The sequence below is a fragment of the Streptomyces sp. NPDC048383 genome, from assembly GCF_040651775.1.
GTDB lineage: Bacteria > Actinomycetota > Actinomycetes > Streptomycetales > Streptomycetaceae > Streptomyces.
Genome location: NZ_JBEZKS010000020.1, coordinates 57,672 through 113,798, shown reverse-complemented (window position 1 = coordinate 113,798; position 56,127 = coordinate 57,672). Strand labels below are relative to the sequence as shown.

Annotated in this window: 52 protein-coding genes and 2 pseudogenes (1 of these 54 cut by a window edge); 14 read left to right on the top strand and 40 right to left on the bottom strand. The window is 72.9% G+C overall.

Annotated elements, in window-relative coordinates:
* On the bottom strand, positions 1-159 hold the start of the coding sequence (locus tag AB0D46_RS16740) for an LLM class F420-dependent oxidoreductase (protein ID WP_362878056.1). It extends 765 nt beyond the left edge of the window; 159 of the gene's 924 nt are visible here — the first part of the coding sequence; its start codon is at positions 157-159; its stop codon lies beyond the left edge, outside the window.
* Between the two features lie 206 nt (positions 160-365).
* On the opposite strand from AB0D46_RS16740, the gene AB0D46_RS16735 reads away from it, so the two are divergent.
* Complete coding sequence (locus AB0D46_RS16735; RefSeq protein ID WP_362878064.1) at positions 366-644, top strand: hypothetical protein; 279 nt, start codon at positions 366-368, stop codon at positions 642-644.
* Between the two features lie 54 nt (positions 645-698).
* On the opposite strand, the gene AB0D46_RS16730 is transcribed toward AB0D46_RS16735, so the two are convergent.
* The 4 genes from AB0D46_RS16730 to AB0D46_RS16715 form a co-directional block, all read right to left on the bottom strand.
* Entirely contained in the window at positions 699-1,184 is a 486-nt protein-coding gene (locus tag AB0D46_RS16730) for a DUF6099 family protein (RefSeq protein WP_362878055.1), read from the bottom strand.
* A 122-nt stretch (positions 1,185-1,306) separates the two neighbouring features.
* Positions 1,307-1,795, bottom strand: a complete 489-nt coding sequence (locus tag AB0D46_RS16725) for a nucleotide pyrophosphohydrolase (RefSeq protein ID WP_362878054.1) — start codon at positions 1,793-1,795, stop codon at positions 1,307-1,309.
* Positions 1,792-2,991 carry an ATP-binding protein gene (locus tag AB0D46_RS16720; RefSeq protein ID WP_362878063.1) on the bottom strand — a complete coding sequence of 400 codons (1,200 nt, stop codon included), beginning with the start codon at positions 2,989-2,991 and terminating at the stop codon, positions 1,792-1,794. The genes AB0D46_RS16725 and AB0D46_RS16720 overlap by 4 nt, the downstream gene beginning before the upstream one ends.
* 465 nt (positions 2,992-3,456) lie before the next feature.
* Entirely contained in the window at positions 3,457-3,852 is a 396-nt protein-coding gene (locus tag AB0D46_RS16715; RefSeq protein WP_362878053.1) for a cell division protein SepF, read from the bottom strand.
* Between the two features lie 589 nt (positions 3,853-4,441).
* On the opposite strand from AB0D46_RS16715, the gene AB0D46_RS16710 reads away from it, so the two are divergent.
* Together AB0D46_RS16710 and AB0D46_RS16705 are read left to right on the top strand one after the other, a co-directional pair.
* Positions 4,442-5,176, top strand: coding sequence for a DUF2470 domain-containing protein (locus AB0D46_RS16710; RefSeq protein ID WP_362878052.1), 735 nt, complete (start codon positions 4,442-4,444; stop codon positions 5,174-5,176).
* A gap of 69 nt (positions 5,177-5,245) precedes the next feature.
* Positions 5,246-6,166 (top strand): NADP-dependent oxidoreductase, encoded by a 921-nt coding sequence (locus tag AB0D46_RS16705; protein ID WP_362878051.1) that lies wholly within the window; start codon positions 5,246-5,248, stop codon positions 6,164-6,166.
* A 68-nt stretch (positions 6,167-6,234) separates the two neighbouring features.
* Here the strand turns inward: AB0D46_RS16705 and AB0D46_RS16700 are convergent, their stop codons facing one another.
* The 10 genes from AB0D46_RS16700 to AB0D46_RS16655 form a co-directional block, all read right to left on the bottom strand.
* Positions 6,235-6,585, bottom strand: coding sequence for a ferredoxin family protein (locus AB0D46_RS16700; RefSeq protein WP_362878050.1), 351 nt, complete (start codon positions 6,583-6,585; stop codon positions 6,235-6,237).
* A complete protein-coding gene (locus AB0D46_RS16695; protein ID WP_362878049.1) occupies positions 6,582-6,764 on the bottom strand; it encodes a hypothetical protein in 183 nt (60 codons plus the stop codon). The genes AB0D46_RS16700 and AB0D46_RS16695 overlap by 4 nt, the downstream gene beginning before the upstream one ends.
* The gene (locus AB0D46_RS16690) at positions 6,761-7,249 is read right to left on the bottom strand and encodes a hypothetical protein (protein WP_362878048.1); all 489 of its coding nucleotides are present in this window, start codon (positions 7,247-7,249) and stop codon (positions 6,761-6,763) included. The genes AB0D46_RS16695 and AB0D46_RS16690 overlap by 4 nt, the downstream gene beginning before the upstream one ends.
* Positions 7,246-7,779, bottom strand: a complete 534-nt coding sequence (locus tag AB0D46_RS16685; RefSeq protein ID WP_362878047.1) for an FAD-dependent oxidoreductase — start codon at positions 7,777-7,779, stop codon at positions 7,246-7,248. The genes AB0D46_RS16690 and AB0D46_RS16685 overlap by 4 nt, the downstream gene beginning before the upstream one ends.
* Positions 7,776-9,107, bottom strand: a complete 1,332-nt coding sequence (locus AB0D46_RS16680; protein ID WP_362878046.1) for an LLM class flavin-dependent oxidoreductase — start codon at positions 9,105-9,107, stop codon at positions 7,776-7,778. Before AB0D46_RS16680 ends, AB0D46_RS16685 begins: the two co-directional genes overlap by 4 nt.
* Positions 9,108-9,457: 350 nt before the next feature.
* Complete coding sequence (locus AB0D46_RS16675) at positions 9,458-10,480, bottom strand: ABC transporter permease subunit (RefSeq protein ID WP_362878045.1); 1,023 nt, start codon at positions 10,478-10,480, stop codon at positions 9,458-9,460.
* Positions 10,477-11,298, bottom strand: coding sequence for an ABC transporter ATP-binding protein (locus AB0D46_RS16670; RefSeq protein ID WP_362878044.1), 822 nt, complete (start codon positions 11,296-11,298; stop codon positions 10,477-10,479). The genes AB0D46_RS16675 and AB0D46_RS16670 overlap by 4 nt, the downstream gene beginning before the upstream one ends.
* Positions 11,299-11,308: 10 nt before the next feature.
* Positions 11,309-12,346 carry an ABC transporter substrate-binding protein gene (locus AB0D46_RS16665; protein WP_362878043.1) on the bottom strand — a complete coding sequence of 346 codons (1,038 nt, stop codon included), beginning with the start codon at positions 12,344-12,346 and terminating at the stop codon, positions 11,309-11,311.
* 42 nt (positions 12,347-12,388) lie between these two features.
* Positions 12,389-12,946 (bottom strand): NADPH-dependent FMN reductase, encoded by a 558-nt coding sequence (ssuE, locus tag AB0D46_RS16660; RefSeq protein ID WP_362878042.1) that lies wholly within the window; start codon positions 12,944-12,946, stop codon positions 12,389-12,391.
* Between the two features lie 52 nt (positions 12,947-12,998).
* Complete coding sequence (locus AB0D46_RS16655) at positions 12,999-13,967, bottom strand: TauD/TfdA family dioxygenase (protein WP_362878041.1); 969 nt, start codon at positions 13,965-13,967, stop codon at positions 12,999-13,001.
* Between the two features lie 960 nt (positions 13,968-14,927).
* Between AB0D46_RS16655 and AB0D46_RS16650 the strand changes: the two genes are divergently transcribed.
* The 4 genes from AB0D46_RS16650 to meaB all read left to right on the top strand — a co-directional run bounded on the left by AB0D46_RS16650 (position 14,928) and on the right by meaB (position 21,321).
* The gene (locus AB0D46_RS16650) at positions 14,928-16,124 is read left to right on the top strand and encodes an ROK family protein (RefSeq protein WP_362878040.1); all 1,197 of its coding nucleotides are present in this window, start codon (positions 14,928-14,930) and stop codon (positions 16,122-16,124) included.
* A gap of 143 nt (positions 16,125-16,267) precedes the next feature.
* Positions 16,268-18,136, top strand: a complete 1,869-nt coding sequence (locus tag AB0D46_RS16645) for a methylmalonyl-CoA mutase family protein (protein WP_362878039.1) — start codon at positions 16,268-16,270, stop codon at positions 18,134-18,136.
* Complete coding sequence (gene scpA, locus AB0D46_RS16640) at positions 18,133-20,319, top strand: methylmalonyl-CoA mutase (protein ID WP_362878038.1); 2,187 nt, start codon at positions 18,133-18,135, stop codon at positions 20,317-20,319. The genes AB0D46_RS16645 and scpA overlap by 4 nt, the downstream gene beginning before the upstream one ends.
* 12 nt (positions 20,320-20,331) lie before the next feature.
* Positions 20,332-21,321: a methylmalonyl Co-A mutase-associated GTPase MeaB gene (gene meaB / locus AB0D46_RS16635; RefSeq protein WP_362878037.1), complete on the top strand. Its 990-nt coding sequence runs from the start codon at positions 20,332-20,334 to the stop codon at positions 21,319-21,321.
* Between the two features lie 129 nt (positions 21,322-21,450).
* Here the strand turns inward: meaB and AB0D46_RS16630 are convergent, their stop codons facing one another.
* On the bottom strand, positions 21,451-22,452 hold the full coding sequence (locus AB0D46_RS16630) for an asparaginase (RefSeq protein ID WP_362878036.1): 1,002 nt from the start codon (positions 22,450-22,452) through the stop codon (positions 21,451-21,453).
* 124 nt (positions 22,453-22,576) lie between these two features.
* On the opposite strand from AB0D46_RS16630, the gene AB0D46_RS16625 reads away from it, so the two are divergent.
* Complete coding sequence (locus AB0D46_RS16625; RefSeq protein ID WP_281206988.1) at positions 22,577-23,032, top strand: Lrp/AsnC family transcriptional regulator; 456 nt, start codon at positions 22,577-22,579, stop codon at positions 23,030-23,032.
* A gap of 59 nt (positions 23,033-23,091) precedes the next feature.
* Here the strand turns inward: AB0D46_RS16625 and AB0D46_RS16620 are convergent, their stop codons facing one another.
* Genes AB0D46_RS16620 through AB0D46_RS16605 form a run of 4 tightly spaced genes read right to left on the bottom strand, consistent with a single transcriptional unit; the run spans position 23,092 to position 27,881 of the window.
* The gene (locus tag AB0D46_RS16620) at positions 23,092-24,357 is read right to left on the bottom strand and encodes an MFS transporter (RefSeq protein ID WP_362878035.1); all 1,266 of its coding nucleotides are present in this window, start codon (positions 24,355-24,357) and stop codon (positions 23,092-23,094) included.
* Positions 24,341-25,669 (bottom strand): condensation domain-containing protein, encoded by a 1,329-nt coding sequence (locus AB0D46_RS16615; protein ID WP_362878034.1) that lies wholly within the window; start codon positions 25,667-25,669, stop codon positions 24,341-24,343. The genes AB0D46_RS16620 and AB0D46_RS16615 overlap by 17 nt, the downstream gene beginning before the upstream one ends.
* Before the next feature lie 38 nt (positions 25,670-25,707).
* The gene (locus AB0D46_RS16610) at positions 25,708-25,953 is read right to left on the bottom strand and encodes a phosphopantetheine-binding protein (protein ID WP_362878033.1); all 246 of its coding nucleotides are present in this window, start codon (positions 25,951-25,953) and stop codon (positions 25,708-25,710) included.
* Positions 25,950-27,881 (bottom strand): amino acid adenylation domain-containing protein, encoded by a 1,932-nt coding sequence (locus tag AB0D46_RS16605; RefSeq protein WP_362878032.1) that lies wholly within the window; start codon positions 27,879-27,881, stop codon positions 25,950-25,952. Before AB0D46_RS16605 ends, AB0D46_RS16610 begins: the two co-directional genes overlap by 4 nt.
* A gap of 59 nt (positions 27,882-27,940) precedes the next feature.
* On the opposite strand from AB0D46_RS16605, the gene AB0D46_RS16600 reads away from it, so the two are divergent.
* Positions 27,941-28,672, top strand: a complete 732-nt coding sequence (locus AB0D46_RS16600; RefSeq protein WP_362878031.1) for an HAD family hydrolase — start codon at positions 27,941-27,943, stop codon at positions 28,670-28,672.
* An 8-nt stretch (positions 28,673-28,680) separates the two neighbouring features.
* Here the strand turns inward: AB0D46_RS16600 and AB0D46_RS16595 are convergent, their stop codons facing one another.
* From AB0D46_RS16595 to AB0D46_RS16580, 4 genes are read right to left on the bottom strand one after another with little or no spacing between them, the layout of a single operon-like run.
* On the bottom strand, positions 28,681-30,138 hold the full coding sequence (locus AB0D46_RS16595) for an SDR family NAD(P)-dependent oxidoreductase (protein WP_362878030.1): 1,458 nt from the start codon (positions 30,136-30,138) through the stop codon (positions 28,681-28,683).
* A complete protein-coding gene (locus AB0D46_RS16590; RefSeq protein WP_362878029.1) occupies positions 30,131-32,614 on the bottom strand; it encodes an HAD-IIIC family phosphatase in 2,484 nt (827 codons plus the stop codon). Before AB0D46_RS16590 ends, AB0D46_RS16595 begins: the two co-directional genes overlap by 8 nt.
* On the bottom strand, positions 32,614-34,446 hold the full coding sequence (locus AB0D46_RS16585) for an aminotransferase class I/II-fold pyridoxal phosphate-dependent enzyme (protein WP_362878028.1): 1,833 nt from the start codon (positions 34,444-34,446) through the stop codon (positions 32,614-32,616). The genes AB0D46_RS16590 and AB0D46_RS16585 overlap by 1 nt, the downstream gene beginning before the upstream one ends.
* Positions 34,443-35,723: an FAD-dependent oxidoreductase gene (locus AB0D46_RS16580; RefSeq protein WP_362878027.1), complete on the bottom strand. Its 1,281-nt coding sequence runs from the start codon at positions 35,721-35,723 to the stop codon at positions 34,443-34,445. The genes AB0D46_RS16585 and AB0D46_RS16580 overlap by 4 nt, the downstream gene beginning before the upstream one ends.
* 228 nt (positions 35,724-35,951) lie before the next feature.
* On the opposite strand from AB0D46_RS16580, the gene AB0D46_RS16575 reads away from it, so the two are divergent.
* Positions 35,952-36,920, top strand: a complete 969-nt coding sequence (locus AB0D46_RS16575; protein ID WP_362878026.1) for a glycosyltransferase family 2 protein — start codon at positions 35,952-35,954, stop codon at positions 36,918-36,920.
* Between the two features lie 61 nt (positions 36,921-36,981).
* Here the strand turns inward: AB0D46_RS16575 and AB0D46_RS16570 are convergent, their stop codons facing one another.
* From AB0D46_RS16570 to AB0D46_RS16555, 4 genes and pseudogenes are all read right to left on the bottom strand, one after another.
* Positions 36,982-38,208, bottom strand: coding sequence for a hypothetical protein (locus tag AB0D46_RS16570; RefSeq protein WP_362878025.1), 1,227 nt, complete (start codon positions 38,206-38,208; stop codon positions 36,982-36,984).
* A gap of 107 nt (positions 38,209-38,315) precedes the next feature.
* Positions 38,316-39,911: an NnrS multi-domain protein gene (locus tag AB0D46_RS16565; RefSeq protein ID WP_362878024.1), complete on the bottom strand. Its 1,596-nt coding sequence runs from the start codon at positions 39,909-39,911 to the stop codon at positions 38,316-38,318.
* Positions 39,912-40,157: 246 nt separating this feature from the next.
* Positions 40,158-40,602, bottom strand: a pseudogene (locus AB0D46_RS16560) (2,3-diaminopropionate biosynthesis protein SbnB); the annotation flags it as partial.
* A gap of 191 nt (positions 40,603-40,793) precedes the next feature.
* Positions 40,794-41,003, bottom strand: coding sequence for a hypothetical protein (locus AB0D46_RS16555; RefSeq protein ID WP_362878023.1), 210 nt, complete (start codon positions 41,001-41,003; stop codon positions 40,794-40,796).
* Positions 41,004-41,332: 329 nt separating this feature from the next.
* On the opposite strand from AB0D46_RS16555, the pseudogene AB0D46_RS16550 reads away from it, so the two are divergent.
* A pseudogene (locus tag AB0D46_RS16550) lies at positions 41,333-41,662 on the top strand (MMPL family transporter); the annotation flags it as partial.
* A gap of 1 nt (position 41,663) precedes the next feature.
* Here the strand turns inward: AB0D46_RS16550 and AB0D46_RS16545 are convergent.
* From AB0D46_RS16545 to AB0D46_RS16535, 3 genes are all read right to left on the bottom strand, one after another.
* Positions 41,664-41,804 carry a hypothetical protein gene (locus AB0D46_RS16545; protein WP_362878022.1) on the bottom strand — a complete coding sequence of 47 codons (141 nt, stop codon included), beginning with the start codon at positions 41,802-41,804 and terminating at the stop codon, positions 41,664-41,666.
* 397 nt (positions 41,805-42,201) lie between these two features.
* Positions 42,202-43,533 (bottom strand): class I SAM-dependent RNA methyltransferase, encoded by a 1,332-nt coding sequence (locus AB0D46_RS16540; protein ID WP_362878021.1) that lies wholly within the window; start codon positions 43,531-43,533, stop codon positions 42,202-42,204.
* A gap of 152 nt (positions 43,534-43,685) precedes the next feature.
* Positions 43,686-45,761, bottom strand: coding sequence for an APC family permease (locus tag AB0D46_RS16535; protein ID WP_362878020.1), 2,076 nt, complete (start codon positions 45,759-45,761; stop codon positions 43,686-43,688).
* Between the two features lie 198 nt (positions 45,762-45,959).
* On the opposite strand from AB0D46_RS16535, the gene AB0D46_RS16530 reads away from it, so the two are divergent.
* Positions 45,960-46,628 carry a TrkA family potassium uptake protein gene (locus AB0D46_RS16530; RefSeq protein WP_362878019.1) on the top strand — a complete coding sequence of 223 codons (669 nt, stop codon included), beginning with the start codon at positions 45,960-45,962 and terminating at the stop codon, positions 46,626-46,628.
* Entirely contained in the window at positions 46,625-47,287 is a 663-nt protein-coding gene (locus tag AB0D46_RS16525) for a TrkA family potassium uptake protein (RefSeq protein ID WP_362878018.1), read from the top strand. The genes AB0D46_RS16530 and AB0D46_RS16525 overlap by 4 nt, the downstream gene beginning before the upstream one ends.
* A 100-nt stretch (positions 47,288-47,387) precedes the next feature.
* Here AB0D46_RS16525 and AB0D46_RS16520 read toward each other — a convergent pair whose 3' ends face one another.
* From AB0D46_RS16520 to AB0D46_RS16490, 7 genes are all read right to left on the bottom strand, one after another.
* Positions 47,388-48,116, bottom strand: coding sequence for a DUF3159 domain-containing protein (locus AB0D46_RS16520; protein WP_362878017.1), 729 nt, complete (start codon positions 48,114-48,116; stop codon positions 47,388-47,390).
* Between the two features lie 2 nt (positions 48,117-48,118).
* Positions 48,119-48,538: an OB-fold nucleic acid binding domain-containing protein gene (locus AB0D46_RS16515; protein WP_362878016.1), complete on the bottom strand. Its 420-nt coding sequence runs from the start codon at positions 48,536-48,538 to the stop codon at positions 48,119-48,121.
* Between the two features lie 24 nt (positions 48,539-48,562).
* The gene (locus tag AB0D46_RS16510) at positions 48,563-49,249 is read right to left on the bottom strand and encodes a response regulator (RefSeq protein ID WP_362878015.1); all 687 of its coding nucleotides are present in this window, start codon (positions 49,247-49,249) and stop codon (positions 48,563-48,565) included.
* On the bottom strand, positions 49,246-51,849 hold the full coding sequence (locus tag AB0D46_RS16505; protein WP_362878014.1) for a sensor histidine kinase KdpD: 2,604 nt from the start codon (positions 51,847-51,849) through the stop codon (positions 49,246-49,248). Before AB0D46_RS16505 ends, AB0D46_RS16510 begins: the two co-directional genes overlap by 4 nt.
* 183 nt (positions 51,850-52,032) lie before the next feature.
* A complete protein-coding gene (locus AB0D46_RS16500) occupies positions 52,033-52,815 on the bottom strand; it encodes a DUF3710 domain-containing protein (RefSeq protein ID WP_362878013.1) in 783 nt (260 codons plus the stop codon).
* Between the two features lies 1 nt (position 52,816).
* Entirely contained in the window at positions 52,817-53,362 is a 546-nt protein-coding gene (dut, locus tag AB0D46_RS16495; RefSeq protein WP_362878012.1) for a dUTP diphosphatase, read from the bottom strand.
* Positions 53,362-53,946, bottom strand: coding sequence for a PaaI family thioesterase (locus tag AB0D46_RS16490; protein ID WP_362878011.1), 585 nt, complete (start codon positions 53,944-53,946; stop codon positions 53,362-53,364). The genes dut and AB0D46_RS16490 overlap by 1 nt, the downstream gene beginning before the upstream one ends.
* Before the next feature lie 58 nt (positions 53,947-54,004).
* Here AB0D46_RS16490 and AB0D46_RS16485 point away from each other — a divergent pair, with 58 nt between their 5' ends.
* Positions 54,005-54,475 carry a DUF3093 domain-containing protein gene (locus AB0D46_RS16485; RefSeq protein WP_362878010.1) on the top strand — a complete coding sequence of 157 codons (471 nt, stop codon included), beginning with the start codon at positions 54,005-54,007 and terminating at the stop codon, positions 54,473-54,475.
* Between the two features lie 31 nt (positions 54,476-54,506).
* Here the strand turns inward: AB0D46_RS16485 and AB0D46_RS16480 are convergent, their stop codons facing one another.
* Both AB0D46_RS16480 and AB0D46_RS16475 read right to left on the bottom strand, forming a co-directional pair.
* Positions 54,507-55,439 carry a hypothetical protein gene (locus AB0D46_RS16480; RefSeq protein ID WP_362878009.1) on the bottom strand — a complete coding sequence of 311 codons (933 nt, stop codon included), beginning with the start codon at positions 55,437-55,439 and terminating at the stop codon, positions 54,507-54,509.
* A gap of 10 nt (positions 55,440-55,449) precedes the next feature.
* The gene (locus AB0D46_RS16475) at positions 55,450-55,746 is read right to left on the bottom strand and encodes a DUF4193 domain-containing protein (protein WP_362878008.1); all 297 of its coding nucleotides are present in this window, start codon (positions 55,744-55,746) and stop codon (positions 55,450-55,452) included.
* Positions 55,747-56,127: the final 381 nt, after the last annotated feature.

Here is a 56,127-nt window from a genome sequence, read left to right as displayed (position 1 = left end):
GTCGGTGGGGCCGGGCAGGCCGTCGGCGGAGCCCATCCGCAGGTAGTGGTCGGAACGGAAGAACGCGTCGAAGCCCAGGTCCTCGGTGGCCTTGGCGACGGTCAGGAGGGTCTCGTAGTCGGCGCCCTGCTGGGGTTCGGTGAAAATGCGAAGATCCATGCCTCCCATCCTGCCCGTCCGCCACCCCCGCGGGGTGAATCTGCGTCAACCCGACGCGGCGCCCGCCGGCCCGCCAGTGACCGGCACCGATGGGGATCGTTGGCTCGGACGGAGCCGGACCGCCGGCCCGCGCGCCGGCGGCCCACCGTCCGGTGCGTCCACCGCCCCCTTCCCCCGGGGAAGGGCCCAGGGCCGAGGAGGCCGCCATGTCCCACGAGGCCGTGCCGGAAACCCGCCACCAGACCGCGCCGACCGGCCGGGCGACCCACGACGGCGCACGCCAGGAGGGGGCGGTTCCCGCCCCGGGCGGCGCCCCGAAGGGCCTGCTCCAGCAGATGGAGGAGCTGATGGCGGCGCTGAACGCCGACCTGTCGCAGCTCGACGCCGACCTCCAGCACGCCACGGACCGCGCCGAGCCGGCCGCCGCGCCCGTTCCGGGCCACCACGCGTACGAGGACGAGCGCGACCGCGACCGGTCCCGCTGAGCGTGCGGGGTCCCGTCGCCCGCTACGGGACCCCGGGCGAACCCGGCGACGGCCTCAGGCGACGCCCGAGGCCGATCCGCGTTCCCGGACGGTCATCCGGCGCAGCAGTGCCCGTACCCGGTCGCTCGACTCGTCCGCGGCGTCGATGGACTCCATGGACTGCCAGTACAGGCTCTCGTCGTCCGTCCCGCAGGCCACTCCGACGAGTGCTATGCCGACCTCGCCGAGCAGCGCCTGCAGTCCCAGGAGCGCCGGACGTATCTCGGCCACGCCGGTCAGTTGCGCCGCCCTCGGCGGCTGCTGCGGCGCGGTGCCCTCGCCCCGCAGCGCCGCCCGGTCGATCACCCCGCAGCCTCTGCCTCCCGCTTCTCCCAGGCCTCGTGCCTCCGCTCTGAGCTCCGGCGGCCCGGTGACCGCCAGCCAGCTCCCCACTCCTTGGGCGAGCGCCTGCGCCTGCCAGGCCTCGCTCACGATGTCCCACGCAGCCCCGCTCTGTGCCAGCGCGTGCCGGCCGGCCGCGATGAGCCGTACCGCATCCATATGCCGTCCCCCGTCCGCACGACATCCGCCGTCCTCCACTACCCAGAGTGAAGGCAACGAGCCAGTAAAGCCAGGGGTATTCGGAAATCTGTGGACACAAAACGTGGTTGTGGACGACGCCATCACTCCGAAGAGTGACGATCAATGGTCGAGGTTCCGGTCACCGGGAAACGAACCTCGTTCCGCTCGATCTTCGCGGCGAGCGCGTCCAGCACGTCCACCCCCAGGACCTCACAGAATTGCAGCAGATACGCCAATACGTCGGCCACCTCATCGGCCACCTTGTCTGCGGTTTCGGGTTGTTCCATCACCGCGGCGGACTGTTCCGGTGTCAGCCACTGGAAGATCTCGACCAGTTCCGACGCCTCCACGCTCAGGGCCGCGGCCAGGTTCTTGGGCGTGTGGTAGGGACCCCAGCCCCGGGCGTCCGCGAACGCGGCGAGCCGCCGCTGGAGCCGGTGGAGCCGCTCCTCCCCCGCGGGCCCCCGCGACGCGTCCTCGGAGGCGGCCTCCCCGCAGGCCTCGTGGGAGCCCTCCCGGGAGGACGCGGTGAAGTTCTCCGAACAGTCCGCGGGGAAGTCCTGACTGTCGTCCATGGGTACGGCGTTCATGGGGACAGGTCTACCACCGAGACGCCCGGCAGCTCCCGGGCGGTTTCCGCCGTGTCCTCCCCGATGGCGGCGACCAGTCGGATGTGGCCGCGCACCCCGGACAGCAGGGCCAGCCGCAGCAGTTCGGCGCTCTGGCGCCGGTCGAGCCCGCGGTCGAGGTCGTCGGCGAGCACGGTCAGCGCCTGTCGGGCGGACAGCAGTTCCGCCGCCGGGTCCACGGCCAGCACGCCGGGGCCGGTGAGCAGGACCAGGGCCAGTGCCAGGAAGCGGAGTTCGCCCGCCGCGAGCCGGCCGAGTTCGGTGGCGGGGCGTCCCGGGCCGCGGTCCAGCAGGCCGGTGACGAGGCCGGTGCGCGCCGCCTGGAACGCGCCGAAGGCGCCGTCGCCGCCTCCCGGTTCGCCCTCGCAGACCCGTACGTCGAGTGCGGCCACCGGGCCCGCGCAGCCGGTGCGCGCCGCCGCGGCGAGCAGGGCGTGCCGGGTGCCGCATTCGTGGCGGGTCCGGCGCAGCACGTCGGCCAGGTTGGCGCAGTCGCCGCGCAGCCGGCCCTCGCCGGGCGTGACGGGTCCGCGCATCCGCTCGGGGCGGGGGTCGCACGGGAACACCGAACGCAGCGCCACCACCACCTGCTCGGCCGCGGCCAGGACGCGCCGCTGCCCGGCGGTGGATCCGGCGACGCGCAGGGGCAGCAGGGCGGTGCCGAGCCGGTCGTCCGGGAACGGGGCGCGGGTGACCCCGACGGCGCCGCCGGTGAACCAGCCGGCCTGGACGGAGCGCCGCCGGGGGTCGCGCAGGGCGGTGCTGAGCAGGATCTGTCCGTCCTGCGAGAGCCGTTCGCCGACGACGCGCAGTTCGGGCTCGGCCTGTACGGCGAGGTCGAGACGGACGGGTCCGACGGGGCCGTCGACGGTGCAGCCGATCCGGAACCCGCGCCGCCCGTCGGCGTCGGGGACGGCCGTCTCGGGGACCCGGGCCACCGGGTCCCGGAACACGTCGTCGAGCGGGCTTCCGCTGCCGAGCGCGGCCAGGGCCTGGTAGGCGGCCAGCGCCTGGGACTTGCCACTGCCGCTCGGTCCGGCGAAGAGGGTGACGGGCCCGAGCGGGAACACCGCGGCCCGGTGCGACGCGAAGGCGGAGAGCCGTAATTCGGTGACGGTGGGCCGCTGATGCGTCGGCCCCGCCGAAGCGCCGCGCACGGCGGCGCCGGGAACGGCGGGGGCGGGAACGGCGGGGGCGGGGAAGGCGGCGCCGGGGAAGGCGGGGGCGGTGGGCGTGGGCGGCGCGGCAGCGCCGGGAACGGTGGGCGCGGCAGCGCCGAAAGCGGCGGGCGCGGCAATGCCGGGAACGGTGGGGGTGTCCGTCGCGCCGGCTTGGCGCGGCGGGGCGTCCGCCGGAGCTGCGGCCGTAGGTGTGGAGGTATCCGTCGGGGCACCGGTCGGGCGCGGCGGGGCGTCCGTCGGGGCTGCGGTCGGGCAGGTGGGGGTGTCCGGAGCGCCGGTCGGGCGCGGCCGGGCGTCCGTCGGGGCTGCGGTCGGGCGTGTGGGGGTTTCGGTCGCGGCGGCCGGGGGGCGGCGCACGTCCAAGGTGACGTCCATGGCCGGACGGTACGGGCCGCCGGACCACCCGGGGACGCGGCGAACCGTTCCGCCGCCGCGACCTTCCTACGATCGGGGGACGGCCGCGGCCGCGATTCCCTCGACCTCGGTGCCGACCGGGGCCAGCAGGAAGACGTTCCGGTCGACCCGGTGCATCCCGCTGCCCAGTCCGAAGACCACGCCGCTGCTGAAGTCGAGGATCCGCTTGGCCACTTCGCCGTCCGCGCCCGTGAGGTCCAGCAGGACGGGGATCTGCGCGATCAGGTACTCCGCGACCTCGCGCGCGTCGGCGAAGATCTGGACCCGGATCACCACGAAGCGCCGCTGTTCGGCCGCCGCCGCCCCGGGACCCTTGGGGATGGTGCGGTGGTCCACCCGGGAGGGCCATTCGTTGCGACTGCGCAGGGGCACCACCTGCGCGAGTCCCTCCCACTGTTCGTCCGTGACGTCGTACCTGCTCACCGGGCCGCCTCGGCCATGCGCTTCATGTGCATCCGCCCATCCTCTCGTGTTTCACCCGTTCAGCCCAACAGCGACACGAAGCACGTGGGGCCGCCGCCCTGACCAATGGCGACGAGGTCCGTACGGTACGCGACATCGCGGACGCCGGGGGCGCACGGCGGGCCGCCTCCCGGCCCGGTCGTCGCACCCCGATCACCCTGCCCCGCGCGCGGGCCGCCGCGGCGGCGTGCGCGCCCGGATCCGGGCCGCCGCCGAGCGGTTGCTCACGGAACGCGAACCCCCGCGGCGTGACGATGGATCGGATCACCAGGTCGCCGGGGTCGTCCACGCCGCCGCGGTCGAACATCCGGAGCGGTACCTTCCGCTGGCACGGGGCGTCCTGTTGGGTCGTCGGTTCGCGTCGGCGACGTACGGGGCGGGGCGCGCCCACGCGCGGGGCCGGCGCGTACCCGGTCAGGCGGCACGCCCCCCGGCTTCCCGCCCGAACGCATCGCCGAGACCCTCGGGCGGCTCGTACGAGGGGTACTCCCGAATAACGGAATAGGTTAGGTTAGGCATACCTAACTCGCTACGAGAGGGAGAGATCCGCATGCGCCTGCCCGGTGCCCCCGCCGCCACGCCCGCCGCCCGGCCGACCGACGCCGAGCGGGTCCGGTCCATCCTGGCCGCCGCCCACTCGATGACGGTGGTCGTCGACGGGGTGCGCAGCGAGGTGCGCCAACTCGACGGCGGCGACGTGCTCGGCCGGCTCCACCTGCACCCGGCCGCGCCGGCCGCCGGACACTCCTCCCCCGCGGCCGACGACCGCTCCGCGATCCGGCTGGAGTTCACCGACATCGCGCCCACCCCGGTGCGCGACCGGGTCCGGGCCCGCGTCACCGTCCTGGGCCACCTGCTCACCCCCTACGCCGACGAGAACTCGGCCCCCGGGGACAGCACCTGCGTGGAGTACGGCAGGGCGGTCCTGGAGACCTCGGAGGGGACCTCGTACATCGGGCTGACGGAGCTGGACGAGGCCTGGCCCGACCCGCTCGCCCCCTACGAGGCGGGCATGCTCACCCACCTCCTCGACGACCACCCCGAGCTGGTCACCCTGCTGCTGCGGCTGGTCAGCCCGCTACCGTCGGCCGCGGTCGTGCGGGCCCTGCCGCTCGCCCTCGACCGGTACGGGATCACCCTGCGGCTGGAGGAGCGGCGCGGCCACCGCGACGTCCGGCTGGCGTTCCCCTCGCCCCTGGACGACGTGGAACAGTCGGGCGCCCAGATCCAGGCCCTGCTCAGCGCCGCCCGCCGGCGCTCCCACCGCAACACGCTGCCCGCCTGAAGGCGTTGGCACGGCGTCACGCGCGAAGAAAAGCGGAATAGCCGACCTGGCCGTCGGGTTGGGATGACCATGAAGGCAATCACATACAACGCGTACGGAACCCCCACCCGGTTAGAGCTGGTTGACGTACCGGAACCGAAGGTCGGCCCCAGCGAGGTGCTGATCCGGGTCAAGGCGGCCGGGGTGAACCCCGTCGACTGGAAGCTCGCCGCGGGCTTCCTCGGGCAGGTCCTCGAAGTGCGCCACCCCGTGATCCCCGGCTGGGACGTGGCCGGCGTCGTCGAGGCCGTCGGCCCGGACACCGACGACTACGCCGTCGGCGACGAGGTCTACGGCTACGTCCGCAAGGAATGGGTGCAGCTCGGCACCTACGCCGAGCTCGTCGCCGCCCCCGTCCGCACGATCGCCCGCAAACCGCGCGGGCTCACCTTCGAGCAGGCCGCAGGCCTGCCGCTCGCCGGTCTGACCTCGTACCAGGCCATCACCCGCGCCGGCGTCACGGCCGGCCAGACCGTCGTCATCCACTCCGCGGCGGGCGGCACCGGCTCGCTGGGCGTGCAGATCGCGGTCGCCCTCGGCGCCCGGGTCATCGGCACCGCCGGCGCCCACAACCACGACTACCTGCGCGGCCTCGGCGCCGAACCGGTGCTGTACGGGGAGGGCGTCGCCGACCGGATCCGCGCGCTGGCCCCCGAGGGCGTGGACGCCGGACTCGACTTCTACGGCGAGGGCGGCGTCGAACTCCTCCAGTCGGTGGTCCGCGCGGGCGGCCCGGTGATCTCCATCGCCGACAACGACGCGGGGTCCAAGGGCGCCCGGCACATCTGGGCCCGGGCCGACACGGCCCACCTCACGGCCCTCGCCGAACTCGCCGAATCGGGCCGGCTCACCGTCAACGTCGAGCACGCCCTGCCGCTCGCGGAGGCCGCCGAGGCCTGGGAACTGAGCGCCAGGGGCCGGACCCGGGGCAAGATCGTCCTCACCGTCTGAGGCGCCCCGCCCCACGACGCGCCGACGGTCCGCCGGAGCAGGCCGCTCCGGCGGACCGCGCGCCGCCGTCAGGAGATGATCGGCCTCCCGGGACCGCCCAACGAGGGGCCGACCGCCCTCAGCGTCCCGGGGGTACGACCGTGCCCCCAGCCGATCTCCCGCCGGTAACCGCCGAGGCCGCTGCCCGCCAGGGCACCCTCGTCCCGTACGGCCGGGTCCTCGGGCTGCGGTCGGGTGAGCGGGGACACGAACAGGGCGTCGACCGGGCAGTTGGCCTCGCACAGGAAACAGGTCTGGCAGTCCTCGTGCCGGGCCAGGAACGGGATCCCGTCCGGGCCCCGCTCGAAGACGTCGGTGGGGCAGACCTCGACGCACTTGTCACAGGCGATGCAACGCTCGGCGGAGACCAGCTCGATCACACCGCCACCCCCGCCCCGTGCCCGACCGCCGGGCGGGCCCACACCCGGTCGAGCCCGCCCGCCAGGATCCGGTGGTGCTGCGTCGGGTCCTGCCCCGGATGGTCCAGGCGCCGGGCCATGCCGCGGGACTCGGTGCGGGCCAACGCGGAGGCGTACATCCACCGCGCGTGCGCCGTCATCGCCGCCGCCTGCCGGGCCTTGACCAGCGCGGCCCCTCGCCGTGCAAGCGGGCGCGCGACTGCGCCCAGCCGGCGTCGAGGGACCGCAGCGCCGCGGTGAGCCCCTCCCCGTGGCGGAGGTAGTTCTTGTCGTAGGGCAGCACCTCCCGCTGTACGAGTTCCACGGCCTCTCGGTGGTCGAGGGGCGCGGCGGCGCTCCCCGTCGGGCGGAGCCCCGCTCCTCCGGCCCCGCCGATCCGCCGGGCGGCGGCGCTGCCCGAGCCGAGGGAGCGCGCGTGCCGGGCGGCGCCCCGCCCGGCCCAACTGCCGGAGGAGATCGCCCAGGCGGCGTTGTGGCTGCCGCCCCCGGTGAAGCCGCCGCAGATCTCCTCGCGGGTGGCCGCGTCGCCGGCGGCGTACAGGCCGGGGATCCCGGTGGCGCAGTCGTCGCCGGTGATCCGGATCCCGCCGGTGCCCCGGACGGTGCCCTCGGCCAGCAGGGTCACGGCGAACCTGTCGGTGAAGGGGTCGATGCCCAACCGCCGGCCTGGCGCCGGTGCCCGGCGGCTCCAGCGACGGCTCCGTCCCGGTCGGTGAGCAGTTCGGTGACGGGGCTGTGGTCGAGGACGCGGACCCCGGCGCGGCGGACCCGGATCCGCATCCGCCGCATGTACTCGGGGCCTTGGAGGCCGCCCCGCAGCGGCTGTCCGTCGGGGCCGGTGGGGAAGGGGTAGCGGCCCTCGACGGCCAGTTCGTTGATCCGTTCGTACGTCTCGTCGAGGACCCGGGCCATCCAGCGCCGGTCGGCGAGGTGGCCGCCGAGACCCTCCCGGGAGGCCATGGCGGCCTCCCGGGCGACGGGTTCGGGCGGCACGTACCAGACGCCGGTGCCGCCCGCGGCCGTGGCTCCGCTGGTCCCGCACCAGCCCTTGTCGGCGAGGACGACGCGGGCTCCGTCCTCGGCCGCCTTCAGCGCGGCCCAGGTCGCGGCCGGTCCACCGCCGACGACGAGGACGTCGGCGAGGAGATCGCTCATGCCGTCCCCTTCGCGTACCGGTTGGCGGGGCGGGGCAGGCCGTAGTTCTCGCGCAGGGTGGCGCCGGTGTACTCGGTGCGGAACAGTCCGCGCCGCTGGAGGATCGGCACCACGTGCTCGACGAAGTCGGTGAGTCCGGTGGGCAGCACGGGCGCCATGATGTTGAACCCGTCGGCGGCCCCCTGGGTGAACCATTCCTCCAGCTGGTCGGCGATCTGCTCGGGGGTACCGGCGAACACGCGGTGGCCGCGGCCGGCGCCGAGGCGGGCGATCAGCTCGCGCAGGCTGAGCCCGTCACGGCGGGCGAGTTCGGCGACCAGCGTGAAACGGCTCTTGTTGCCGTTGATGTCCCGCTCCTCGGGCAGCTCGGGCAGCGGGCCGTCGAGATCGGCGCCGGTCAGGTCGATGCCGAGCATCCCGGAGAGCTGGGCGAGCCCGTACTCGGGCACCTGGAGGTCGGTGAGCTGCTGCTCCAGCGCCTTCGCCTCGGCCTCGGTGGAGCCGATGACGGGGGCGATGCCGGGCAGGACGAGGAGGTCGCCCTCGGCGCGGCCGTGGCGGGCGAGGCGGGACTTGAGGTCCTTGTAGAAGGTCTGGCCGTCGGCGAGGGTCTGCTGGGCGGTGAAGACGGCCTCGGCGTACTGGGCGGCGAACTCCTTGCCGGCCTCGGAGGAGCCGGCCTGGACGAGCAGCGGGTAACCCTGCGGCGAGCGGGGCACGTTGAGCGGGCCGGCGACGCCGAAGTGCTCGCCCCGGTGGCCGGCCGGGTGGAGCTTGTCGGTGTCGGCGTAGATGCCGCGCTCCTTGTCGAGGACGATCGCGTCGTCCTCCCAGCTGTCCCAGAGCTTGGTGGCGACATCGAGGAACTCGCGGGCCCGCTGGTAGCGCAGGCCGTGCTCCAGGTGCTCGTCCCGGTTGAAGTTGCGGGCCTCGTCGACGGTGCCGGAGGTGACGATGTTCCAGCCGGCGCGCCCGTTGCTGATGTGGTCGAGGGAAGCGAACTTGCGGGCGGTGTGGAAGGGCTCGCTGAAGGTCGTCGAGACGGTCGCGATCAGCCCGATGTGCTCGGTGACGGCGGCGATCGCCGAGAGCAGGGTCAGCGGCTCGAAGCCGCCGAGGGCGTTGTAGCGGGCCTTGCCCCACAGGGCGAGGCCGTCGGCGAAGAAGATGGAGTCGAGCCGTCCGCGCTCGGCGGTGCGGGCCAGGTCCTGGAAGTAGCGCAGGTCGGTGACGCGCTCCGGGGCGCTGTCCGGGTGGCGCCAGGCGGCGTCGTGGTGGCCGGCGTTCATCAGGAAGGCGTTGAGGTGGAGGGTGCGGGGTGCGGACATGTCTGTTCCCTGTGTTCGGTGGTGGGCGCGGGGCGGGGCGCCGGGCGGGACGGGAGGCCGGGACCCGGACCCCGGCCTGACGCGGCGGGGTCGCGGTCCGGATGGGCGCGGGCTCCGGGTGCGGTGCGGGGTCCCGATGCGGTGCGGGCTCCGGGTGCGGTGCGGGCTCCGGGTGCGGTGCGGGGCTCCCGATGCGGTGCGGGGCTCCCGATGCGGTGCGGGCTCCGGGTGCGGTGCGGGGTCCCGCTGCGGTGCGGGCTCCGGGTGCGGTGCGGGCTTCGGGTGGAGGGGCCAGGGCCGGGGCCGGACCCCGGGGTGCGGGGGGCCGGCCCCGGACCTGGAGCGGGGGGTCAGGCCGGGACGCGCCAGACGCTGAGGCGGCGTTCGATCGTGACCAGGACCTGGTTGAAGGCCACGCCGATGGCGGAGATCGTGATGATCCCCGCGTACATCTGCGGGATGGCGAAGTTGTACTGCGAGGCGTTGATCAGGTAGCCGAGGCCCGCCTTGGCCCCGATCATCTCGGCGGCGACCAGGACCAGGATCGAGACGGCGCCCGCCAGCCGGATGCCGGTGAAGATGGCCGGGACCGAGGACGGCAGGATCACCTTCTGGAACAGCCTCGGGGTGGACAGGTCCATCGAGCGGGCCAGCCGCACCAGCGTGGGATCGGCGTTGCCGACGGCGCTGATGGTGTTCAGCAGGATCGGCCACACGCAGGCGTAGACGACGATCGACACCTTCGAGGTCTCACCGATGCCGAGCAGCAGGACGAAGACCGGCAGCAGCGCGAGCGCCGCCGTGTTGCGGAACAGCTCCAACAGCGGACCGAGGAACGCCGCGACGGGCCGGTACCAGCCGATCAGCAGCCCGAGCGGGACCGCGACGACCACGGCGATGGCGAACCCGCCGAACGATCGGGTGAGGCTGGCCCGGGCGTGCTCCCCGAGCTGCCCGTCGCCGAGCAACTCCCACCAGGCCAAGGCCACTTCGGATACCGGCGGCAGGAAGGTCGCGTCGACCAGCCCGAGCCGCGGCGCCGTTTCCCACACGGCCAGGAGTCCGATGACGGCCGCCGACCGCAGCAGCGCGGCCCGCAGCCACCGGAGCACGGTGCCCGGTACGGACGCCTTACGGGCGGGCGCCGCGGCCTTGACGGGAGCCGCGTCGGGGACCGCGACCTCCTCGGAGGTCGCGTCCGCACCGGTCGCGGCCGACACGGGCGCCTGAGCGGTTGGTACGGGCGACGCGGGCGCCTCGGCCACAGGTACGGGCGCCTGCGCGGCCAGTACGGGCGGCGGCGCGACGGCCGACGCGTTCGGCGCGGCGCTCTGCGCGGCGGCGGGGGCCGCGGCTTCGGTTCCGGTGGTCATACCGTGGCCTCTTCCTTCTCCAGTTGCTGGGCGCGGGCCACCTCGTCGTGGAGCAGGGTCCAGATCTCGTGGCGGTAGCGGGCGAACTCGGGGCTGGAGCGCAGGTCCTCGCCGGTGGCGGCGGTGGCGCGGTCCTTGAAGGAGACCGGGACGACCTCCTTGATCCGTCCGGGGCGCGAGGTGATGACGGCGACCCTCTGCCCGAGGTACACGGCCTCCTCGATGCCGTGGGTGATGAAGACGACCGTCTTGCCGGTGCTCTGCCAGATCCGGCGCAGTTCGTCCTGGAGGGACTCGCGGGTCTGCGCGTCGAGCGCGGCGAACGGTTCGTCCATCAGGAGGACGTCCGGGTCGTAGGCCAGCGAGCGGGCGATGGCGACGCGCTGGCGCATGCCGCCCGACAGTTCGTGCGGGTGCCGGTCCTCGAAGCCGGTGAGGCCGACCAGGTCCAGGAACTCCCGTGCCTTCGCCGCCCGTTGGCGGCGCGGGACGCCGGTGGCCTCCAGGCCGAACTCGACGTTGCCCAGTGCCGTGCGCCACGGCAGCAGCGCGTACTGCTGGAAGACGATGCCCCGGTCCAGGCCCGGCCCGGTGACGGGCTTGCCGTCCAGCAGGATGCGTCCGGAGGTCGGCCGGGTCAGGCCGCCGAGGAGGTCGAGGAGGGTGGACTTGCCGCAGCCGCTGGGGCCCACGACGACCACGAACTCGCCCGCCTCGATCTCCAGGTCGATGCCGTCGAGGGCGGTGAACTCCTCCTTGGCCTTCTTGTCCTTCGTCGGGAAGGTCTTGGTGACCGACTCGAAGACGATCTTCGCCATGGTGGGGTCCTCAGCCCTTTCCGTTGCCGTTGAACTCGTTGGTGAACAGGTCCGCCGCTTTCAGCTGACCCTTCTTGACCTCGCCCCGGTCGCCGAGCCAGTCGATCCAGAGCTGGAACTCCTTCTCCTCGATCCGGCCGGCGGGCGCGGCGACGCCGTAGGAGCGCCAGTACTGGAGCGTCGAGGTGTCCTCGTTGCGGCCCCGCTTCTTGACGATCTCGGTCATCCGGGCGATGACCTGCTCGCGGGGGGTGGTGCGGGACCACTCGATGGCCTTGCCGACCCCCGTCACGAAGGTGCGTACGGTGTCCGGGTTCTCCTTGATGAAGCGCTGGGTCATCACGTACGTGCCGCCGCTGAAGGCGCCCAGCAGGTCGAAGTCGCTGAACAGCGGGCGGATGCCACCGGCCGCGAGGGCCTTGTCGCGCAGGACGCCGCTGAGCACGCCGACCTCGATCTGCTTCTGCCGCAGGGCCTGTTCGGTGTTGACGGGCGGGACGACCAGCGCCTCGACCTTGTCGGAGTCGGCCCGGGAGAGGCCGCCGCGGCCCAGGTAGATGTCCAGGAGGGCCTGGGCGTGGGCGCCCAGGGTGTTCATGCCGACCTTCTTGCCGATGAGGTCGCGGGCGGAGCGGATCGGGCTGTCCTCCAGGACGTAGTAGCCCAGGTTGGTCTCCTTGTCGGAGCCGTAGTACGAGATGACGGCCTTGACGGGGGCCTTCCCCGCGGCGAGCTTGACGACCGCCCCGTTGAAGGCCCCGCCGAAGTGGGTCTGGCCGGTCGCGGCGGACTGGATGTCCTGCGGGCCGCTGATGGTGTTGCCCACCCAGTCCAGGGTGAGGCCGCTCAGGAACCCGAGGTCCGCGGCGAGTTCGGGCAGGGTGACCGCCCCGACCGCGCCCTGGTACTTCAGGGCGGTGATCTGCTTGCCGGATCCGGACCCGCCGTTGGCGGTGGCCGTGCCGCAGCTCACCGCGGCCGCCGAGATGCCGAGCAGGGTGAGGAACTGGCGCCGGGAGGTGGTCTTCGAGGTGAAGGCTGCGGGCATGGCTGGTCCTTGTCGGTACGTACGGGGGTACGGGAAACGGGGTTACGGGGCGGCGGTCAGGACCGCGGCCCCGACGCCGCGCAGGGCGTCGGCGAACTCGTCGACGGCCTGGAAGAGGTCGAGTTCCGCCTCGGGCAGCAGCCGGTCGGGGCCGTTGCCGCGCTCGACGGAGGAGTCCAGGACGAACCGGCCCGCGGTGACGTGCCGGGCGCCGAGGGCGGCGAGGACCGGGCGCAGCGCGTAGTCGATGGTCAGGACGTGGGCGAGGCTGCCGCCGGTGGCGAGGGGCAGCACGGTCTTGCCGGCCAGACCGTCCTGCGGGAGCAGGTCGAGGAAGGCCTTGAGCAGGCCGGTGTACGAGGCCTTGTAGACCGGGGTGGCGATGACCAGGCCGTCGGCCGCGGCGACGGCTTCGAGGGCGCGGCGTACGTCCGGTTCGCCGCGACGGGCGGCCAGCAGGTCGGCGGCCGGGAGGTCACGCACCGCGAGGTGCGCGGTCTCGAACCCGGCGTGGGAGAGGCGGCGCAGCACGTGGTCGGCGACGACCGCGGTGCGGGAGTGGACGGAGGGGCTGCCGGTGAGGGCGAGCAGTCTGGGCACGGGGGCTCCTTGGCGGGGCGGCGTACGGGGCTTCGGCTTCGACGGCCGTGGATCAGGCGGAGGCGCCGGCCGGGACGCCGTTCGGGGCGTCGGCGGCTCCGTTCGAGGCGCCGGACGCGATGCCGAAGGCCGGGTCCGGCACGGCTTCCGGGCTGATCAGGCGGGAGGGCGCCCTGTCGGGGCCGACGGGGACGTCGCCGTCGACGGTGACGCGGCGCAGGGTGCGCTCGTGGTCGTCGGAGTCGTCGACGCCGTAGTGCTGGGTGGCGCGGTTGTCCCAGATCGCGACGTCGCCGTCCTGCCACTGCCAGCGGACGGTGTTCTCGGGGCTTTCGATGTGGGCCTGGAAGAGGTCCTGCAGGACGCGGGAGTCACGGCCGGTCAGGCCCTGGATGCGCTGGACGAAGTTGCCGAGGAGCAGGGTGCGTTCGCCGGTCTCGGGGTGGACGCGGACCACCGGGTGTTCGGTGAGGAACTCGGTGGAGGTGAAGACCTCGCGGTACTGGGCCAGCGCCTCGGGCAGGGCGTCCGGCCTGAGCGCGGCGTAGTCGTAGGCGTTGGAGTGGACGGCGCGCAGGCCGTCCGCGAGGACGCGCAGCGGTTCGGGGAGGTGGGAGTAGGCGGTGGCGGTGTTGGCCCACAGGGTGTTGCCGCCGTAGGGCGGGATGGTGACGGCGCGCAGGATGGAGAAGGCCGGGTAAGCGGGGACGAAGGTGACGTCGGTGTGCCACTGGTTGGCGCGGGCGCCGTGGTGGGAGTCGATGCCGAGCGCGTAGCGGCCGTCGGCGGAGGGGACCGTGGGGTGCGCGACGGGGGCGCCGAGCAGCTGGGCGAACGCCTCGTGGCCGGCCTCGTCGAGGTGGTCCTGGCCGCGGAAGAAGACGACCTTGTGGGCGAGGAGCGCTGAGCGGATTTCGGCCACGGTCCCGGCGTCGAGGTCGCCGCCGAGCCGGACGCCGCCGATCTCGGCACCGATCCGGCCGCCGATCTTCGTCACGGTGGTACGGAGCGCAGTGGTCATGGGAACTCCCTGGTCACAGACGTGCGGAGATTATTTCCGCAGCGGAAGAAATGGCGTTACGGGAAGCACGGGGCGCCGCGGAACGCGGCGGTCTCGGGGTGGGGAGGACGACGGGACGGTGGGCCGACGGAGCGGGGCGCGGCAGGATCCGACGATGGCGGTGGGTGCTCCCCCGGCGGGTCGGCGCCCCGCGCGGCGCTGCGCGGGGTCGATCGCACCGGGGCCCGGACGGGAGTTCCCGCCGCTCGGGGCGGACGGGCCCGTGCGCGGTGGGCGGGGTCGGCGGGCCTCCCGGAACCGGCGGGCCGCCCGGATGACGCCCGGTCGGGGTCACCCGGCCCGGCCGCAACCCGACGGGACGGCCGGAATCGGACCGAACGGCATCCGAAGGACCGGGGCCCGCCGGACCGGACCCGACGGCCGGGACCCGGCGGCACCGGAGCCGGACCGGATCGGGGCGGAGTCGGACCCGGTCGGAGTCGACCCCGTCGGAGGCGACCCCACGGAGGCGACTCCCAGCGGGGTCCGACCCGTACGCACCGGGTCGAACCCGGGCGGGGCGGATCCGGACCCGGCCCACGATGGGCCCGGGCGGGAGGCTCAGGCGCGGCGGTGGGCCGGACAGCGGCCCGGACACCCACCCGGCGCGGTACAGAGGCCGGAGGTGCGGAGCCGCGGGGCGAGGCGTTCGTTCGCGGACATGTCCCGGAGCCTGTCAGCGGCCCCGCCGCCGGTCAACCCCCGGCCGGGGTCGGTGAAACCGGCCGCCGCCGGTCCCCCGAAACCGGCTCTGACCAGTACGTTCAGCGACCTCATAAGACTTCTGCGGCACCCCCGACGGCCGGAAACGGTGGCCTGATTTCACGGTCCCGCAATGCGGCCGCCACGGACCGCCCGGTACCCGGTGCCCGGTCCGGCATGATCGGGGGGAATCCGACCGCCGCGCCCCGAGGAGGCCCCGTGACCGACAGGACCGGCGACCGCACCGGCGACCGGCGCGGGGCCGCCAACGCCGCCACGGTGCTGCGCACGGTGCTGGAGCACGGGCCCGTGGCGCGCAGCGGGATCTCCGAGCTGTGCGGGCTGAGCCCCGCCGCCGTGTCCCGGCAGACCACCGGGTTGCTGCGCGGCGGCCTGCTGCGCGAGTTGCCCGAACCGACCGGCCCGATCGCCTCGGGGCGACCGCGGATCCCGCTGGACCTGCACACCGGGGCCGTCGGCGGGCCGGTGGCGGCGGGGCTGCACATAGGGGTGCCGTCCTCCACCTTCAGCCTCGTCGACCTGCGCGGGGAGGTCCTCGCCCGGCGCGCGTTCCCCTACCAGGACCCCACCGATCCGCGGCTCCCGGCCCGCATCGCCCACGAACTCGCCGGATTCCTGGCCCGGTTCGACACCGGCCGGCCCCTGCTCGGGGTCGGAGTCGCCCTCGGGGGCTGGGTCCGCCCCGACACGGGGACCGTCGTACGGCATCCGGCGCTCGGGTGGCGGGGGATGCCGCTGGCCGCCGACCTGTCCCGGGCGCTGGGCCTGCCGGTGCGGGTGGACAACCACGCCCGGGCCGTCGCCGGCGCCGAGATGCTCTACGGCCCGCCCGCGGCCCGTCGGAGCCTGGTCCACCTCTTCGTCGGGAACGTGGTCGACGCGGCGTTCGGGATCGAGGGCACCGTCCACCGGGGCCCCGGTTCCGCCGCGGGCGACGTGGCCCACCTGCCGGTGCCCGGGTCGCGGGCGGCCTGCGGGTGCGGCCGTACGGGCTGCCTCCAGGCGACCGCGTCCGACACCGCGCTGGGCGCCGAAGCCGTCCGACGCGGGATCGTCCCCGATCCGTCCGTGTCGCTCCTCGTGGACGCCGCCGCCACCGGCGACCCGCGCGCCGACCGGCTGCTGCGCGAGCGCGCCCGGGCCGTGGGTCGGGCGGCGGCGCTGCTCCTCGACGTGTTCAATCCGGCCGTCATGGTCGTCACCGAACTGTCCAGCGTCCTGCACGAGGGCTACCTGGACGAGATCCGCGCCGCCGCCGTCGAGCGGTCCCACGTGTGCGACGAGCCCGGACGGATCATCTCCCCGCACGCCGGGCCGGCCGTCCTGCCGCAGGCCGCGGCGACCGTCCTGCTGGACCCGCTGTTCCGCGACCCGGGCCGCCCCACCGCCGGCTGAGCGCCGGCCCGAGCGCGGCCGCAACCCCCGCGGGCCCCGTCCGGGGGGGTTCCGCGCCACTCCGACCCCTATCTGACCTGGGAGTGCGAGATCACATCCGGCGGTTATGGTCTCGCCTGAGCGGCCCCCCTAGCATTCGAGCCATGACGGTCCAGCCTGACGACGGGCTCTCCCTGGCCGCCGAGTTTCCTGACGCGACACATGAGCAGTGGCAGCGCCTGGTTGAAGGCGTACTGCACAAGTCGGGCAAGGAAGTATCCGGCGAGGCGGCGGAAGCAGCCCTTTCCACGAAGCTAGAGGACGGGCTCATCACCCGCCCGCTGTACACGGCGCCCCCCGACGACGGGGACGGTGACGGCACCGGCTTCCCGGGGTTCGCGCCCTTCGTCCGCGGCGGCACCCCGGAGGGCACCACTGCCTCCGGCTGGGACGTGCGCCAGCGGATCGCCGGCAGCGACCCCGTACGGGTGAACGAGGCGGCCCTCGCGGACCTGGAGAACGGCACCACCTCCCTGTGGCTGACCGTCGGGCCGGGCGGACTGCCCGCCGAGGACCTGGGCCGGGCCCTGGACGGGGTCTACCTCGACCTCGCCCCCATCGCCCTGGACGCGGGCGCCGCGTACCCGGCGGCCACCCGCGCGTTGCTCTCCCTGTACGCGGAGCGCGGCGTCGCCCCGCAGGACGCCCGCGCCTCGCTCGGCATCGACCCGCTGGGCCACGAGGCCCGCACCGGTGAGGCCCTGGACCTGCCGGCGGCCGCCGCCCTGGCCCGGGAGACGGCCGCCGCCTGGCCCGGCGTCCGCGCCCTGACCGTCGACGCCCTGCCCTTCCACGAGGCGGGCGGCAGCGCCGCCGAGGAACTCGGCCTGTCGTTGTCCACCGGGGTCGCCTACCTGCGGGCCCTCACCGAAGCCGGCCTCGGCGCCGACGCCGCGTTCGGCCAGATCGAGTTTCGCTACGCCGCCACCGCCGACCAGTTCCTGACGATCGCCAAGCTGCGCGCCGCCCGCCGGTTGTGGGCCCGTGTCGCCGAGGCCTGCGACAGCCCCGAGTCGGGGGCGCAGCGCCAGCACGCCGTGACCTCGCCCGTGATGATGACCCGTCGCGATCCGTGGGTGAACATGCTGCGCACCACGGTGGCCTGCATGGCCGCCGGAGTGGGCGGCGCGGACTCCGTCACCGTGCTCCCCTTCGACAGCGAGTTGGGCCTGCCGGACGCCTTCGCGCGACGGATCGCCCGCAACACCTCCACCGTGCTGGTGGAGGAGTCGCACCTGGCGCGGGTCATCGACCCGGCCGGCGGCTCGTACTACGTCGAGACGCTGACCGACGAACTGGCGCACGCCGCCTGGCAGTTCTTCCGCACCGTCGAGAAGGCTGGCGGCCAGGAGGCCGCGTTGCGCTCGGGCCTGGTCGCCGAGCGGCTCGCCGGGACGTGGGCGGCCCGCTCGAAGAAGCTGGCGACGCGCCGCGAACCGATCACCGGCGTCAGCGAGTTCCCGTCCCTGTCGGAGAAGCCGGTCGTGCGCGAGCCCCTGCCGGCGGCGCCGGCGGGCGGCCTGCCGCGGGTCCGCCGGGACGAGGCGTACGAGGCGCTGCGCGCCCGCAGCGACGCCCACCTCGCCGCGACCGGCGCCCGGCCGCGGATCTTCCTCGCCGCGCTCGGCCCGGCCGCCGCGCACACGGGGCGGGCCACCTTCGCCTCGAACCTGTTCCAGGCGGGCGGCATCGAACCCGTCCACGAACCGGTTTCGGTGGACCCGGACACGGCCGCCGCGGCCTACGCCGCGAGCGGCGCCGACGGGATGGCGGTGCTCTGCTCCAGCGACGCGCTGTACGAGGAGCAGGCGGTGGCGGTGGCCGACGCGCTGCGCTCGGCGGGCGCGACGACCGTGTTCCTCGCGGGCAGGCCCGGCAGCGCCGAACAGGCCGTGGACGAGTACGTCTTCGCCGGCTGTGACGCGGTCGCCGTGCTGTCCTCCGTACTCGACCGGATGGGAGTCTCGTCATGAGCATCCCCGATTTCTCCGAACTCGCGCTCGGCGACGGCCCGTCCACCGGGATCACCGAGGACCAGTGGCGCGCGGCGGTGAAGGAGTCCACCGGGAACGCCACCGGCGACCTGTTGTGGGAGACCCCCGAGGGCATCGGCGTGAAGCCGCTGTACACCGGGCGGGACCTGGAGGGCCTGGACTTCCTCGGCACCTACCCGGGCGTGGCCCCGTACCTGCGCGGGCCCTATCCGACGATGTACGTCAACCAGCCCTGGACGATCCGGCAGTACGCCGGCTTCTCCACGGCCGAGGAGTCGAACGCCTTCTACCGGCGCAACCTGGCCTCGGGCCAGAAGGGCCTGTCGGTCGCCTTCGACCTGCCCACGCACCGCGGCTACGACAGCGACCACCCGCGCGTCACGGGTGACGTCGGCATGGCGGGCGTGGCGATCGACTCGATCTACGACATGCGCCAACTGTTCGACGGGATCCCGCTGGACAAGATGTCGGTGTCGATGACGATGAACGGGGCGGTGCTGCCGGTCCTCGCCCTCTACATCGTGGCGGCGGAGGAGCAGGGCGTCTCCCCCGACAAGCTCGCCGGGACCATCCAGAACGACATCCTCAAGGAGTTCATGGTCCGCAACACCTACATCTACCCGCCCAAGCCCTCGATGCGGATCATCTCGGACATCTTCGCGTTCACCTCGCAGAAGATGCCCCGCTACAACTCGATCTCCATCTCCGGCTACCACATCCAGGAGGCCGGGGCCACGGCCGACCTGGAGCTGGCGTACACCCTCGCCGACGGCGTGGAGTACCTGCGGGCGGGTCAGGCGGTCGGGCTGGACGTGGACGCGTTCGCGCCGCGCCTGTCGTTCTTCTGGGCGATCGGCATGAACTTCTTCATGGAGGTCGCGAAGCTCCGCGCGGCCCGCCTGCTGTGGGCGCGCCTGGTCAAGCAGTTCGACCCGAAGAACGCCAAGTCGCTCTCGCTGCGCACCCATTCGCAGACCTCCGGCTGGTCGTTGACCGCGCAGGACGTCTTCAACAACGTGACGCGCACCTGCATCGAGGCGATGGCGGCGACCCAGGGGCACACCCAGTCGCTGCACACCAACGCCCTCGACGAGGCCCTCGCCCTGCCGACCGACTTCTCGGCCCGCATCGCCCGCAACACCCAGCTGCTGCTCCAGCAGGAGTCGGGGACCTGCCGCTCCATCGACCCGTGGGGCGGCAGCGCCTACGTCGAGAAGCTCACCTACGACCTCGCGCGACGGGCGTGGCAGCACATCGAGGAGGTCGAGGCGGCCGGCGGCATGGCGCAGGCCATCGACGCGGGCATCCCGAAGCTGCGCGTCGAGGAGGCCGCGGCCCGGACGCAGGCCCGCATCGACTCCGGCCGACAGCCCGTGATCGGCGTGAACAAGTACCGGGTGGCCACCGACGAGGAGATCGACGTCCTCAAGGTGGACAACTCCTCGGTCCGCGCCCAGCAGATCGCCAAGCTGCGCCGGCTGCGCGAGGAACGCGACGAGGCCGTCACGCAGGACACCCTGCGGGCGCTCACGAACGCGGCCGGCAGCGGCGAGGGCAACCTGTTGGCGCTGGCCGTGGACGCGGCCCGGGCCATGGCCACGGTGGGTGAGATCTCCGACGCCCTGGAGAAGGTGTACGGGCGTCACGCGAGCCAGATCCGTACGATCTCGGGTGTGTACCGCATGGAAGCAGGCGAGTCCCCGTCCGTGGAGCGCACCCGTGCGCTCGTCGACCGGTTCGAGGAGGCGGAGGGACGGCGTCCGCGCATCCTGGTCGCCAAGATGGGCCAGGACGGTCACGACCGCGGCCAGAAGGTCATCGCGACGGCCTTCGCCGACCTGGGCTTCGACGTGGACGTCGGCCCGCTGTTCCAGACCCCGGCGGAGGTGGCCCGGCAGGCCGTCGAGGCGGACGTCCACGTGGTGGGCGTGTCGTCGCTGGCGGCCGGTCACCTGACCCTCGTGCCGGCGCTGCGGCAGCAGCTCGCCGAGGAGGGGCGCGAGGACATCATGATCGTCGTGGGCGGGGTCATCCCGCCGGCGGACGTCCCGACCCTGCTGGAGATGGGCGCGACGGCGGTCTTCCCGCCGGGCACCGTGATCCCGGACGCGGCCCACGACCTGGTGACGCGGCTGGCCGCGGAACTGGGCCACGAGCTGTAAGCGGCCGCGCGGATGCCCCCGAAGATCGACCTCGACGTGTACGTGAAGGGCGTGCTCGACGGGAAGCGCGCGCACATCGCGCGCGCCATCACCCTCGTCGAGTCCACCCGGGCGGACCACCGCGCCCTGGCCCAGGGCCTGTTGACCCGTCTGCTGCCGCACGCCGGGCACGCCCGGCGGATCGGCATCAGCGGGGTGCCCGGGGTCGGCAAGTCCACGTTCATCGACGCGTTCGGCACGATGCTCACCGGGTTGGGCCATCGCGTGGCCGTGCTCGCCGTGGACCCGTCCTCGACGCGGACGGGCGGGTCCATCCTCGGCGACAAGACCCGGATGGAGCGGCTCTCCGTCGACCCGGCGGCGTTCGTGCGGCCCTCCCCCTCGGCGGGCACGCTGGGCGGGGTCGCCAAGGCCACCCGCGAGTCGATGATCGTGATGGAGGCGGCGGGCTACGACGTGGTCCTCGTCGAGACGGTCGGCGTCGGCCAGTCGGAGACCACCGTCGCCGGCATGGTCGACTCCTTCCTGCTGCTGTCCCTGGCCCGGACGGGCGATCAGCTCCAGGGCATCAAGAAGGGCGTCCTGGAACTGGCCGACGTCCTGGCCGTGAACAAGGCCGACGGCCCCCACGAACGGGACGCGAAGGCCGCCGCCCGCGAACTGGCGGGCGCGCTGCGGCTGATGCACCCGGCCGACGCGGCGTGGACGCCGCCCGTGCTGACGTGCAGCGCGCGGGAGTCCATCGGTCTGGACGAGGTGTGGAACCGCCTCGAACAGCACCGGACGCTGCTGGAGGCCGGTGGCCGGCTGGCGGCCAAGCGGGCGGCGCAGCAGGTGGAGTGGACGTGGTCGATGGTCCGTGACGCGCTGCTGGAGCGGCTCCGCGCGGACCCGGCCGTACGGGAACTCGCGCCGGCCCTCGAAGCCGAGGTCAGGGCGGGTACGGTGACGGCCACCTCGGCGGCGGACCGCATCCTCGGCGCCTTCGGCAACCGGGCCTGAGAACGGCCGACCGCCCCGAAGGCCGGCGAACGGGCCGGGAGCCGCCGACCCCGCTGTTCCGGGGGTCGGCGGCGGCTCGGCCGTGTGCGCCCGGTGGTCAGGGCGGTCGGCGGCGGCTCGGTGTCCGGCTCAGGCGGAGGTGAGGGCCTGGTCCTCGGCGGCCAGGGTGCGGCGCAGGATCCGGTTCTGCTCCGCCGGGTCGGAGCCGGCGAGCAGCGCGGAGAGCACGGCGATCCGGGCCTGCCCGGCCCGCAGCGTCCCGGTCGGAACGGCCCCGACGGCGACGAGGTCGACGGCGCCGCCGTGCGTGTAGATCTCGGTGACGGGACCGGCCGCGACCCGGGTGGTCAGCGCGACCAGCACGCCCCGGGCGACGGCGGCGGCGACCGCGTCCACGATCTCGGGGGTGGCGTTGCCGGCCCCGGTGCCGATCAGGACGATGCCCCGGGCGCCCGCCTCGACGGCGGCGTTCAGCAGCAGCGGGTCGGCGTCGGCGTGGTGCATCACCATGTCGACGCGGGGCGGCAGCTCCGGCATGGCGGGCAGCGCGAGCGGCGCCGGACGCTGCGGTTCGCGCAGCATGGTGACCTTGCCGAAGCCGATCTTCCCGAGGAGCTCCTTCGAGGGGTCGGCGAACGCGTCCAGGGCCACGGCCTGCGTCTTGACGGTGCCGCGGGCGGCGTGCACCCGACCGGCGAACGTGATCAGGACGCCGAGTCCGCGCGTGCCGGCGGCGGTCAGCAGGGCGTCGTAGAGGTTGCCGGGCCCGTCCCCGTCGGCGGAGCCCATGGGCAGCTGCGAGCCGGTGAACACGACGCTGCGGGCGTCGTGGTGGTGGAGGTCGACGAGGAAGGCCGACTCCTCCAGGGTGTCGGTGCCGTGCGTGACGACGATGCCGTCCACGTCGGGGTCGGCGAGCACCTCGTGGACGGTGCGCAGCAGGGTCAGCTGGTGGGCGGTGGTGAGCCGGGGGCTGTTCACCCGGAACAGGTCCACCACCTCGATGCTGACGCCCTCGGGCAGCGGGGCGGTGGCCATCACCTCACGGCCGTCGGCCTCCGCGGCGAAGCCCGATCCCATCCAGCGACTGGCTATCGTTCCGCCGGTGCTGATGACGACGATGCGCCCCATGGCCACCCTTCCCTCACGAGATCTCGCACAGACATTCCATTCACGGCAATGATAGTGAGATCTACGCGCAATGAGATTGCCTCTTCGTCTCATCCCGTTACATTCGGTGGGTGATAATTGCGCCATGGACGCGATCGATCGAGAAATCTTGCGCGAGCTACAGAAGGACGGTCGGCTCAGCAACCAGGAGCTCGCCCAGCGCGTGGGGCTGACCCCCTCCCCCTGCATGCGCCGGGTCCGGCAGCTGGAGGAGGACGGGGTGATCCAGGGCTACCGCGCCGTCATCGACCCCGAGGCGGTGGGCCGCGGCTTCGAGGTGCTGGTGTCCGTCGAGGTCCGCCGCGACCGCGCCGCCGTCGAGGCCTTCGAAGCCGCGCTCCAGGACATCCCCGACGTCATCGAGGCCTACCGCCTGTTCGGCAGCCCCGGCTGCCTGCTGCGCATCGCCGTCGCGGACCTGCGCGCGTACGAACGCCTGTGGATCGAGCAGCTGACGGCCCTCTCCGGCGTCACCGAGGTCAACTCGCAGATCATCATGAAGCGCATCAAGGAGCCGACGGGCCTCCCCGTGGACCGGTGAGACCCGTCGGATCCGGGCGGCGGGTCGGGCGCGGGAGCGCGCCGCCCGGCCGGGCGCCGTCAGCCGACGGCCGCCTTGGGCTCCCCGGCCGACCCGGTCCCGCCCGGGCCGGCGTCGCCGTCGCGCCGGCCGGCCTTGCCCACGAGTCCCGCGGCCGTCGCGATCCAGGCGAGCGCCTGCACGGCCCCCGCGGTGGCGAACAGCCAGCCCGGGGCCAGCTCCGCCGCCATCCAACCGCCCAGCAGCGAGGCCGGGAGGATCGCGGTGAAGGAGACGGCCCGGTTCACGGCGACGACCCGCCCCATGTACTCGGCGTCGATGACGGTCTGCCGGTAGGTGAACCAGCCCACCACGATCAACGAGGTCGCCGCCCCGGCCAGGGCCCACGCCGGGGCCAGCACCCACACGTCGGCCGAGACGGCCGGCGTCAGCAGCGCCAAGGCCAGCGCGCCCATGCCGACGGACAGCAGCGTCCCCTCCCGGTAGCGCCTCAGCAGCCGCGGCACGGCCGCAGCGCCCGCGACCGCGCCGGCGCCCTGCGCCGCGACGACCACGCCGAGCACGAACTTCGACTGGTCGGTCGCCTCCGTGACCACGTACACGAGGTTCGCCTCGACGGCGTGCACCGCGAAGTTCGTGAGGGTGAGCAGGATGGTGCCCGAGCGCAGCACCGGATCGGCGAACAGCAGTCGGAAGCCGGTCAGCAGGTCCGGGCCCATCCCCCGCACCGCCTCGCGCAGGGCCGTGGTCGCCCTGGTCACGGGAGAGGCCGTGGTCAGCAGGATGAGCACGGCGGACAGCCCGAACGACAGCGCGTTGACGCCACTGGCCGCGGCCGGCCCCAGGAAGGCGACGACGCTGATGCCGGCGATCGGACCGAGCATGTTGAGCAGGCTCTCCGACCCCTGCACCCAGGCGTTCATCACCGGTCGGCGCTCGGCCGGCACCCGTTCCATCAGGAACCCCTGGAACGCGGGGAAGTACAGCGGCCGCATGCAGGCCAGCACGAAGGCGGCCACGTAGACGGCGGACACCGGCGGGCGATCCAGCAGGCACAGCAGGCCGATCGCCCCGACCACGGCGGCCGAGCACACGTCGCAGCGGATCATCAGGTTGCGTCGGTCGACGCGGTCGGCGACGACTCCGCTGAAGAGGCCGACGAGGACGAACGGCACGAACTCCAGCGCGTAGGTGAACGCGGCGAGGAAGGCCGAGCCGGTCAGCTGGAGCACCAGGACCGGCAGGGCGAAGCGGAACACCCAGTCGCCGCCGGTGGAGACGATGAACGCCGCCCTCAGCAGCGTCTCGTCACGACGCTCGGACACCGCGGACCTCCAACGGCAGCAGCGGGTCGGCGACGACCTTCTCCAACAGGACGACGAGCCGGTCGAGCAGCCCGGCGACGAACTCCGCCGGCAGCCGGTCGGCCTGGTAGTACGCGGACAGCGACAGCGTGTCGACGCCGGCCTCGCCGACGAGCATCAGTTCGCTGCGGGGGCGGAAGCCCTCGTCGGAGAGCGGGAAGACGGTCGTCGTGGCGGGCGCGAAGTCGATGCCACCGCCGTGGAGTTGCGCGTAGAGCATGTTGAGGACGACGCCGATGGGGGCGTCGGGGTCGGCGTACTCGTCCGGGTTGAAGGTCTTCACCAGTTCGGCGAAGGGGATCTCCCCGTGCTCCTGCGCGTCCAGGCTGTCGCCGCGGACGCGGCGCAGCGCGGCCCGGAAGGTGTCGGCGCCGGCCAGGTCCGAACGGACGACGAGGAGTTCGGCCAGCGGGGCCACGAGGTTCTCGCGGCCGGCGCTCTCCCGGTTGTAGACGTTGACGGCGACGGCCTGGTCGTCCTTGCCGGTGTGCTCGCGCAGCACCACGAACAGGCCGCACAGGACCAGCATGAAGAGGGTGACCCGTTCCCGGGCGGCGAACCCGCGGATCTCGGCGGCGACGGCCGGCGGGAGGTTCCGGGTCTCGTAGCCGCCCTCCGGGGTGGCGCCGGCGGGACGCTTGGGCACCTCCAGGCGGGGTATCGCGCCGACGCCGGCGAGGCGCGCGTGCCAGAACTCCCGCATCCGCTCGCTGTCCGGGCCGGTCAGCAGGTCGCGCTGGTCGCGGACGTGGTCCCGGTAGCTGTACGCCACCTCCGGCAGGGAGGGCGCCCGGCCGGCGGCGAGGTCCGCGTAGAGGGTGGAGAGTTCCTCCATCAGGACGCCGCGGGCCCAGCCGTCGACCACGAGGTGGTCGAAGACGAGGACGACGAAGTGGTCGTCGTCGGCCACGCGCACCACGGCGACTCGCAGCCGCTCGGGCCGCTCCGCGGGCAGCGGCACCTCCGCCTCGGTCCGCACCCGCTCGATGGCCGCCGCCTCGTCGCCCGCCGCGTCGAAGGTCACGCCGCGCACGACGACGTCGGCGTGCACGGTCTGCGCGCGCGGCCCGTCGAAGCGCGTGCGCAGTGCCTCGTGCCGCTGCGAGAGCAGTTCCAGGGCCCGGTCGAGCAGCGGCAGGTCGAGCCGGCCGCGGACCCGGTAGGCCTGGGAGATGGTGCGGACGGACGGCACGCCCAGGGCGCGGCCGCGTTCGTCCATCAGCAGCCTGCCCTCCTGGTAGCTCAGGGTGGGCAGGGGCAGGGGTGCGGACATGTGCGGTGGCTCCTAGACGGTTCGGCTAGACGGTTCGGCTAGACGGTTCGGGCTGCGGTGTCGGCGCGTTCGGCGACCAGGTCGGCGAACTCGCCGAACTCGGGGTGGTCGAGAACCTCGCGCATGGTGACCTTGACGCCCAGCGCCGCCTCCAGGCGGGCCACCATCTGGGTGGCCAGCAGGGAGTGGCCGCCGAGCAGGAAGAAGTCGGCCTCGTCGTCGATGGGGGTGCCCAGGACCTCGGTCCAGATCCCCCGGGTGGTCTCGCGTGCGGTCGTGCTCATCGGGACTCGCTCTCTCCGGCGCGCAGCCGGTTCCGGTCGGTCTTGCCGTTGGCGGTCAACGGAAGTCTGTCGACGACGACGTAGCGGGCGGGCACCAGGTAGCCGGGGAGCGCGGCGCGCAGTCCCGCGCGCACGCTCTTGGCCAGGCCCCGGTCGTCGCCGGCGATGTAGGCGGCCAGGCGTTTGCCGCCCAGCGGGTCGGTCTCCACCAGGACGCAGGCGCCGCGCACCCCGGGCTGGGCCAGCACGGCCTGTTCGATCTCGCCGGGTTCGACGCGGTGGCCGTTGATCTTGGCCTGGCCGTCCTCCCGGCCGAGGAACTCCAGGGAGCCGTCGGGTCGGAAGCGGACCAGGTCGCCGGTGCGGTAGCAGCGGGTGCCGGCCAGCCGGCCGGTGGTGGGCACGGGGAAACGTTCCGCGCTCTGCTCCGGCAGGTTCAGGTAGCCGTCGGCGAGGCCCTCGCCCGCGGCCCACAGTTCGCCGGGCACACCGGGCGGTACGGGGTGGCCGGCGCGGTCCACGACGTGCACGCGGGTGCCGTGCACGGGGGTGCCGACGGGCACGGTGGGCGTGCCCTCGGGCAGGGGCGCGTCCAGCAGGTGGCAGCAGGTGAACGTGGTGTTCTCGGTGGGGCCGTAGCCGTTGACCAGGGAGAGGCCCCGGTGTCGGGACAGGACGGCGTTCACGTGGTGCGGCGAGACGACGTCGCCGCCCGTGAACAGCCGCCGTACGCCCGCGAAGGCCTCCGGCCGGTGTTCCGCCATCTGGTGGAACAGGCCGGCGGTCAGCCACAGCGCGGTGATGCCCCGCTCGGTGATCACCTCGGCGAGCTCGGCCAGCGTCAGCGGCCCGGGCGGGGCGATCTCCAGTCGGGCGCCGCGCGCCAGCGTGCACCACACCTCCAGGAGCGCCGCGTCGAAGGTGGCGGGGGCCAGGTGCAGGACGCGGTCGCCGGGTCCGAAGTCGAGGCGCTCGTCGTGGACGAGCCGGGCGATGCCCCGGTGGGTGAGGCGTACGCCCTTGGGCCGGCCGGTCGACCCGGAGGTGTACATGATGGTCGCGGGTGCGGACCCGGGCCCGGTCGCGGGCGGCGGGTTCTCGTCGAGGGGCCCGGTCCGGGGGGCGATCCCGGTGAGCGGGAGGACCTCGCCGACCGGCATGTCGACGGGACCGGCCGCCAGGGTGAGGCGTACGCCCGGGCCCGCGAGCATCAGCCCGAGCCTCGGCTCGGGGTAGCCGGGGTCGAGCGGTACGGCGGTGGCGCCGGCCAGGGCGACGGCGACCGTCGCGGCGACGGAGTCCGCGCCGCGCTCGAAGAGCAGGCCCACGGGATCCCCCGGGCGCACGCCCCGGGCGATCAGCGCGTCCGCGATGCCGGCGGCGCGTGCGAGGAGTTCGCGGTAGGTCAGCGTCGCCCCCCGCGAGGAGACGGCGACGGCGTCCGGCCGGCGGCGGGCCCGGTCGATGAACATCAGGTGCGCGGCGGCGCCGGCCGCGGCCCCGCCCTCGGTGGCGGCGGGCGCGGTGCGCGGCCGCGACCACCGCGACAGGAGCGCCCAGTCGGCGTCGTCGACGAGTTCGACCGCGTCGAGGGGGCGCGTCGGCGCGGCCAGCGCGGCGGCGACGAACCGGCCCGCGCGGGCGGCGATCACCTCGGCCGCGTGCGGGGCGACCTCCGCGCCGAGGACGAACTCCGCGCCGCCGTCGGGCAGGAGGACCGCGGGCGGGGCGGCGGAGGGCGCGGTGACGCCGGCGCGCCCGTCCGGGCCGTCTAGGCGGCAGATCCGGGCCACGAGGGCGGCGCACGCCGTGCCGAGGATCCCCTCCGCCGTGGTGTCCGCCGCTGCGGCGAGGGCCCGCGCCGCGGTGACGGCCGACGCGTCCAGTGTGATCGTCCGGACGGCGGATCCACTCTCCTTCAGCGACATGTCCAGTCCCTTCCCCTACGCTTTTGGATCTTCAGTGCGTTCGACCGAGGGAGCAGGCCATGACCACCCTGATCGTGTTCGACATCGACGGCACGCTGTTGCACAGCGTCGCCGCCCATCAGGCGGCGTTCCTCGGGGCGTTGGGCGACAGCGGACTCACCGAGATCGACGCGCGGTGGAGCGGATACCGTCACCACACCGATTCGTGGATCTTCCGTGAGGTGTTCCGCGCGAACGAGGGCCGCTTCCCCGACGCGGCGCAGACGCAGCGCTTCGCCGACCTGCTGCACGAACGTTTCGTCGCGGCGACCGCGGCGGACGGCGTGGAACAACTCCCGGGCGCCGCCGCGTTCCTGCACCGGTTGGCCGAGGACGAGGCGTACGAGGTGGCCTTCGCGACCGGCGGCATGCGCGAGGTCACGGCGGCCAAGCTGGCGCCGCTGGGCGCGAGCGGGCCGGTGTCCACCGCGGGCGAGCACACGTACCGCGAACACCTGGTGCGCGAGGCCGTCCACCGCGCGGGCGGCGACTTCGAGCGCGTGGTGTGCGTCGGCGACGGGCCGTGGGACCTGCGGGCCGCGGTGGCCACCGGCAGCCAGTTCATCGGGATAGGCGGATCGAGCGCGCCGTTCGGCGACTGGTTCCCGGCGACCCACCTGTTCGGCTCGTTCGACGACGTCGACCCGGCCCGCGACTTCACCCTGTCCCCGCCGCCCGGGGCGGTCGCCGCCGAGCCGGACGCGGACACGCCGTTCACCGCCGGACCGGCCGGCTGCGGCTGCTGGCACTGACGGCACGCTCAGACACCCGTCCGCTCGGCGACGGCCCGGCACAGCCGGTCGAAGCGCCCCGCGCTCGTCAGGCTCGCCGCGGGCAACCGGATCCCGAACTCGGCCTCCACGGCGAGCACGATCTGGATCTGCCGCAGGGAGTCCCAGCCCGCGGTGAGCCCGACGCCCCCGCCGCGCACGTCCGCCGTCGTCCCGAGGACACCGCGTACGGCGGCCTCGACCCGGTCCTCCAGGCCCGACGGTCCCGCCGGCCCCGGTCCGGCGCCGGCGGGCGCCCCGGGCGCCCCGGCGGTCGCCGTCCGGGCGGCGGCGCTGGGGGCGCCGGCGGCCGGGGCCGCCCCGGGGTTCCCGTCGAGGTCGACGGTGGTGATCCCGTCGGTGGTCAGCCGGACCCGGCGGGCCGGCGCCCGGGTGTCGCCGATCTCGTCGGCGACCAGTTCCGCGACCTCCTCGGGCATCAGGGCGATCCCGGCGGGCCGGACGGCGGCCGAGTAGCGGCCCTGGACGTAGCCGGGTTCGATGACGACGGCCCGCACCCCGTACGCCCCGTGCCGGCGGTCGATGCCGTGCAGGACGCTCTCGGCGGCGGCCTTCGCCGCGATGTAGTCGGACCAGCCGCGCGGGTGGTAGCGGGTGGCCTCGGAGCCGAGCAGGACCACGCTGCCCCGTTGGCGCACCAGCATCCCGTCGAGCACGGCCTCGGCGAGGTCGCGCAGCGCGGCGTAGCCGATCTCCAGGTGTTCCCGGTGTCCGGCGGCGAGCGGCGCGGCCGCCGCGTGCACGAGGGCGACGGGTGCCAGCGCGGCCAGCTCGGCGGCGGCCTTCGCCCGGTCGGCGGGCTCGGCCAGGTCGACCGTCACCGAGTGCACGAGGGCGCCGGCCTCCTCGCAGCGGCGTACGAGGTCCTCGGCCCCGCCGCGGTGCAGCAGGGCCAGGTCCCAGCCCCGGCGGGCCAGTTCGAGGGCGACGGCCGAGCCGATGTCCCCGGCCGCGCCGGTGACCACGGCGGTCCGGGCGGCGCCCGCGGGGATCAACCGGCCGCCGGTGGTGTCGTCGGGGCGGGGCCGCGGGGCCCGTACGGTCGTGCGGACCTCCCCTTCGAGGACGACCTCGCGGCCTTGGTGGGCGACGACCCGGCAGGTCAGCACCCCGGTGCCCGGGCTGACCGCGTCCACCTTGAGGGAGTAGTCGACGGGCCGGTCGAAGGCGACGGCCCGCACGGGCCGGAAGGCGGTGTCGAGGATGACGGCGCCGGGCCCGGGGATGACCATGCCGATCAGCGCCGAGACCGGTCCGAGGACCATCACGAGGGGCACGATCGGGCCGTCGAAACCGGCCTCGTCGGCGTGCTCCGCTTCGTGGTGGACGGGGTTGTGGTCGCCGGTGACCGCGGCGAAGGCGGTGAACTCGGCCGCCGTGAAGGTGTGGCTGCCGTGGGCCACGTCGCCCGGCTCGAAGTCATGCACGGTGGTTCTCCGCCTCGGTGTGGTCGATGACGCGCAGCCACGGGGGCGCGGTGTGTTCGCCGGTCAGGTCCAGGTGCCAGCTGCCGTCGGCCTCGCCCGGGGCGAAGCCCGCGTCCGCGAACACGGTGCGGCAGGGCGCGTTGCGTTCGGTCGGCGTCACCCGCCCGGACAGCCGGGTGCCTCCGCGCGCCGTGGTCGCGGCCGCCAGCCAGCCGAGGGCGCCGGCCTCCACGCCGCGGCCCAGGACCCGGCAGGACAGCAGGTAGCCGTCCACGGTGGTGTGCGCGCCCTCGTGGGAGAGGATCAGCAGGCCGAGGTCCTCGCTCGCGCTGAACCGGTCGGCGACGGCGAGGACGAACACGTCCGAGTCGGGGGCGTCGGCCAGTCGGCGCAGCTCGGCGCGGGTGTGGCGCAGCGTGGTGGTGTTGAACTGGTTGGTCTTGGCGCACAGTTGCGCGGCGCGGGCCGCGTTGCCCTCGGTGAGCGGCGTGACGTGCAGTTCGGTGCCGAGGGAGGCGTAGAACTCCTCGACCCGGTCGAAGCCTCGTCGCCGGCGCTCGACCCGGTCGCGGGCCCGGTACTGCTCGGTGCGCCGCAGGTCGGCGTCGGTGACGCCGAAGACGGTGGTGAACGGGCTGTCCAGCAGCGCGTCGGCGTATCCGGCGGGGTCCTCGGGGAGTTCGGGGACGACGACCTGCGGGAGGAACTCGCGGACGCGGGCCCGTTCCACCGGGTTGTCGTCGAGGAACAGGACGTTGGCGAGGCCCACGTTGAGACGCTCCGCGATGTCGGCGATGGCTTCCGCCTTGGGTCGCCAGCCGATCTCGGTGGCGACGAAGTCCTCCTCGCGCAGTTCCATCGCGGGGTGTTCGCGCAGCGCCCGCAGGGCGAGGTCCTCGTCGTTCTTGCTGCACACCGCGAGGGCGATGCCTTGCGCGCGCAGCGACTTCAGGGCCCGCTGGAGCCGCAGGTGGGCGTTGCCGGGGTGGTCGGTGCCGATCTGGATGCCGTCGAGGCCGTCCTCGCCGAGGATGCCGTGCCACAGCGTGTTGTCGAGGTCGGTGACGACGACCCGCGCGGTGCGGCCGGTCACCGACAGGGTGAGCCCCCAGAACCTGCGGGCCAGGGCCCGGCTCATGGCGGCGCCGTACGGGACGCGGCCGACCAGCCAGAGCCGCTGGTCCACCAGCGGGCCGCCGCCGGTGCGGGCGATAATCGCGGCGGGCTCGACGACGTGGACGTGGTCGAGGTCGGCCAGTGCCTCGCGCAGCAGCCGGCCGGCCTCGCGCACGACCGGGGCGGCGTCGACCGCGTACGGCTGGACCTCGGCGAACGAGACGACGAACACGGGCCGGTCGGTGGTCGCGGCGTAGGCGCGCACCAGGTCGGTGTAGTGCTCCAGGGCCGCGCCGAGCCGCTCACCGTCGGCGGTGCCGGGTTCGTCGACGCCGAGGACGTCCTCCAGCCGGTCGGTGAAGAAGCTCGCGTGCGGGTCGAAGCCGCGCAGGGCCGAACCCGGGTCGTGGACCTCGCGGCCGAGCGTCCCGTACTCGGGCACGTGCAGGGCGTACGGGGCGTCGCCCAGGACCCGCCGGGCCTCGGCGGCGGTCTCGGCGGCCAGGATCTCCAGGTTGCGCGACCCCAGCAGGGCCAGCCGTACGGGTTCGGCGGCGAGCGTGCGGGCCCGGTGCTCGATGACGCGGGCCTCGCGCAACAGGGCCCAGGGGTCGTCGCCCATCAGGGCGTCACAGACCCGGGCGAGGTCGCGTGTGGAGACCGACTCGACGGCGGCGCCCCAGAGTTCGCCGGTGGTCATCGCCCCGTCGGCGCGCAGCCGGTCGAAGACCGGGGCGAAGTCCAGGGTGGAGCGCAGGGCGGTGTCGCGGACGATCATCTCCAGGTCGACGGGGACGGGGCCCGCGCCGAAGTCCGCCGTGCCGCTGACGGTCATCGGGTGCCGGTAGGGCACGGCGGCGAGTTCCTCGTAGCGGTGGACCTGCGTGCAGGAGTTCCAGGACGCGCCCAGGGTGGCGATCCGCGCGTCGTGGCGTTCGAACACCTCGAAGACGGTGCCGGCGCCGAAGGCGGTGTCCGGGGGGCAGGCCATCAGCTCGTCGGTGAGCGGGCCGGCGACCGCGAAGGAGTACACGGGGTGCGGGGTGCGGCGCACCTCGGGCAGGCCGAGGAACCACTCCACGAGGACGCCCGTGGTGGGGGCCGACGTGCGGTGGTGGTACTCCTTCGTGCGGCAGAACTCGAAGGTGACCGCCGGCAGCGCCACCGTGACGCCCTCGGCGACCAGCGCGCGCAGCGCCGCGAGCAGGTCGCCGCGCAGCCCCCGCACGTCGGTGCGGAACGCGAACAGTGAGGAGTGCAGCACCAACAGGCGGTCGGTGGGGCCCAGTACGGACCTCAGGGCGGCGTGGATCTCGTCGCGTCGGGACGGATGCACGGCCGGCGGGGGCGCGGCGGCCATCAGGGGGCGCCCGTGGCCATCGGGGCCGGGCGTTCGGCGAGGACGGCGGCGAGGGCGGCGGTCAGCGCCGCGTTCTCGTCGGGGGTGCGGCAGGACAGCCGCAGGTAACGGTCCCCGTCCGGCATGGACTTGCCGCCGCAGTCCTTGATCAGGATGCCGTGGTCGGCGAAGGTGCGGCGCACGACGTCGAGGGCCGAGGCGCCTTCGGGCAGCCGCACCATCACGTAGTTGGCGTCGGGCGGGTACACCTCGACGCCGGGAAGCCCGGCGAGCAGGTCGGCCATCGCGTCACGGTCGTCGCGGACCCGGGCGCAGCTCGCGGTGAACGCGTCGCGGTAGCGGGGCAGCAGGCGCAGGAAGCACTCGGCGAAGCCGTTGACGTTCCAGATGGGCAGCGCGGCGCGGACGGCGGCGACGAACGCGAGGTCGGCGGAGAGCAGGTAGCCCAGGCGCAGTCCGCCGATGCCGTAGACCTTGCTCATGCTCTTGACCACGGTCAGGCCGGGGAGCTCGGCGAGGTCCGGCTCCAGGCTGTGGCCGGGCGCGCAGAAGTCGACGAAGGACTCGTCGACGACGAGGCGGATGTCGTGATCGGCGAGGCGGTGGGCCAGGTCGACGAGGTCGGCACGGGGCACGGCCATGGAGGTGGGGTTGTTGGGCGAGGTGATGATGACCGCGGCGACACCGGCCCGGCGGGCCTCCTCGGCGACCAGGGCCGCGTCCATGGTGAAGGCGGGTGCCGGCAGGTGGATGCGGTGGATGTCGGCCTCGTCGAAGACGGCCTCGTACTCGTTGAAGCCGGGCACGACCAACCCGACGCGGCCGAGCAAACCGCCCAGGATCTTGATGAGTTCCGAGGCCCCGTTGGCGACGACGAGCCGTTCGGACGGCTGGCGCACCACCGCGCCGAGCAGCCGCTGGAGCGCCTGGTGGCCCATCGGGTAGTGCACGAGCGCGTCGCGGAAGTCCCGCGCGAGTTCGTCGACGAGCTCGGTCGGCGGGAAGTACAGGTTGTAGAGCAGGCGGTGGTCGATGAGGTCGTAGCGCCAGTAGCCGCCGTGCAGGTTCTCCAGCATGGTGAGGCGGTCGTCGGAGGCGGAGAACAGGTACTCGGCGGCGCCGTGGTCGGTCAGGTCGTCGACCTCGTACCAGCGCACCGCCCCGCAGTCGACGCCGCGCACCGGGAAGCGACCGGCGGTGACGGTGTCGGCGATGACCAACTCGTAGTAGGCGCCGTGCCCGCCGTCGGCTATCAGGGCCTCCAGCGCCGGTACGAACTCCTCGCGCAGGTACCGCTCGCGCAGCAGGTGCACGTTGACGGTCTTGAAGGTCGTGGCCAGGTCGAGTTCGGGTCCCTGTCGCGCGGGCAGCAGCATCTCCTCGACGGTGCCGTCCTCGCGGAGGGTGACGACGGTGCCGTTCATGGTCGGCCGGAACGGGGCGACGGCGGTGACCACGTCGCCCTCGGCCCCGACGAGCGCGCCGAGCAGTTCGCCGTCGAAGACGACGTCCCCCTCGACCAGGTACACGTCCTGGTCGAGGTGCTTGTGCGCCAGCCACAGCGAGTACGCGTTGTTGGTGGTGCGGAACGCGTCGGACTCGATGTAGCTGACGTCCATGCCGGCGAAGCTCTCGCCGACGGTCGTCCGTACCTCGTCGGCGAGGTAGCCGACGACGAGCACGGCCTCGCGCACGCCGGCCGCCGCGAGGTTCTCCAGGGTGCGGATCAGGATCGGCTTGCCGGCCACCGTCAGCAGCGGCTTGGCGGTGTCGAGTCCGAGTCGGCGGCCCAGGCCGGCGGCCAGGACAACGGCCTTGGTGGGCCTGTTCATGCGTGGATCTCCCCCGTAGTCGTCACGTGGTGCAGCAGGTCGGCGAGAACGATCTCGCCGATGTCGTGCTGGTAGAGCCAGACGCCGTCCGCCCGACGGGTGTAGCTGGGCTCGCCGCCCACCTCGGCGGACGGGGCCAGTCCGGCGCCGAGCCCGTAGGCGATCAGGCGCGGGTGCGGGACTCCGTGGACGTCGACCAGGTGTCCCTGGTCGGTGACCTCGGTGCCGGTGGGGCCGGTGGCGGCGGTGAGCACGGCGCCGTCCGGGTGGCTGAGTCGCGGCAGGTTCGCCTCGAACCCGTTGGCCATGACGATGACGTCGGCCTCGGCGAGGGCCTGCCGGGCGGCGTCCGGTGCCCCGGGCGCCCCGGCCCGGACCAGGCGCACGGGGGCGGGGCCCGGGCCCCGCAGGCCGAGGGCGGCGGCGGCGAGCTCGTGGGCCCGGCCGCGCAGGCCTCCGTAGCGGTTGACGCGCCCGTTGGCCGGACAGACGTCGAGGACCGGGTCGAAGGCGTAGCCGTCGGCCCGCGCCTCTTCGGCGCCGCTGTAGAAGAGGCGCAGGTCGCTGCGGTGGATCAGGGTGACCTCGGCCGCGTCGGACGCCAACAGGTCGACGACGGACCAGGCGCTGTGGGAGCCGCCCACGACCACGGCCCGACCGTGCGCGGCGGGCAGCCGGCGGCGGGCGTCGATGAACGACTCGGAGTGGAAGACCCGGTCCTGGTGCGGGGCCAGGCTCAGCCCGGGCACGATCTCCGCACGGTCGAACCCGGCGAGCGGCCGGCCGCCGGTGGCGATCACGGCACGGCGGGCCCGCAGTTGCCGACCTTCGCCGGTGGTGACGACGACCCCGTCGTCATCGGTGAGGGCGATCGCGTCGACCCGGTCGGCGACGTACGCGCAGCGCGGGTGGGCCTCCAGCAGTGCGCGGACCACCGCGCCGAGGCGGGTGAGGAACGGCGCGACGACCGACAGCGGCGGGTGTTCGTCGGCGTGCCCGCGCAGCAGCGCGGTCTCGGGCAGGTCGCGCAGCGCGGCGAACGGTGAGTCGTCCCCGAGTCCGTCGAGACACTCCAGGAAGGGGCCGCCGAGCGAGTTCGCGCCGATGCGGTAGTGCGCGAGGCCGCCGGGGCCGAGCGGTCCGGGCTCCACGAGGGCGATTCCCCGGTCGAGGAGTTCGCCGAGCCGGCCGTTCCTCGCCGCGGTGACGATCGGTCCGAGTCCGGCGGGTCCGCCGCCACAGAATACGAACGCGAAGGAATTATCAGCAGACGGCAAGAGACTTTCCCCCAAGAAATGGACAACGGTCCGCACACAACCATCCGTCCATTTAGGTCGAATCAGGACGGAGAAGTGCGAACCGAGTGCGGACCAAACCAAACATGCGGTGAACGAAAGGTCAAGACCTCAAGATCATCCATGGAGGGATCACCAAGACGGCTTCACCCGGGGAGGGTTGACGCCCCTGTGGTTAGATGACGCCCCACGAGTCGAGGAGTGTCGCAAATGGCCAGGGTCAGCGTCTGCGTGCCGGTGTACAACCGCCCGCAGGAGGTGGAGCGAGCGGTGCGGAGCGCCCTCGAACAGACCTTTAGCGACATTGAAGTCATCGTCGTCGACAACGCGAGCACCGACTCCACGTGGGACGTCATCACCGAATTGGCCGAATCCGATCCGCGTGTCCGGGCATACCGGAACGATTCCGTGATATCGCGGGTGCGGAACTGGCGCCGGGCCGTGGAACTCGCCGAGGGCGAATACGTCAAACTGCTCTTCTCCGACGACTGGATCTCCCCCGAGGCCGTCGCCCGCTCGGTGGAGGTCCTCGACCGCGAGCCCCGCACCGGCTTCGTCTTCACGGCGATGACATGGCACTACCAGGAGCCCGAAACCTGCTACCGGCGGCAGGAGGGGCCCATGGACTCCCTCGAGTTCCTGATCCGCTCCGCCACCGTCGAGGACCAGGTACCGGTCAGTGCCTCCTGCACCCTCGCCCGGCGCGCCGACCTGCTCGACGCCTTCGAGGAGGAACTCCCCAACCGGCTACCGTTCGACTTCAGTCACGGGCTCGGCCTCGACGGCACCCTCCTGTGGCGCATCGCGGACCGCTACCGGTACGTCCACCACCTCGCCGCCGACCTCGCGCACTCCGCCGACCCGCACGCCGGCGAGCCCAACACGCGCCAGCAGATCGGCGCGGAGCAGCGCGAGATGATGTGGTGGGCCTACCGCAACGCCTTCGCCCAGACCCTGCTGGCCTCGCGCCGGCCCGCCACCCACCTGCGCGCCCTGCGCGCGGCCCTCCTGGTCTCCTGCGTCCCGCTGCGCCCGACGCCCACCGCCCGCCGCAACTTCCGCCTCTTCCGCACGATGCTCCCGACCACGTGGTGGCGCGTCACCCCCTGGGCCGCCCCGGTCCGCCCCCTGGTGACCCGCCGGCTGCGCGACCCCTTGGACCCGACGATCCCGCTGTAGGGGGCGGGGGGCTCCGGTCGACGCCGCAGCCGGCCCGGGTGCGGGCCGAGTGCGGCGTCGACTACACGTACTCCAACACGATCGCGGCATCGACGGCCGCGACCGTCTCCCGCAGCGCCGCGTGGTCGGCGACGGCCCCGTGCACCGTGCCGAGATGGCCCTCCGTACCGGCCCGCCAGTGCAGTTCCCGACCCGCTTCGGCATCCACCTTGACCTGCCAGACCCCTTCCAGCGCGGCCACCTCGTCCAGCCCGCTCACCCCCGCGAGGGTCTGCCCGCCCTCCGTCGCCGGCGGGGTCACGAAGTACACGAACTCGACGCCGCCGAAGGACGGTTCCGGCACCTCCAACGGCATCCCGAGCGCCGCCCGCAGCGCGGCCCGCAGCAGGTCGAAGCGGGCCGACCTCCGCAACAGGGCGCCGACGTAGCCGCCCATCCGACCGTTGACCTCGATCAGGCGCGGCCCGTCGGGCGTCAGCTTGATCTCCACGTGCGTCACGCCGTCGGTGATGCCGAGCCCCCGCACGGAGGCCTCCGTCAGCGCGTACACCTCCCGTTCCAGCCCGCCCGCCAGACAGGCCGGCTGAAACATGCCGGTCTCCCGGAACGGCTCGGCGAGCGGCAACTTCCCCGTCACGCACACGTGGCGCAGCACGCCGCCCGAACTGACGGACTCCACCGACACGTAGTCCCCGAACCCCGGCCCGGCCGCCTCCGGATCCCCGGCCAGGAACTCCTCCACCACGAACTCCGCTCCCCCGCCCGCAAGGAACCGACCCGCCCGCTCCATCGCCTGCTCGTGGGTGTCGACCCGGCAGGTGTCCACGCTCCCGGCGCCGCTCCGCGGCTTGATCACCGCCGGCAGCCCGACCTCGGCCAGGGCCCCCGGCACCTCCTCCACGACCCTCACGGCCACGCACCGCGTCGACTGCACCCCGGCCTCCCGCAGCCGCGCCCGCTGCCGCTCCTTGTCGACGAGTCCCTCGACGACCTCCGGACTGTGAAACACCAACCCGCACGCCGCGGCCAACTCCGCCGTCCACGCCAGCCGGTACTCGCTGAAGGTCGTGATCCCCTCGACGCCCAACTCGGCGAGCGCCTTGGCCCGTTCCTCCGCCCCGAGCCCGGAGACGTCCAACACCTCACCCACCTCCCCGAGCCCCGTCGCGACCCCCGCGTCGTCACAAACAAACACCACACCGCACAACTTGCGTGCGGAGGCCAGCACTTCAACGGCGCTGGCGGAACCCCGGTCGAACACCACGGCAAGCAAAGGAAGTCTGCGCATCCCCCCACGCTACGCGTCCCCGTCCGAGGCCCGTCAGTCGAGCGCGACGGGGGCCCCGACCGCGGCCACGCCGTCCAACGCCCCGGCCCCGGGGACCGCAGGGTGGGTCAGTCCCCCTTGGGCAGGCTCGCGTAGGAGAACGCGCACCGGACCCGACCGTCCACCGCGGGCACGAGGCGTACCTGTTCCGCCGGCATCTGGAGCGCCTTGCCCGCCGGCTCGTCCCACAGCGACACCGTTCCCCCGGCCTCGCCGAACGAGACGTACGGCCGCTCAGGGTTGAGGGTGCCGCCCCGGCTGCTGAGTTTCGCCGCGGGGACGGTCGGCTCCACGCACATCCACTCCGGCTCCACGCCGAAGTAGGAGGGCAGGTCCGCCTTCTGCGCCGCGGCGGCGCGCAGGTCCTTCACCGCGTCGCCCGCCGAGTCCAACGCCCAGAGCCCGCACAACACCACCACCACCGCCTGAGTGACGACGTACAGGGGGACCCCGAGCCGCTCGATGGGGCTGACGATCGGCGCGTGCACGTGCTTCGCGATGCCCCACACCGCCGGTACGAACAGGATGAAGCTCAGCAGGCTCAGGAGCTTCAACGCCGAAGCGGCCTGCCAGATCGCGGGGACATCGAGGTCATCGGGGGTCACATCGAGACTGTCCGCGTACATCGCGTGCATCACCGACCCGGAGGCCACCACGCAGGACGCCACGAGCGCGAACGCCACCGGCGCCGCCCAGGCGAGCCATTCGCCCCACGTCCACTGGCGGACCAACAGCCAGATCCCCCCGGTCGTCGCCGCGACGGCGACGACCGACACTATCTGCACGGGAGTCCAGCCCCGCCTGTCCCCCATGTCCGCGCCGAAGGCGACGGCGAGGAGGAACCCCGCTGCGGCGCCCCACACCAGGAGGCTCCCCGCGCGGCCCCCGGCCGCGAACACGCCGTGCGCGAGTCGGGCGCCCCGGACAAGACACCACGCCGCGAGGCCCGACCACACCCACGTCCGCACCCCATCGTGCTGCCGGGCGACCACGGCACAGAAGATCATGGCGAGGGTCCAGGCCATCACGCGCGCCGTGCGACGGTGCTGGTCCTCTTCGCGACGCATCACGATGTGCGGGCGCTCCCGGCCGTACTGCGCCCTCACGTCGGTGTCGGCGTCGTGGGCGGAACCGCCGGGCAGCGTCATGCGGGAGAGCCGGCGAGCCTCCGAGGCCGTGCCCGTCACCACCGTTCCGGTGTCGCGCCGGCCGCGCCCCTCCGAGAATCGAGCACGTGCCACCGCCCCGGCGCGGCGCAGTCGTTCCGTCGGTGTCACCGGCCTCGGAACCGGTACCCGGCTCGGCCTGCCGGCCACCGTATGCGCGCGCCAGCCGGTCAGTTGCTCCCGATCCCGGTCCATCGGATCACTGCGCCGGGCGTACATCTCCAGCTTGGCCGCCCGGGCCAGCCGCTGCACCTGCCAGACGGCCGCCTGCTCGGTACGCCGATTGCGCGCCCCGAAGAACCGCACCTCGACGCAGTACAGCCGGGCCGGGACGTCCGCGCTCAGGACACCCCGCGACGCGCCCTCGCCCCGCGCGAAGGAATCGACGACGGGCCAGCCCCGCAGCTCGAACCCCCGCTCCGCCTCGTCCCAGTCGCGCCGCTCCCCCCGCACCTCGACGAGCACCAACACCCGCTGGTCATAACGCTTCCCCGGCATCAGCTCCCCCTCCCCACCCCACAAGAATCCCTCAGCCCACCCGACGCACCAAACAGCCGCCGCCGCGACGGCGCACCCGAACGTGGACGGCTGACCGGGCCCCTGCGCCACGGCGGGGCGGTTCAGCCGAAGGTGACGGGGCCGGTGCGGCCCTCCAGGAGGTCCTTCGTGGAGTGCAGGTCTTGAGCTGCTCAGGGGCGTCGACGATGGGCACGTCTCAGCCCCCCGACCCGTAGCGGCTGAGCTCAGGCAGTGGTCGACGTCGCCGATGATATTGGTCAAGGCCAGCAGGATCTCCGGCGACAGGTCCCTCAGGCAGACGTGCAGCACCAGCGGGTTGTGGTCGAACCACGCGGGATCCGTGACGTGGGGGACCCCGGCACCATCGCGAAGACCACCAGGTCGGACCCGCGGATCAGCTCCTCGCCCGGTCGTGCGGGGTGGCTTCCTCGGCTCCGACGTCCAGCCCGTGGCGGCGAGGTAGGTGGACGTAGCGCGCGATGAGGCGGACGCCGAGGAAGCCGACCCTGCGGGGGCGACCGTGGTGCCGGGTGAGGGCATCCGCCTCGAGGGCCGCGCAGGCCGCCGTGCGGGCGGCGCTGATGATCGAGGACTCAGGACACGCGATCGGATACCCGGTGCCCTGGTGGTCGAGCAGCAGTACGGCCGGGGCCCGGGGTGTTCCCGCGGCACTCGGACCAGGCCGCTGCGTGTGCGAAAGCCTCTCGCCCCCGCCCCGAGGAACCGGAAATTGGACCGCCGCAGGTCAGTCGACATGGGTTAAACCCTGGATATCAACCAGTCGTGGCGCATTCGTCCATCGAATACCTCCATATGGAGCTTCACCGCGCCGGACGGAAATGGCGCCGCAGGGCTTACCGCTCAGTGGTGCTCGAGCACCCGCTCCGGCCGCGGGGACGCGACCGTCCGGCGCCGGTGGTACGCGAGGGCCGAGACCGCCAGGAACGGGGCCCAGGCCAGCAACGGGGCGTAGGAGGCGACGAGGAGGACCTCCTGGGTCGCGGAACCCGTGAGGCTGCCCGAAGTCAGGCTGCGCGCCTGGACGACGCCGACCAGTCTCCGGACCTCCACCTACGGGGGCCATCCGTCTCCCCCGGACGGGGGAGGAGCCGGTTGCCTGCCCGGCGCAACCGTGGGAGCCGGTTCCGCGCAGCACGGGAAGAGCCGGCCGGATGTCCTCAAGAGTGACATGGGGCGATCGGACCGGGCCGGTTGGCGACGGGAGTTCCGGGGCTCTGTCTACAACCTGTCGGCAACCAAGCTCGGATCCTTCAATTCCGCCCCAGCACACAAGACTTGACGCCCGGCATTGTGCCGCTGCCGCCCTGACAACGGGCGGCCAATGGTGCTGACCTGCCGCGAACCCGCGGCTTCGCACCCAATCCACTTCCAAAGGCCCCCAGCAGGAGACTCCGGCAGCCATCGTGGTCTTCCAGCGCAACGACGGCGCCGCACTGACGGATGCCGACAAGGCCACCGTCGCGGAGATCACCGGAGACCTTCAGACCAAACGGTACGAGACCCTGAAGAACGTCGCGACCTCGCCCGAGGCGGTGTCCAAGGACGGGAAGACGACCCTCGCGACAATCGTCTCCGCCGAGAAGGATCCGGCGGCCGAAGCCGGCCTGGAGTCGATCCGCCAGCTGCGCTCGGACGGCAACGACCAGCTCCGGGGCGGCGAGCCGAAGATGGGTGTCACGGGTCCCGCGGCCCTGACGGTCGACGCCTGACCTAGGTGGTGAAGCTGCCGCACTGGCGCACCGGGTCGACCTCGAACAACGACCGGAACACGAAGTGCTTGTCGGTATGGCCGCACACCACCAGATCCGGCGACACGGACTCGATGACCAGGGGCCCGAACTTGCGCCCCACCGCCAGGTGGACCGGCCGGCCGTAGTTCCGTTCCTGGGAGCCGAACCCGAAGGGAGACCGAGCCCCCGGTCGCGTACCGACAGCACGAGATCGAGCCACCGTGGGGCCGACTCCAGGACCAGTGAACAGAAACGGGGCGCGTCCCTCGGTTCCGGGAGCGCGACACCGTACTTGTCGATGTAGTCGATGCGGCCGAGGTGGTTGGGCGTCATGGCGGCCGTCGGGGCCACCAACAGCGGAAAAGCCGTCTCCCGCACCCGGGCTGCAGCCCGGGTGCGGGAGACGGCTTTTCGTACTGACGATCCATCAGAGAACGCTTCGTGTGCGTCAACCGGGCGTCACGACATCACCCTCAACGCGCACAGCGCACATCGTGCGCACGGCTCCACCCTGCAGCTCAGGCGTCCTTGGCCACGCGCTCCAGGATCGCCACGCACTCCACGTGGTGCGTCATCGGGAAGAGGTCGAAGGCGCGGAGGGTGCGGGGCTTGTAGCCCGCCTCGGCGAAGTACGCCAGGTCGCGCGCCAGGGCCGCCGGGTCGCAGGCGACGTACGCGATGCGGCGCGGGGAGAGGCCGGCGACCTGGCGGACCGTCTGCTTGCCGGCGCCGGCGCGAGGCGGGTCGAGGACGACGAGGTCGCACTCGGTGATGCCGGTCTTCGGGAGGATCTGCTCGACCTTGCCCTGCTCGATGCGTACCCGGGGGAAGTCCGCCAGGTTGTGGCGGGCGTCCTCCACGGCGCGCTTCGTGGACTCGATGCCGAGCACGGCGCCGGTTTCGCCGAGGCGCTCCGCGAGGGCGCCCGCGAAGATGCCGACGCCGCAGTAGAGGTCGAGGGCCATCTCACCCTTGCGCGGCATCAGGCCCTGCATGACGGCCTTGATCAGGGTGTCGGCGGCCTGCGGGTGGACCTGCCAGAAGCCGCCCATGCCGACGCGGTAGGTGCGGCCGTCGGCGCGCTCGCGCACGAAGGGGCGGCCGTGGACGCGGTGGACGCCGCCGTCCTTCTCCTCGACGCGCAGCACCGAGACGGGCTTGTCCAGCTCCACGAGGGGGAGACGGCCGCCGGGGCGGGGGGTCAGGACGATCTGACGGTCCTGGGAGCCGGTCGCCGCGATGGCCTCCACCGACGCCATCTGCGGCCAGTCCTGCTTCTCGATGCCGAGTTCCGAGACCCCGGGCGCCGCGATCATACAGTGGTCGATCAGCTCGATGTCGTGCGAGCGGTGCTTGCGCAGGCCGGCGTTGCCGTCGTCGTCGATGGCGAACTGGACGCGGGTGCGCCACTGCGGGACCTCGCCGGCCGGGAGCTTGTCGCCCTCGGCGGGCATGACGGTGCCGTCCCAGCCGGCGTCCTCCGGGGTGAGCCCGGCGAGGCGCAGCAGCTGTTCGGCGATGACATCGCCCTTGAGGCGGCGCTGGGCGCCCGGCTTGGCGTGCTGCCAGTCGCAACCGCCGCACTTGCCGGGGCCGGCGTACGGGCAGGGGGCCGCGACGCGGTCCTTGGAGGCGTCCAGCACGGTGATCGCGTCGGCGCGCAGGAAGCGGGAGTCGACGTCGCCCTCGGTGACCTTCGCGATGACCTTCTCGCCCGGCAGGGTGTGGCGGACGAACAGGACCCGGCCGTCCGCGTTGCGCGCGATGCAGTGGCCTCCGTGCGCGACGGGCCCGACCTCGACCTCGAACTCCTCCCCGACCAGTGACTGCTTCTCGTTCTGCTCGGTCATGGTGGGGAGGCTCCAGGAGATCAAGGAAGGCAAAAGGAAAACGGCCGGACGACCGACCCACCAGTTTACGTGGATCTCGTCCGGCCGTTCACCACCGGCGCCGGGCCCCCGCCGCCGCTACTTCACCACCGGCGCCGGGCCCCCCGCCGCCGCTACTTCCCCGCCGAGTCCTTCGACCGCGGCGACCGCGGCGGCTTCGGCGGCCGGGGCGTGTCGACCGGTCCGCGGCGGACGGCGCCCGGGGCGTTCCATTCCTGCCGCTTCTTGGCCCGCCGCTTCGCCAGCTCGGAGGACTCCAGCTGGTAGGGCACGGAGGTGACCATCACGCCCGGCGTGAACAGCAGCCGGCCCTTGAGCCGCAGCGCGCTCTGGTTGTGGAGCAGGTGCTCGTACCAGCGGCCGACGACGTACTCCGGGATGTAGACGCTGACGGCGTCGCGCGGGTTCTCGCTGCGCAGGCCCTTCACGTACTCGACGACCGGCCGGGTGATCTCGCGGTACGGCGAGTCGAGGATCTTCAGCGGGACGTTGATCCCGCGCCGATCCCACTCGGTGCGCAGGGCCTTCGTCTCGACGGGGTCGACGCTGATGCTCAGCGCTTCGAGGGTGTCGGAGCGGGTCAGCTTGGCGAACGCGAGGGCGCGCAGCGTGGGCTTGTGGACCTTGGAGACCAGGACGATGGAGTGGACGCGCGAGGGGCGGACGCTGTCGTCGCTGGGGCCTTCGGCCGCCGCGATCTCGGCGGAGACCCGGTCGTAGTGCTTGCGGATCGCGGTCATCGTTCCGTAGAAGATCACCATGCCCAGCAGGGCGACCCAGGCGCCGTGGGTGAACTTCGTGGCGAGGACGACGACCAGCACCATGCCGGTGAAGAAGGCGCCGAAGGTGTTGATGGCCCGGGAACGGTGCATCCGGCGGCGGGCGGCGACGTCGCGCTCGGTGCGCAGGTGGCGGTTCCAGTGCCGGACCATGCCGATCTGGCTCAGCGTGAAGGAGACGAAGACTCCGACGATGTAGAGCTGGATGAGCTTGGTGGAGTCGGCGTCGTAGAGCCACACCAGCAGCATGGCGGCGCCCGCGAGCAGGACGATGCCGTTGGAGAAGGCGAGCCGGTCGCCGCGGGTGTGCAGCTGGCGCGGCAGGTACCGGTCCTGGGCGAGGATCGAGCCGAGCAGCGGGAAGCCGTTGTAGGCGGTGTTGGCGGCCAGGAAGAGGACGAGCGCGGTCGCCGCCGCCAGGACGATGAACAGGAAGCTGCCCTCGCCGAAGACGGCTTCGCCGACCTGGGAGATCACCGGGTGCTGGACGTAGTCGGAGCCGACCGGGACGCCGTCCTGGAGGAGGTCGGCGGCGGGGTTCTCCGCCATCCGCACGTTGCTGGCCATGGCCAGGCCGATGATGCCGCAGAACATCGTGACGGCCAGGGCGCCCATCAGGGCCAGGGTGGTGGCCGCGTTCTTGCTCTTGGGCTTGCGGAAGGCGGGGACGCCGTTGCTGATGGCCTCGACGCCGGTGAGCGCGGCGCAGCCGGAGGAGAAGGCGCGCAGCAGCAGGAAGACGAGGGCGAATCCGGCGAGTCCCTGGTGCTCGGGTTTGATCTCCAGATCGGCCGTGGGCGCCTTCATGGTCTCGTCGAGGACGATGCCCCGGTAGGCGCCGTAGGCGATCATGACGAAGACGGCGCCGACGAAGATGTACGTCGGAATCGCGAAGAGGTTTCCGGATTCTTTGACTCCGCGCAGATTCATCAGCGTGAGCAACAGAATCATGACCATCGCCGAGAGCACCTTGTGCTCGATGACGAAATCGACGGCCGAGCCGAGGTTCTCGACTCCGGAGGAGATCGACACGGCCACGGTGAGGACGTAGTCGACGAGCAGGGCGCTCGCCACGGTGAGGCCGGCCTTGGGTCCGAGGTTGGTGTTGGCCACCTCGTAGTCGCCGCCCCCGCTGGGGTACGCGTGGACGTTCTGCCGGTAGGAGGCGACCACGGTGAACATCAGGACGACGACGGCGGCCGCGATCCAGGGGCTGAAGTGGTACGCCGACACACCCGCGATCGACAGGACCAGCAGCACTTCACCGGGGGCATATGCCACGGAGGACAGCGGGTCGGATGCGAACACGGGCAGGGCGATCCGCTTGGGGAGGAGCGTTTCCCCGAGGCGGTCGCTGCGTAGCGCCCGGCCGATCAGGATCCGTTTGGGCACGTCGGTCAGTTTGGACACGCAGAGGATCGTAAGCGTTCGAAATCGGGCTGACGAACCCCCCGCCCGTTCTCGGGGCAATGAGGCACCGCCTGGACCCCAAATGGTCACACTGGTGACCGCCCGTGTGTAGCTTGGCCCATGGTCTGAGACCCTGTTTAGCCAGAGCATGCAATGAGGCTGGAAACCAGCGAGTCGCTGTCAGCCGGAAGGACGGCCGTGCACATCGTCATCATGGGCTGCGGAAGAGTGGGCTCTGCCCTCGCGCAGACCCTGGAACAGCAGGGGCATACGGTCGCCGTCGTCGACCAGGACCCCACCTCATTCCGCCGGCTCGGAGCATCGTTCGGCGGCCGTCGCGTCACCGGTGTCGGCTTCGACCAGGACACGCTGCGAGAGGCCGGGATCGAGGACGCGGGAGCCTTCGCGGCGGTCAGCAGTGGTGACAATTCCAACATCATCGCCGCGCGCGTGGCCCGCGAGATGTTCGGCGTCGAGAACGTCGCCGCCCGCATCTACGACCCCAAGCGCGCCGAGGTCTACCAGCGGCTCGGCATCCCCACCGTCGCGACCGTACGGTGGACCGCCGATCAGATGCTGCGCCGGCTGCTGCCGTCGGGTGCCGAACCCCTGTGGCGCGACCCGAGCGGAGGTGTGCAGCTCGCCGAGGTGCACACCTCCGCCGCGTGGATCGGGCACAAGGTCAGCCGGCTCCAGGAGGAGACCGGCGTCCGCGTCGCGTTCCTCACCCGGCTGGGCGAGGCCATGCTGCCGACTTCACAGACCGTCCTCCAGGAGGGCGACCTCGTCCACGTGATGATGCGTACGGACGAGATCGACAAGGTGGAGGCGGCCTTCGCCGAGGGGCCTGAGGAGGCACACGCATGAGGGTCGCGATCGCCGGAGCCGGCGCCGTGGGTCGTTCCATCGCGGGCGAGCTGCTGGAGAACGGCCACGAGGTGCTCCTCGTGGACAAGGCACCGACCGCCATCTCCGTGGAGCGGGTGCCGCAGGCCGAATGGCTGCTGGCCGACGCCTGCGAGATCACCTCGCTCGACGAGGCCGCGCTGCAGCGCTGCAACGTGGTCATCGCCGCCACCGGTGACGACAAGGTCAACCTCGTCGTCTCCCTGCTCGCCAAGACCGAGTACGGGGTCCCCCGGGTCGTGGCGCGCGTCAACAACCCGAAGAACGAGTGGCTCTTCAACGAGTCCTGGGGCGTCGACGTGGCCGTCTCCACGCCCCGCCTGATGTCCGCCCTCGTCGAGGAGGCCGTCAGCGTCGGTGATCTGGTGCGGCTGCTGCGCTTCAGCCACGGCGACGCCAACCTGGTCGAGCTGACCCTGCCCCCGGACTCCTCGGTCGCGGGCACCCAGATCGGCGAGATCACCTGGCCCGAGGACACCTCGCTCGTCACCATCATCCGCGGCAACCGGGTCCTCACCCCGCACGGCGAGGAAACCCTGGAGCCCGGAGACGAACTGCTGTTCGTCGCGGCGCAGGCCCGCGAGGAACAGCTGGAGGACCTCCTCCAGGCCCGGAACTAGGAACCGGGGCCGGGGAACCCGAACCCGCGTACGCCGAAGGGGCGGAGCAGCCGACCGGCCGCTCCGCCCCTTCGGCGTACACCCGCGGTGCGGGGCCGCGTCAGACCCCGCGTTCGCGCGCCGCCTTGGCCGCCTTCTCGGCGGCCTCCTCGGCCTCGTACTCGGCGATGACGTCGATCGGCGGCGGCGCCTTCGCCAGGAACAGCCAGGTGAAGTAGACGGCCAGCACCATCGGCGGGAGTTTGAGCGCGATCAGGACCCAGCCCAGCTGGGTCGCGTCGCCCCACCAGTACAGCGGGAAGAGGATCGCGTACTTGGCCAGGAAGATCAGGCCCCAGGCCAGGCTGGCCTTCGTGTACGCCTTCTTGCGCCCGGGGTTGCGGGTGCGCCAGGACAGGTTCTCCTTGAAGACCGGTCCGAGCATGACGCCGAGCAACGGGAAGCCGGCCAGCGCGGAGACGGTGAACGCGACGCCGAGACCGGCGCCGTAGATCATGCCGGGCAGGTAGAAGCCCTTGGCGTCGCCCGTGAACAGGGCGAAGGCCACGCCCACGCCGACGCCGAAGACGCCGCTGAAGGCGTGCTTGACGGTGTCCTTGCGCAACAGCCGCACGACCACGAGGAGGACCGCGACCGCGCCCGCCGCGATGGCGGACGACTTCACGTCCTTGTTGATCGTGTAGATCATGACGAACAGCAGGCCGGGGAGCATCGTCTCCACGGTCCCGCGGATGCCGCCGAAGGCGTCGAACAGCGCCGCCTGCGTCACGGCCTTCTGGTCGTCCCCCACCGGGCCCTCGGGCGTGGTGGGCTTGTCGAGTGACGTCACCGTCAGTGCTCCTGTCCGAGCGGTCGGAGTTCGTACTTCGGGTTGAAGAGCACCCGGCGCCCATGACTCATCGAGATCCGCCCGGAGGCGATCATGCGCCGCCCGGGCTCGATTCCCACGATCGAGCGACGTCCGAGCCACACCACGTCCAGCGCGGCCGAGCCGTCGAACAGTTCCGCTTCCAGTGCGGGCACTCCCGCGCGCGGCCTCAGGGTGACGGTCCGCAGGGTGCCCGTCACCTTGACTATCTGGCGGTCGTGGCAGTCGCAGATCCGCGTGCACCCAGCCGCTTCTGCGTCCTCCTGCAGCTCCGCCGAATGCAGCTCCTCCTGGGAGGTGGACAGCCGCTCCATCATCCGGCGGAACCGGCCCGCCGGCCTGGCCGGCTTCTGGGGCTTGTCTGGACGCGGTTCAGCACTCATACGGGAAGCCTACCGGCGCCCCCGCTACCTCTCGAAGCGGTATCCCATGCCCGGCTCGGTGATGAAGTGCCGCGGGTGCGAGGGGTCGGCCTCCAGCTTGCGGCGCAGTTGGGCCATGTAGACCCGCAGGTAGTTGGTTTCCGTGCCGTAGGAGGGCCCCCAGACCTCCTGGAGGAGCTGCTTCTGGCTGACCAGCTTCCCGCCGTTGCGGACCAGCACCTCCAGCAGGTGCCACTCGGTGGGGGTCAGGCGTACGTCGCGCCCCGCGCGCACCGCCTTCTTGGCGGCGAGGTCGACGGTGAACCCCTCGGTCCGCACGATCACCTCGTCCCCGCCCGCGCCGGCCGCGGGTTCGGCCCGGCGGACGGCGGCGCGCAGCCGCGCCAGCAGTTCGTCCATGCCGAAGGGCTTGGTGACGTAGTCGTCGGCGCCCGCGTCGAGGGCCTCGACCTTCTCGTCGGAGGTGTGGCGGGCGGAGAGCACGAGGATCGGCACCCGGGTCCAACCGCGCAGCCCCCTGATCACCTCGATCCCGTCCATGTCGGGCAGCCCGAGGTCGAGGACGACCACGTCGGGGTGGCGGGCGGCGGCGAGCTCCAGGGCTCCCGCGCCGTCGGAGGCGGCGTCGACCTCGTAGCGACGCGCCTTGAGGTTGATCACGAGGGCCCGGACGATCTGCGGTTCGTCGTCCACCACGAGCACCCGGGTCATCGGGGTCCTGCTTTCTGTCGTTCGGGGTCGGCTGCCGTGTCCACGCGCGGGGATCCGGCCCGGGTCGCGGCCGGCGGGCCGTCGGGCGGCGGCCGGTCCCGGCCGGCCGCGCGCAGGGTGAGCACCATCGTCAGCCCGCCGCCGGGGGTGTCCTCGGCGGCGAGGCTGCCGCCCATGGCCTCGGCGAAGCCCCGGGCGACGGCGAGGCCGAGGCCCACGCCGGCGCCGCGGGGGGCGTCCCCGTAGCGCTGGAAGGGGGCGAAGATGCGGTCCTTGGCCTCGTCGGGGACCCCCCGGCCGCGGTCGACGACCCGTACCTCGACCCGGTCGCCGAGGAAACTGGCGGCGACGAGCACGGGCTGCCCGACCGGGCTGTACTTGACGGCGTTCTCCACCACGTTGGCCACGGTCCGCTCCAGCAGCCCCGGGTCCACCGCCACCATGGGCAGGGTCTCGGGCACGTCGAGCAGCACGCTGTCCTCCGGTACGCCGCCCAGCGCCATCGGAACCACCTCGTCGAGGTCGATCTCGCGGATCAGCGGGGTCACCGTCCCGGTCTGGAGCCGGGACATGTCGAGCAGGTTGCCCACCAGGTGGTCGAGCCGGTCGGCGCCGTCCTCGATGCCCTCCAGCAGTTCCGCCCGGTCCTCCTCGGACCACTCGACGTCGTCGGAGCGCAGGGAGCTGACGGACGCCTTGATGGAGGCGAGCGGCGTGCGCAGGTCGTGGCTGACGGCGGCGAGCAGCGCGGTACGGATCCGGTTGCCCTCGGCGAGCCGGCGGGCCTCCTCGGCCTCGCCGACGAGCCGCTGGCGGTCCAGTACGACGGCGGCCTGGGCGGCGAAGGCGCCGAGCACCCGGCGGTCCTCCGCGGGCAGGACCCGCCCGGACAGGGCCAGTGCCATGTGGTCCCCGATCGGCATGTCCACGTCGGCGTCCTCGGGCCGGGCCGCCGGGTTGGGTCCGACGCTGCCGGCCCGGGTCCAGGGTTCGACGTCGCCCTGCCGCTCCAGCAGCGCGACGGACTCCATCGCGAAGGTCTCCCGTACCCGCTCCAGCAGCGCCCCCAGGGCGGTCTCGCCGCGCAGCACGCTCCCGGCGAGGAAGGAGAGGATCTCGGACTCGGCGCGCAGCCGCGCGGCCTGGTGGGTGCGCCGGGCGGCCAGGTCGACGACGGAGGCGACGGACACGGCGACTCCGAAGAACACCGCGATGGCCATGATGTTGCGGGGGTCGGCGACGGTGAGCCGGTGCAGCGGCGGGGCGAAGAACCAGTTCAGCAGCAACGAGCCGATGGCGGCGGAGGCGAGGGCCGGCCACAGGCCGCCGAGCAGCGCGGACGCCACGGTCAGCGCCAGGAACAGCAGCATGTCGTTGGCGAGGCCGGGATCGGTGTCGATGTGCGTGAGCAGGAGGCACAGGAGGACCGGGCAGAGCGCCCCGACCAGCCAGCCGGCCACGATGCGGGGCCTGCCGAGGCGGGCCGCCGAGCGGACGACGGGCAGTCCGCGCCCCTTGGCGACCTCCTCGTGGGTGACGATGTGGACGTCCAGGTCGGGACCCGAGTCGCGGGCCACGGTGGCACCGACTCCGGGACCGAGGACGTACTGCCAGGCCTTGCGGCGGCTGGAGCCGAGGACGATCTGGGTGGCGTTGACCCCGCGGGCGAAGGCGAGGAGGCCGTCGGGGACGTTGTCCCCGATCACATGGTGAAACGTTCCGCCAAGGTCCTCGACCAAGGTCCGCTGAACCGCGAGTTCCTTCGGGGAGGCGGAGGTCAAACCGTCGCTGCGGGCGATGTAGACGGCGAGGATCTCGCTGCCGGAACCCTTCGCCGCCACCCGGGAGGCGCGACGGATCAGCGTGCGCCCCTCCGGGCCACCGGTGAGCCCGACGACGATCCGCTCGCGCGCCTGCCAGGTGGAGCGGATGTCGTGCTCGCCCCGGTACTGCTGGAGGTACTCGTCGGCCCGGTCGGCCACCCACAGCAGCGCGAGTTCGCGCAGCGCCGTCAGGTTGCCGGGGCGGAAGTAGTTGGACAGGGCCGCGTCGACCTTGTCGGGCTTGTATATGTTCCCGTGCGCCATCCGCCGGCGCAGGGCCTGCGGGGACATGTCGACGAGCTCGACCTGGTCGGCCCGCCGCACCACCTCGTCCGGCACCGTCTCCCGCTGCCGGACGCCCGTGATCGCCTCGACCACGTCCCCGAGGGACTCCAGGTGTTGGATGTTGACCGTGGACACCACGTCGACGCCGGCCCGCAGCAGCTCCTCGACGTCCTGCCAGCGCTTGGCGTTGCGGGAGCCGGGCACGTTGGTGTGCGCCAGTTCGTCCACCAGCGCCACGGCGGGTCGGCGGGCGAGCAGCGCGTCCACGTCCATCTCCGTGAAAGCGGCGCCGCGGTGGAGCAGCTCCCGGCGCGGGACCTGTTCGAGGCCGTGCAGCATGACCTCGGTGCGCGGTCGCCCGTGGTGCTCGACGAAGCCGACGACGCAGTCGCCGCCCCGCTCCACCCGGCGGTGGCCCTCCGAGAGCATGGCGTACGTCTTGCCCACGCCGGGCGCCGCGCCGAGATAGATCCTGAGCCTGCCGCGTCCCATGCGCCCATTCTCGGGGACGTCACCGCTGTTCACGCACCGATGGGCCGCCGTGCGCCCATCCCTGACGCATCCCTGACGCGCGCCCGCCCGCCGCCGCGGGCGCCGGCGGTGGCCGAAAACGCGCGCGGGCGGGCCCGCCCCCGAAGGGAGCGCGACCCGCCCGCCGGCGGACTGCTCGTGGGATCAGCGGACCTCGGTGATCTCCGGGCCGCGCTCCAGCTGGCCCATGCCGCCGGAGAAGCGGGAGCCCTCCTGGTCCTCGGCCGTCTGCACGCCGTCCGGCACCATCTGGGCGTCGTTCGGCAGCTTCAGGACGATCGGGTCACGGGGGGCCATCGGGCCGTCGCCGCGCAGCACCACGGTGTCCCGGAAGATCTGCTCCAGCACACCGGCCGACTCGGGGCGCACCGCGCCCTGGCCGGAGATGACACCGCGCAGGAACCAGCGGGGACCGTCGACGCCGATGAAGCGCACCAGCTGGGCGCCGGTCTGGCCGTCCGGCAGGGGTACGGGCACCTGCGCCCGCAGTTCCCAGCCGAGGGGGCCCTGGACCTCGTCGATGATGCCGCCCTGCTGGGTGATGCCCGTGGCGATCTCGTCACGGACCTCGCCCCAGATGCCCTCCTTCTTGGGGGCGGCGAAGGCCTGCAACTGCACCGCGCTGTCCCCGAGGACGACGGTGGCGGCCACGATCGCGTCACCGGCGACCTCGACGCGCAGTTCCATGCCCTCGACACCGGGCACGAGGATGCCGCCCAGGTCGACGCGGCCGTCGGCCGGGTCGCCGAGCACCTCGGCGACGTCCCACGGGCCGTCGGGCCGCGGGGCCGGCGGCAGGTTCATCCTGCGCGGCTTGGCCGAGCCGAGCTCGTCGGCGTCGTCCGGCTCATCGGCGCGCACGCCGTCGACCTGCTCGGCCGCGCCGCCGTCCTTGACGGAGTCGTTCTTCTTGCGACGTCCGAACACGTCACTGTCCTTCCCGGTCGGTTACGACCGAAGCGTAGCCATTCCCACCCTGCTGACCAGCGCCGGATCCGGCCACGGCCGCATGACCGCCGGTGGAGCCGAACCCCCCGTCGGCCCGGGCCGAGCCGGGAAGCTCCTCCACCTCGTGGAAGCGCACCTTCTCGACCCGCTGGACAACCAGCTGGGCAATGCGGTCGAAACGCTCGAACCTGACGCTCTCGCGAGGGTCGAGATTGACCACGATCACCTTGATTTCCCCACGGTACCCGGCATCCACCGTCCCCGGGGCATTCACGAGCGCGAGCCCGCAGCGGGCGGCCAGGCCGGAGCGGGGGTGGACGAACGCGGCGTACCCGTCGGGCAGGGCGATCGAGACACCGGTGGGCAGGACGGTCCGCTCGCCGGGCGCCAGTTCCGCGGCCACGGTGGTGACCAGGTCGCAGCCCGCGTCACCGGGGTGGCCGTAGGCGGGCAGGGGCACCTCGGGGTCGACCCGGCGGATCAGCACGTCGACGTCATGGCGGGGCGCATGGGTGTTCTGGGACATCAGGGGTTCACCTCGAAGGCGCGTGCGCGCCTGACCTGGTCCGGGTCGGCCATCGCCGCCCGGATCTCCTCGGGCCGACCGTTGTCGATGAAGTGGTCGACCTTCACTTCGATGAAGAGGGCGTCCGCCCGGACCGCGATCGGGCCCTGCGGGCCGCCGATCCGGCCGACGGCCGTGGAGTAGATCTTCCGCCCGGCCACGGCGGTGACCTCCGCCTCCAGGTGCAGCACGGTGTCCACGGGGACGGGCCGCAGGAAGTCGGTCTCCAACCGGCCGGTGACGGCTATGAGCCGCAGCAGCCAGTTCAGGGAACCCAGCGTCTCGTCGAGCGCGGTGGCCAGCACGCCGCCGTGGGCGAGGCCGGGCGCGCCCTGATGAGCGGGACGGACGGTGAACTCGGCGGTGACGCGCACGCCCTCGCCGGCGCGGGCCTCCAGGTGGAGGCCGTGCGGCTGTCCGCCGCCGCAGCCGAAACAGTGTTCGTAGTGCGCGCCGAGGAGCTCGCCGGGTGCCGGCGCGTCGGGGTGCCGGACCGGTGCGGCGGCATCGGCCGGGGGCGTCAACGCTGTGTTTCGTCCACTCACAGCCGCAGACCTTACCCGCGCGGCTACCCGCCGGTCGCCTCGTGGCAGGCTTGCCCGTATGCAGCTCTCCCCCGCGCACCACGACGAACGCCTGTCCGCTCCCCGCTCCTGGTGGGGCATCGTCGTGCTGGCGGGCCTCGCGTGCGCGCTGATGCTCTTCCCGCTCGGGACGACGCCGCTGCTCGCGGGGCTGATCGGCGGCTCGGCGCTGACGGGCCTGCTGGTGAGTTCGTACGGTTCCGCGCGCGTGCGCGTGGTGAACGGTTCGCTGGCGGCGGGCACAGCCCGGATCCCGGTGAGCGCTCTGGGCGAGCCCGAGGTCCTGGACGCGGAGGAGGCCCGCGCCTGGCGCACGTACAAGGCCGACACCCGCGCGTTCATGCTGATGCGCAGCTACGTGCCGACGGCGGTCCGCGTCGAGGTGACGGACCCGGCGGACCCGACCCCGTACGTCTACCTCTCCACCCGGGAGCCTCAGGCCCTGTCGGCGGCGATCCGGGCGGCGAAGGCCGCCCCCGCCGGGGCCTGAACGCGGGGGCCGGCGCCCTCGGCGGCCGGCCTCAGTCGTCGCCGCGTGCCGGGGGGCCCTCCAGTGCGATCCTGGCGGCCTCGGGAAGGGGCCCGGAGGGCCGTTCCAGGGGCGGCAGGGCCGGGAGGGCACTCCAGGGCACGGCGCGACCGCGCAGGTCCCCACGCACCTTCTCGGCGAGCTTCCTGGTGTCCTTGCGGTTCATGACGGCGCCGACGGCGGCGCCCACCATGAAGGGCATCAGGTTCGGCAGGTTGCGGAACATCCGCTTCATGATCTGTTGGCGCAGTTCGCGCTTCATCTGACCGCCAAGCGCCACGTTGAGCGTCGTCGGCTTGGTCAGGTCCACCCCGCGCTCCTCCGTCCACGACGTGAGGTAGGCGAGGCTGCGCTCCTTCAGGTTCCCCGGCGGGCGGAGTCCGTAGACCTCGTGGAGTTCGGCGATGAGCTTCAGCTCGATCACCGCCACGCCGGTGATCTCCGCGGCCAGCTCCGCCGGCATGGCGGGCGGAACCGGCAGCATCGCCGCGGCGCCGATGCCCGCGCCCACGGTGGACGTGGCGTTGGCGGCGCCGGCGATCAGCTTGTCGGCGAGCTGATCGGGACCGAGGTCCGGGAACTGCGCGCGCAGTGTCGCGAGGTCCCGCACCGGAACGCGCGGGGCGTTCTCGATGATCCGGTCGCTGATGTACAGGGCGGCGGCCTTCACGCTCTCGCCGCCCCTGCGCACGCCGTTCCTGACGGCCTGCACCGGACGCACCCCGGACAGGTGCCGGGGCTTGTCGTCGACGTCCGTGTCCGACGGCACCGCGGGGGCGGTGTCGCTGGGCACGGCAGTCCTCTCGATGGCCGAGCCGCCGGAGGCCCCAGGACCCGTTACCGGGTCCGTGGCTGCCGCCTGCGTCTCCGCCTGACCACCAGATTTACGGAAGCGTCGCTTCCGAAACGGCGTCGAGCCCGTCACGGCCGAGGCCTCAGTCGCAGTCGCGGCAGATCGGCTGACCGTTCTTCTCGCGCGCCAGCTGACTGCGGTGGTGCACCAGGAAGCAGCTCATGCAGGTGAACTCATCGGCCTGCTTGGGCAGCACCCGGACGGCCAGTTCCTCGTTGGAAAGGTCCGCGCCGGGCAGTTCGAGGCTCTCGGCCCCGTCGAAGTCGTCGACGTCGACGACTGACGAGGACTTCTCGCTGCGCCGGGCCTTCAGCTCCTCGATGCTGTCGTTGTCGACGTCGTCATCGGTCTTGCGCGGGGTGTCGTAGTCCGTTGCCATTTTTTCGCTCTCCCCCTCTGGGATTTAGCGGTGTCTCAGCGCACGTAACGCGCGAGAGGCCGGACTTGTGCCCGACCTGAGGCGGAGATTTTGCCTCACATCAAGGTCTGTTACTCAATCGACACCCAGCCGCACGCCCGAAGGGCTTGTAGCTGGGATGACGAGCGGGACCGTACACGGTCCGGGGGGCGTCATGCACAAACGCCACCCCGTGTGATTCCCGCCATCAGGGGGGCCGGAAACCCGGACTTCCCGGGCTTTCCGGCCGCCTCGGGGTCACTGAACGCACATGACCCGACACTCGACAATGTGATCGATCACACAACTACCGTCCATCATCCTCCCGGGTGGTTCCGCTCACAGCGAACGCACCCCCAGTGG

Bases quoted from the DNA above. Each gene is read 5' to 3' on its own strand.
- AB0D46_RS16735 (WP_362878064.1), top strand. From the start codon at position 366: ATGTCCCACGAGGCCGTGCCGGAAACCCGCCACCAGACCGCGCCGACC.
- AB0D46_RS16730 (WP_362878055.1), bottom strand. From the start codon at position 1,184: ATGGATGCGGTACGGCTCATCGCGGCCGGCCGGCACGCGCTGGCACAG.
- AB0D46_RS16725 (WP_362878054.1), bottom strand. From the start codon at position 1,795: ATGAACGCCGTACCCATGGACGACAGTCAGGACTTCCCCGCGGACTGT.
- AB0D46_RS16710 (WP_362878052.1), top strand. From the start codon at position 4,442: ATGCGCCTGCCCGGTGCCCCCGCCGCCACGCCCGCCGCCCGGCCGACC.
- AB0D46_RS16705 (WP_362878051.1), top strand. From the start codon at position 5,246: ATGAAGGCAATCACATACAACGCGTACGGAACCCCCACCCGGTTAGAG.
- AB0D46_RS16695 (WP_362878049.1), bottom strand. From the start codon at position 6,764: ATGACGGCGCACGCGCGGTGGATGTACGCCTCCGCGTTGGCCCGCACC.
- AB0D46_RS16685 (WP_362878047.1), bottom strand. From the start codon at position 7,779: ATGAGCGATCTCCTCGCCGACGTCCTCGTCGTCGGCGGTGGACCGGCC.
- AB0D46_RS16680 (WP_362878046.1), bottom strand. From the start codon at position 9,107: ATGTCCGCACCCCGCACCCTCCACCTCAACGCCTTCCTGATGAACGCC.
- AB0D46_RS16675 (WP_362878045.1), bottom strand. From the start codon at position 10,480: ATGACCACCGGAACCGAAGCCGCGGCCCCCGCCGCCGCGCAGAGCGCC.
- AB0D46_RS16670 (WP_362878044.1), bottom strand. From the start codon at position 11,298: ATGGCGAAGATCGTCTTCGAGTCGGTCACCAAGACCTTCCCGACGAAG.
- AB0D46_RS16665 (WP_362878043.1), bottom strand. From the start codon at position 12,346: ATGCCCGCAGCCTTCACCTCGAAGACCACCTCCCGGCGCCAGTTCCTC.
- AB0D46_RS16655 (WP_362878041.1), bottom strand. From the start codon at position 13,967: ATGACCACTGCGCTCCGTACCACCGTGACGAAGATCGGCGGCCGGATC.
- AB0D46_RS16645 (WP_362878039.1), top strand. From the start codon at position 16,268: ATGACGGTCCAGCCTGACGACGGGCTCTCCCTGGCCGCCGAGTTTCCT.
- scpA (WP_362878038.1), top strand. From the start codon at position 18,133: ATGAGCATCCCCGATTTCTCCGAACTCGCGCTCGGCGACGGCCCGTCC.
- meaB (WP_362878037.1), top strand. From the start codon at position 20,332: ATGCCCCCGAAGATCGACCTCGACGTGTACGTGAAGGGCGTGCTCGAC.
- AB0D46_RS16630 (WP_362878036.1), bottom strand. From the start codon at position 22,452: ATGGGGCGCATCGTCGTCATCAGCACCGGCGGAACGATAGCCAGTCGC.
- AB0D46_RS16625 (WP_281206988.1), top strand. From the start codon at position 22,577: ATGGACGCGATCGATCGAGAAATCTTGCGCGAGCTACAGAAGGACGGT.
- AB0D46_RS16615 (WP_362878034.1), bottom strand. From the start codon at position 25,669: ATGTCCGCACCCCTGCCCCTGCCCACCCTGAGCTACCAGGAGGGCAGG.
- AB0D46_RS16610 (WP_362878033.1), bottom strand. From the start codon at position 25,953: ATGAGCACGACCGCACGCGAGACCACCCGGGGGATCTGGACCGAGGTC.
- AB0D46_RS16605 (WP_362878032.1), bottom strand. From the start codon at position 27,881: ATGTCGCTGAAGGAGAGTGGATCCGCCGTCCGGACGATCACACTGGAC.
- AB0D46_RS16600 (WP_362878031.1), top strand. From the start codon at position 27,941: ATGACCACCCTGATCGTGTTCGACATCGACGGCACGCTGTTGCACAGC.
- AB0D46_RS16590 (WP_362878029.1), bottom strand. From the start codon at position 32,614: ATGGCCGCCGCGCCCCCGCCGGCCGTGCATCCGTCCCGACGCGACGAG.
- AB0D46_RS16585 (WP_362878028.1), bottom strand. From the start codon at position 34,446: ATGAACAGGCCCACCAAGGCCGTTGTCCTGGCCGCCGGCCTGGGCCGC.
- AB0D46_RS16575 (WP_362878026.1), top strand. From the start codon at position 35,952: ATGGCCAGGGTCAGCGTCTGCGTGCCGGTGTACAACCGCCCGCAGGAG.
- AB0D46_RS16570 (WP_362878025.1), bottom strand. From the start codon at position 38,208: ATGCGCAGACTTCCTTTGCTTGCCGTGGTGTTCGACCGGGGTTCCGCC.
- AB0D46_RS16565 (WP_362878024.1), bottom strand. From the start codon at position 39,911: ATGCCGGGGAAGCGTTATGACCAGCGGGTGTTGGTGCTCGTCGAGGTG.
- AB0D46_RS16540 (WP_362878021.1), bottom strand. From the start codon at position 43,533: ATGACCGAGCAGAACGAGAAGCAGTCACTGGTCGGGGAGGAGTTCGAG.
- AB0D46_RS16525 (WP_362878018.1), top strand. From the start codon at position 46,625: ATGAGGGTCGCGATCGCCGGAGCCGGCGCCGTGGGTCGTTCCATCGCG.
- AB0D46_RS16515 (WP_362878016.1), bottom strand. From the start codon at position 48,538: ATGAGTGCTGAACCGCGTCCAGACAAGCCCCAGAAGCCGGCCAGGCCG.
- AB0D46_RS16510 (WP_362878015.1), bottom strand. From the start codon at position 49,249: ATGACCCGGGTGCTCGTGGTGGACGACGAACCGCAGATCGTCCGGGCC.
- AB0D46_RS16505 (WP_362878014.1), bottom strand. From the start codon at position 51,849: ATGGGACGCGGCAGGCTCAGGATCTATCTCGGCGCGGCGCCCGGCGTG.
- dut (WP_362878012.1), bottom strand. From the start codon at position 53,362: ATGTCCCAGAACACCCATGCGCCCCGCCATGACGTCGACGTGCTGATC.
- AB0D46_RS16485 (WP_362878010.1), top strand. From the start codon at position 54,005: ATGCAGCTCTCCCCCGCGCACCACGACGAACGCCTGTCCGCTCCCCGC.
- AB0D46_RS16475 (WP_362878008.1), bottom strand. From the start codon at position 55,746: ATGGCAACGGACTACGACACCCCGCGCAAGACCGATGACGACGTCGAC.